This window comes from Bacillus sp. FJAT-42315, from assembly GCF_002797375.1.
Taxonomy (GTDB): domain Bacteria; phylum Bacillota; class Bacilli; order Bacillales; family Domibacillaceae; genus Bacillus_CE.
This window is the reverse complement of sequence record NZ_KZ454941.1, coordinates 979,974-1,037,644: the sequence shown is the minus strand read 5'-3', so window position 1 is coordinate 1,037,644 and position 57,671 is coordinate 979,974. Positions and strand designations below refer to the sequence as shown.

The 57,671-nt window shown below is 40.3% G+C and carries 60 protein-coding genes and 2 riboswitches (1 of these 62 only partly in view); of the genes, 6 read left to right on the top strand and 54 right to left on the bottom strand.

Features of this window, described 5'->3' with window-relative positions; translation table 11 throughout:
• Nucleotides 1-92, bottom strand: a riboswitch (Lysine riboswitch); it reaches 93 nt to the left of the window's first position.
• A gap of 135 nt (nt 93-227) precedes the next feature.
• The 29 genes from yunB to CEF22_RS04640 form a co-directional block, all read right to left on the bottom strand.
• Nucleotides 228-980, bottom strand: coding sequence for a sporulation protein YunB (gene yunB, locus CEF22_RS04775; protein ID WP_232726068.1), 753 nt, complete (start codon nt 978-980; stop codon nt 228-230).
• A 55-nt stretch (nt 981-1,035) separates the two neighbouring features.
• Nucleotides 1,036-2,418 (bottom strand): bifunctional metallophosphatase/5'-nucleotidase, encoded by a 1,383-nt coding sequence (locus CEF22_RS04770; RefSeq protein WP_100401981.1) that lies wholly within the window; start codon nt 2,416-2,418, stop codon nt 1,036-1,038.
• Between the two features lie 22 nt (nt 2,419-2,440).
• Complete coding sequence (locus tag CEF22_RS04765; protein WP_100401980.1) at nt 2,441-3,262, bottom strand: sulfite exporter TauE/SafE family protein; 822 nt, start codon at nt 3,260-3,262, stop codon at nt 2,441-2,443.
• A 16-nt stretch (nt 3,263-3,278) separates the two neighbouring features.
• Entirely contained in the window at nt 3,279-4,124 is an 846-nt protein-coding gene (locus CEF22_RS04760) for a DUF72 domain-containing protein (RefSeq protein ID WP_100401979.1), read from the bottom strand.
• 160 nt (nt 4,125-4,284) lie between these two features.
• On the bottom strand, nt 4,285-5,058 hold the full coding sequence (locus tag CEF22_RS04755) for a YibE/F family protein (protein WP_100401978.1): 774 nt from the start codon (nt 5,056-5,058) through the stop codon (nt 4,285-4,287).
• The gene (locus tag CEF22_RS04750) at nt 5,055-6,194 is read right to left on the bottom strand and encodes a YibE/F family protein (RefSeq protein WP_442857354.1); all 1,140 of its coding nucleotides are present in this window, start codon (nt 6,192-6,194) and stop codon (nt 5,055-5,057) included. Before CEF22_RS04750 ends, CEF22_RS04755 begins: the two co-directional genes overlap by 4 nt.
• 139 nt (nt 6,195-6,333) lie before the next feature.
• Nucleotides 6,334-6,909: a histidine phosphatase family protein gene (locus CEF22_RS04745; protein ID WP_100401977.1), complete on the bottom strand. Its 576-nt coding sequence runs from the start codon at nt 6,907-6,909 to the stop codon at nt 6,334-6,336.
• Nucleotides 6,910-6,930: 21 nt separating this feature from the next.
• A complete protein-coding gene (locus CEF22_RS04740) occupies nt 6,931-7,104 on the bottom strand; it encodes a Zn-dependent hydrolase (protein ID WP_100401976.1) in 174 nt (57 codons plus the stop codon).
• 322 nt (nt 7,105-7,426) lie between these two features.
• Nucleotides 7,427-8,092: an MAE_28990/MAE_18760 family HEPN-like nuclease gene (locus tag CEF22_RS04735; protein WP_100401975.1), complete on the bottom strand. Its 666-nt coding sequence runs from the start codon at nt 8,090-8,092 to the stop codon at nt 7,427-7,429.
• Nucleotides 8,082-9,191, bottom strand: a complete 1,110-nt coding sequence (locus CEF22_RS04730; RefSeq protein WP_100401974.1) for a DUF262 domain-containing protein — start codon at nt 9,189-9,191, stop codon at nt 8,082-8,084. The genes CEF22_RS04735 and CEF22_RS04730 overlap by 11 nt, the downstream gene beginning before the upstream one ends.
• Before the next feature lie 13 nt (nt 9,192-9,204).
• Nucleotides 9,205-10,629: an Eco57I restriction-modification methylase domain-containing protein gene (locus tag CEF22_RS04725; RefSeq protein WP_100401973.1), complete on the bottom strand. Its 1,425-nt coding sequence runs from the start codon at nt 10,627-10,629 to the stop codon at nt 9,205-9,207.
• A gap of 163 nt (nt 10,630-10,792) precedes the next feature.
• Nucleotides 10,793-12,190, bottom strand: a complete 1,398-nt coding sequence (gene sufB, locus CEF22_RS04720) for a Fe-S cluster assembly protein SufB (RefSeq protein ID WP_095480325.1) — start codon at nt 12,188-12,190, stop codon at nt 10,793-10,795.
• Between the two features lie 27 nt (nt 12,191-12,217).
• Entirely contained in the window at nt 12,218-12,652 is a 435-nt protein-coding gene (gene sufU, locus CEF22_RS04715; protein WP_095480324.1) for a Fe-S cluster assembly sulfur transfer protein SufU, read from the bottom strand.
• Nucleotides 12,642-13,871 carry a cysteine desulfurase gene (locus CEF22_RS04710; protein WP_100401972.1) on the bottom strand — a complete coding sequence of 410 codons (1,230 nt, stop codon included), beginning with the start codon at nt 13,869-13,871 and terminating at the stop codon, nt 12,642-12,644. The genes sufU and CEF22_RS04710 overlap by 11 nt, the downstream gene beginning before the upstream one ends.
• Complete coding sequence (gene sufD / locus CEF22_RS04705) at nt 13,871-15,181, bottom strand: Fe-S cluster assembly protein SufD (RefSeq protein ID WP_100401971.1); 1,311 nt, start codon at nt 15,179-15,181, stop codon at nt 13,871-13,873. The genes CEF22_RS04710 and sufD overlap by 1 nt, the downstream gene beginning before the upstream one ends.
• Before the next feature lie 38 nt (nt 15,182-15,219).
• Entirely contained in the window at nt 15,220-15,999 is a 780-nt protein-coding gene (gene sufC / locus CEF22_RS04700; protein WP_100401970.1) for a Fe-S cluster assembly ATPase SufC, read from the bottom strand.
• Nucleotides 16,000-16,238: 239 nt separating this feature from the next.
• A complete protein-coding gene (locus tag CEF22_RS18445) occupies nt 16,239-16,400 on the bottom strand; it encodes a hypothetical protein (RefSeq protein WP_157843170.1) in 162 nt (53 codons plus the stop codon).
• 217 nt (nt 16,401-16,617) lie between these two features.
• On the bottom strand, nt 16,618-16,980 hold the full coding sequence (locus tag CEF22_RS04695; RefSeq protein WP_442857353.1) for a carboxymuconolactone decarboxylase family protein: 363 nt from the start codon (nt 16,978-16,980) through the stop codon (nt 16,618-16,620).
• 131 nt (nt 16,981-17,111) lie between these two features.
• A complete protein-coding gene (locus tag CEF22_RS04690; protein WP_100401968.1) occupies nt 17,112-17,948 on the bottom strand; it encodes a MetQ/NlpA family ABC transporter substrate-binding protein in 837 nt (278 codons plus the stop codon).
• 15 nt (nt 17,949-17,963) lie between these two features.
• Nucleotides 17,964-18,632, bottom strand: coding sequence for a methionine ABC transporter permease (locus CEF22_RS04685; protein ID WP_100401967.1), 669 nt, complete (start codon nt 18,630-18,632; stop codon nt 17,964-17,966).
• The gene (locus CEF22_RS04680) at nt 18,625-19,644 is read right to left on the bottom strand and encodes a methionine ABC transporter ATP-binding protein (protein ID WP_100401966.1); all 1,020 of its coding nucleotides are present in this window, start codon (nt 19,642-19,644) and stop codon (nt 18,625-18,627) included. The genes CEF22_RS04685 and CEF22_RS04680 overlap by 8 nt, the downstream gene beginning before the upstream one ends.
• A gap of 79 nt (nt 19,645-19,723) precedes the next feature.
• Nucleotides 19,724-19,834, bottom strand: a riboswitch (SAM riboswitch).
• Between the two features lie 132 nt (nt 19,835-19,966).
• On the bottom strand, nt 19,967-20,299 hold the full coding sequence (locus CEF22_RS04675; protein WP_100401965.1) for a hypothetical protein: 333 nt from the start codon (nt 20,297-20,299) through the stop codon (nt 19,967-19,969).
• A 122-nt stretch (nt 20,300-20,421) separates the two neighbouring features.
• Nucleotides 20,422-20,718, bottom strand: coding sequence for a thioredoxin family protein (locus tag CEF22_RS04670; protein WP_100401964.1), 297 nt, complete (start codon nt 20,716-20,718; stop codon nt 20,422-20,424).
• A gap of 2 nt (nt 20,719-20,720) precedes the next feature.
• Nucleotides 20,721-21,077 carry a toprim domain-containing protein gene (locus CEF22_RS04665; protein WP_100401963.1) on the bottom strand — a complete coding sequence of 119 codons (357 nt, stop codon included), beginning with the start codon at nt 21,075-21,077 and terminating at the stop codon, nt 20,721-20,723.
• Between the two features lie 78 nt (nt 21,078-21,155).
• Nucleotides 21,156-21,539 carry a glycine cleavage system protein GcvH gene (gcvH, locus tag CEF22_RS04660; protein ID WP_095480314.1) on the bottom strand — a complete coding sequence of 128 codons (384 nt, stop codon included), beginning with the start codon at nt 21,537-21,539 and terminating at the stop codon, nt 21,156-21,158.
• Nucleotides 21,540-21,610: 71 nt separating this feature from the next.
• On the bottom strand, nt 21,611-21,973 hold the full coding sequence (locus CEF22_RS04655; RefSeq protein WP_100403914.1) for an arsenate reductase family protein: 363 nt from the start codon (nt 21,971-21,973) through the stop codon (nt 21,611-21,613).
• 156 nt (nt 21,974-22,129) lie between these two features.
• Entirely contained in the window at nt 22,130-23,917 is a 1,788-nt protein-coding gene (locus tag CEF22_RS04650) for an acyl-CoA dehydrogenase family protein (RefSeq protein WP_100401962.1), read from the bottom strand.
• 24 nt (nt 23,918-23,941) lie between these two features.
• Nucleotides 23,942-25,117, bottom strand: coding sequence for an acetyl-CoA C-acetyltransferase (locus tag CEF22_RS04645; protein ID WP_100401961.1), 1,176 nt, complete (start codon nt 25,115-25,117; stop codon nt 23,942-23,944).
• A 21-nt stretch (nt 25,118-25,138) separates the two neighbouring features.
• On the bottom strand, nt 25,139-27,511 hold the full coding sequence (locus tag CEF22_RS04640) for a 3-hydroxyacyl-CoA dehydrogenase/enoyl-CoA hydratase family protein (RefSeq protein WP_100401960.1): 2,373 nt from the start codon (nt 27,509-27,511) through the stop codon (nt 25,139-25,141).
• Between the two features lie 222 nt (nt 27,512-27,733).
• On the opposite strand from CEF22_RS04640, the gene CEF22_RS18645 reads away from it, so the two are divergent.
• Together CEF22_RS18645 and CEF22_RS18905 are read left to right on the top strand one after the other, a co-directional pair.
• Nucleotides 27,734-27,910 carry a hypothetical protein gene (locus tag CEF22_RS18645; RefSeq protein WP_198508027.1) on the top strand — a complete coding sequence of 59 codons (177 nt, stop codon included), beginning with the start codon at nt 27,734-27,736 and terminating at the stop codon, nt 27,908-27,910.
• Nucleotides 27,911-27,976: 66 nt separating this feature from the next.
• Nucleotides 27,977-28,105 carry a hypothetical protein gene (locus CEF22_RS18905; protein ID WP_269799368.1) on the top strand — a complete coding sequence of 43 codons (129 nt, stop codon included), beginning with the start codon at nt 27,977-27,979 and terminating at the stop codon, nt 28,103-28,105.
• Between the two features lie 103 nt (nt 28,106-28,208).
• On the opposite strand, the gene CEF22_RS04635 is transcribed toward CEF22_RS18905, so the two are convergent.
• The 4 genes from CEF22_RS04635 to CEF22_RS04620 all read right to left on the bottom strand — a co-directional run bounded on the left by CEF22_RS04635 (nt 28,209) and on the right by CEF22_RS04620 (nt 32,098).
• Complete coding sequence (locus CEF22_RS04635) at nt 28,209-28,925, bottom strand: LutC/YkgG family protein (RefSeq protein WP_198508026.1); 717 nt, start codon at nt 28,923-28,925, stop codon at nt 28,209-28,211.
• Entirely contained in the window at nt 28,925-30,358 is a 1,434-nt protein-coding gene (locus CEF22_RS04630; RefSeq protein ID WP_100401958.1) for a LutB/LldF family L-lactate oxidation iron-sulfur protein, read from the bottom strand. Before CEF22_RS04630 ends, CEF22_RS04635 begins: the two co-directional genes overlap by 1 nt.
• Nucleotides 30,359-30,405: 47 nt before the next feature.
• On the bottom strand, nt 30,406-31,122 hold the full coding sequence (locus CEF22_RS04625; protein ID WP_100401957.1) for a (Fe-S)-binding protein: 717 nt from the start codon (nt 31,120-31,122) through the stop codon (nt 30,406-30,408).
• Nucleotides 31,123-31,369: 247 nt separating this feature from the next.
• The gene (locus CEF22_RS04620; protein WP_095478555.1) at nt 31,370-32,098 is read right to left on the bottom strand and encodes a FadR/GntR family transcriptional regulator; all 729 of its coding nucleotides are present in this window, start codon (nt 32,096-32,098) and stop codon (nt 31,370-31,372) included.
• Between the two features lie 299 nt (nt 32,099-32,397).
• Here CEF22_RS04620 and CEF22_RS04615 point away from each other — a divergent pair, with 299 nt between their 5' ends.
• Nucleotides 32,398-34,068 carry an L-lactate permease gene (locus tag CEF22_RS04615; protein ID WP_100401956.1) on the top strand — a complete coding sequence of 557 codons (1,671 nt, stop codon included), beginning with the start codon at nt 32,398-32,400 and terminating at the stop codon, nt 34,066-34,068.
• A 434-nt stretch (nt 34,069-34,502) separates the two neighbouring features.
• Here CEF22_RS04615 and CEF22_RS04610 read toward each other — a convergent pair whose 3' ends face one another.
• Nucleotides 34,503-35,147 carry a TetR/AcrR family transcriptional regulator gene (locus tag CEF22_RS04610; RefSeq protein WP_157843169.1) on the bottom strand — a complete coding sequence of 215 codons (645 nt, stop codon included), beginning with the start codon at nt 35,145-35,147 and terminating at the stop codon, nt 34,503-34,505.
• 76 nt (nt 35,148-35,223) lie between these two features.
• Between CEF22_RS04610 and CEF22_RS04605 the strand changes: the two genes are divergently transcribed.
• A complete protein-coding gene (locus CEF22_RS04605) occupies nt 35,224-36,240 on the top strand; it encodes a helix-turn-helix transcriptional regulator (RefSeq protein WP_100401954.1) in 1,017 nt (338 codons plus the stop codon).
• Nucleotides 36,241-36,337: 97 nt separating this feature from the next.
• On the opposite strand, the gene CEF22_RS04600 is transcribed toward CEF22_RS04605, so the two are convergent.
• Genes CEF22_RS04600 through CEF22_RS04585 form a run of 4 tightly spaced genes read right to left on the bottom strand, consistent with a single transcriptional unit; the run spans nt 36,338 to nt 40,688 of the window.
• Complete coding sequence (locus CEF22_RS04600; RefSeq protein WP_100401953.1) at nt 36,338-37,099, bottom strand: ABC transporter ATP-binding protein; 762 nt, start codon at nt 37,097-37,099, stop codon at nt 36,338-36,340.
• A 1-nt stretch (nt 37,100) separates the two neighbouring features.
• Entirely contained in the window at nt 37,101-38,192 is a 1,092-nt protein-coding gene (locus CEF22_RS04595) for a FecCD family ABC transporter permease (protein WP_232726067.1), read from the bottom strand.
• A gap of 2 nt (nt 38,193-38,194) precedes the next feature.
• Entirely contained in the window at nt 38,195-39,217 is a 1,023-nt protein-coding gene (locus CEF22_RS04590) for an ABC transporter substrate-binding protein (protein ID WP_100401952.1), read from the bottom strand.
• 34 nt (nt 39,218-39,251) lie between these two features.
• Nucleotides 39,252-40,688: an MFS transporter gene (locus CEF22_RS04585; protein WP_100401951.1), complete on the bottom strand. Its 1,437-nt coding sequence runs from the start codon at nt 40,686-40,688 to the stop codon at nt 39,252-39,254.
• A 644-nt stretch (nt 40,689-41,332) separates the two neighbouring features.
• On the opposite strand from CEF22_RS04585, the gene CEF22_RS18440 reads away from it, so the two are divergent.
• The gene (locus CEF22_RS18440; RefSeq protein ID WP_157843168.1) at nt 41,333-41,479 is read left to right on the top strand and encodes a hypothetical protein; all 147 of its coding nucleotides are present in this window, start codon (nt 41,333-41,335) and stop codon (nt 41,477-41,479) included.
• A gap of 101 nt (nt 41,480-41,580) precedes the next feature.
• Here the strand turns inward: CEF22_RS18440 and CEF22_RS04580 are convergent, their stop codons facing one another.
• Nucleotides 41,581-42,720 carry a polysaccharide deacetylase gene (locus tag CEF22_RS04580; RefSeq protein ID WP_100401950.1) on the bottom strand — a complete coding sequence of 380 codons (1,140 nt, stop codon included), beginning with the start codon at nt 42,718-42,720 and terminating at the stop codon, nt 41,581-41,583.
• 351 nt (nt 42,721-43,071) lie between these two features.
• On the opposite strand from CEF22_RS04580, the gene CEF22_RS04575 reads away from it, so the two are divergent.
• Nucleotides 43,072-43,263, top strand: coding sequence for a histone protein (locus CEF22_RS04575; protein WP_095478346.1), 192 nt, complete (start codon nt 43,072-43,074; stop codon nt 43,261-43,263).
• Between the two features lie 12 nt (nt 43,264-43,275).
• Here the strand turns inward: CEF22_RS04575 and CEF22_RS04570 are convergent, their stop codons facing one another.
• From CEF22_RS04570 to CEF22_RS04500, 15 genes are all read right to left on the bottom strand, one after another.
• On the bottom strand, nt 43,276-44,751 hold the full coding sequence (locus CEF22_RS04570) for a potassium/proton antiporter (RefSeq protein ID WP_100401949.1): 1,476 nt from the start codon (nt 44,749-44,751) through the stop codon (nt 43,276-43,278).
• A gap of 71 nt (nt 44,752-44,822) precedes the next feature.
• Nucleotides 44,823-45,878, bottom strand: coding sequence for a hypothetical protein (locus CEF22_RS04565; protein WP_157843167.1), 1,056 nt, complete (start codon nt 45,876-45,878; stop codon nt 44,823-44,825).
• Nucleotides 45,879-45,998: 120 nt separating this feature from the next.
• A complete protein-coding gene (locus CEF22_RS04560) occupies nt 45,999-46,610 on the bottom strand; it encodes an ABC-2 transporter permease (protein WP_232726175.1) in 612 nt (203 codons plus the stop codon).
• 6 nt (nt 46,611-46,616) lie between these two features.
• Nucleotides 46,617-46,991: a GntR family transcriptional regulator gene (locus CEF22_RS04555; protein WP_100403912.1), complete on the bottom strand. Its 375-nt coding sequence runs from the start codon at nt 46,989-46,991 to the stop codon at nt 46,617-46,619.
• Nucleotides 46,992-47,017: 26 nt separating this feature from the next.
• Nucleotides 47,018-47,662 (bottom strand): ABC-2 transporter permease, encoded by a 645-nt coding sequence (locus CEF22_RS04550; protein ID WP_100401946.1) that lies wholly within the window; start codon nt 47,660-47,662, stop codon nt 47,018-47,020.
• Entirely contained in the window at nt 47,659-48,519 is an 861-nt protein-coding gene (locus tag CEF22_RS04545) for an ABC transporter ATP-binding protein (protein ID WP_100401945.1), read from the bottom strand. Before CEF22_RS04545 ends, CEF22_RS04550 begins: the two co-directional genes overlap by 4 nt.
• A gap of 469 nt (nt 48,520-48,988) precedes the next feature.
• Complete coding sequence (locus CEF22_RS04540) at nt 48,989-49,216, bottom strand: TIGR04104 family putative zinc finger protein (protein ID WP_100401944.1); 228 nt, start codon at nt 49,214-49,216, stop codon at nt 48,989-48,991.
• A gap of 62 nt (nt 49,217-49,278) precedes the next feature.
• Complete coding sequence (locus CEF22_RS04535) at nt 49,279-50,601, bottom strand: MmgE/PrpD family protein (RefSeq protein WP_100401943.1); 1,323 nt, start codon at nt 50,599-50,601, stop codon at nt 49,279-49,281.
• Complete coding sequence (locus CEF22_RS04530) at nt 50,594-51,526, bottom strand: ABC transporter substrate-binding protein (protein ID WP_100401942.1); 933 nt, start codon at nt 51,524-51,526, stop codon at nt 50,594-50,596. Before CEF22_RS04530 ends, CEF22_RS04535 begins: the two co-directional genes overlap by 8 nt.
• Before the next feature lie 20 nt (nt 51,527-51,546).
• Nucleotides 51,547-52,287, bottom strand: coding sequence for an ABC transporter permease (locus CEF22_RS04525; RefSeq protein ID WP_095478366.1), 741 nt, complete (start codon nt 52,285-52,287; stop codon nt 51,547-51,549).
• Nucleotides 52,288-52,299: 12 nt separating this feature from the next.
• A complete protein-coding gene (locus CEF22_RS04520) occupies nt 52,300-53,304 on the bottom strand; it encodes an ABC transporter ATP-binding protein (RefSeq protein WP_095478368.1) in 1,005 nt (334 codons plus the stop codon).
• Between the two features lie 19 nt (nt 53,305-53,323).
• A complete protein-coding gene (locus CEF22_RS04515; RefSeq protein ID WP_095478370.1) occupies nt 53,324-53,977 on the bottom strand; it encodes an ABC transporter permease in 654 nt (217 codons plus the stop codon).
• 16 nt (nt 53,978-53,993) lie between these two features.
• Entirely contained in the window at nt 53,994-55,346 is a 1,353-nt protein-coding gene (locus tag CEF22_RS04510) for a (Fe-S)-binding protein (RefSeq protein ID WP_100401941.1), read from the bottom strand.
• Between the two features lies 1 nt (nt 55,347).
• Complete coding sequence (locus tag CEF22_RS04505; protein WP_198508024.1) at nt 55,348-56,751, bottom strand: FAD-binding oxidoreductase; 1,404 nt, start codon at nt 56,749-56,751, stop codon at nt 55,348-55,350.
• An 18-nt stretch (nt 56,752-56,769) separates the two neighbouring features.
• Nucleotides 56,770-57,642: a DUF6282 family protein gene (locus CEF22_RS04500; RefSeq protein WP_100401939.1), complete on the bottom strand. Its 873-nt coding sequence runs from the start codon at nt 57,640-57,642 to the stop codon at nt 56,770-56,772.
• Between the last annotated feature and the right edge of the window lie 29 nt (nt 57,643-57,671).

Here is a 57,671-nt window from a genome sequence, read left to right as displayed (position 1 = left end):
TTACTTACTTCGGCAAACTCACCTTTCACTTGCGATCTTCGTTGTCATCCTCACGCAAACTACTCATTAACTTTGCATCCTCTACCCCACCGGATTTTGATAAGGTTTATTATTTTATTACTAAAATATTAACAGCTAAACTTGCTTTTGCCAAGCGATTTTAAAAATCCAGAAAATTCTCTCTTCATCTTTACAAAAAGTAATTTTTTGTTATTCCCTCAACATACTTAATCCATCGGCAACTCGATGGACGGATTCGCCCCATCACCACCACCGTTATAAAAGTTCGGTACTTCTCCTTTAATTAGCCCCATCGCTACAGGAATATCTTGCTTCACCGTGGAATATTCCGTCGCAAATGGGACGATAATTTGCACATTGACTTCTAATTCAATAAACACTTCCACGTACGCATTATTAATCCCATAAGGCTTCACATTCGTTTTCACATTCGAGGTGACATCACCTACCGCATGAAAACGAATCGGAATTTGTGGACCGAGGTTACCGAGCAACGCATTATTGGTCACTTGCCCTAACGGAATATAATACACGATCCCTTCCATTTCCTTCGTTTCTTCCCTTTCAATTTCTACATCAGAAATCAATTCAAGCACGTCTAAATTGCCTTTTTCAGCCTCTTTTAAGTTTAATTGCACAAGGTTGGTCGTCTCTGCCAGCACACGATTAATAATTTCCGTATTCAATTTCGTTGTCGATGGCTCCCCTGGTTCCGTTTCGATAATGTCATTAATATCCATCACATTCGCGATCTTTTTATTGATCGCTTTGCTAATCACCATCGAGGCGATCTTTCTCGTTTCTGTTTTAGCATAACCGACGAGCGTCGGCTTAATATTTTTATTAATGACCCATAAGCTGAATGCTGTGGAAAAAGAAAATAAGATCAATGTAATTAACATGACGTATTGCAAAGGGAGCGGCCCTCTTCTTGATTTCCATTTCCTTTTTGCAGCCAAAAAAATCCCTCCTCCTCTAAGCTATATGTATGCTTAGAAAAGAAAGGATCATGACTTATTTTACATGAGAAGTGAGTTGGAGTAGTTTCCACTCCATCACATCTCGCAAAAATTCAGGCATAAAATATTTTTTATGAGCAGCGCGATGAAGGATCGGAAACAAATGTCCAAACGTAAACATATCTAATGTCGCTATGCGGTACAGCTTGTCTGCTTCAATGTCTTTTCCGCCGATTTTAAACTGGTACTGCTTAAGATCGACTGCGATGTTGTCATACACAAACCGGCCCATGACTTTGCCACGAAAACCGAACCCTTTAATTGCTAAATGGGGCCATTTCTCATCAAACGTTTGCTTCAGCACTTCCTTCAACTCTGCCCCGGTCAATTCAATGAGACAAGGATTAATTGGATGAGGAAGAATACGGTGAAGATCGTATTTCGTGACCATTCCAACATCAAGACGATCAAGCACCACCCCAGCATTTAAAAACGCTCCATCCGCCTCGCACCATTCCGTTAACGCTTCACATAAAACTTTCGGCAAATCAGATGGCTGAAACCAATCACAGCTGAACGGTCGAGGAAGCGAAACAACCGGCTGCTGCAACGCTTGCCGACCTTGCTCATCAAATTGTTTGATCATCTCTTGCTCTCGCGGCGGAGCATCTAGTTCTTCATTCGTTTCATACACACGAGCCTTTTTCGAAAGGATCATTTTCGTTTCTGCATCCACTTCTAATTGGATATGACCAACGTAATAACCAAATTTCCCTGCCGCACCGAGCAGCTTATCATGGACCGTTTTCCCTTCATGAAACAAATGGTGCGTATGTCCACCAAGGATGACATCTACTTCAGCGAAATCTTCCGCTATTTTTTCATCATCATACATCCCTAAATGGGACAGCACAACGGTGAAGTCGGCCTGTGTCGATAGCTGTTGTACCTCTGTTTGTAACACTTGAAACGGCTCAGCAATTTGCCAGCCTAACCCTTGATAAAAAGCCAAATAATAGGCCGTCACCCCTGTGACACCGAGCTTCATTCCATTTTTCAACTCAAAGGTCCACGAAGGCTGTGTCCACGTCGGACGGCTTCCATCTCGGTAAAATAAATTGGCAACAACCACCGGAAACTTCGCCTGCTTGTAGAGAAGATCTAAGCTTTCATGTGGCAATGTGATCCCTTCGTTATTACCGATTGTTACCGCATCATAACCCGCTTCATTTAATCGTTCCACATTCGCTTGTCCGAGCGTCCCCTCCGTTAACGGATGCGAGCGGTCGACATGGTCACCGATATCAAAAATGAATACGTCTTCTCCTGCTTCTTCGTGCCATTTTCTTCTCTCTTGTAAAAACTTCTGAATGCGAGGCCAATTTTCAAAATGGCTATGAAAATCATTCGTATGATAAATATGAACGGTTGTTTTCAAACTTTCACCTCATTTTCAAGCATCAAACAAGCCCCTGATAAATTAAACGGATACCAACGATAATTAAAACGAAACGTAAAACCGTCACCAGTGTATTCGATTGCAGCCTTGAGTTTAAGTATGCACCGAGCTTAGCCCCGATCCATGCTCCAGGAATTAAAGCGAGTGCATATAACCATACGACATTGCCAAACGCGACATGTGTAATCGAACTAACAAGGGCCGACAAGAAGATCATAAACATCGATGTCGCCACCGCTACATGCGGAGGAAAAGCAAATAAGAGAATCATCGCTGGCACCATCAGTGACCCTCCACCGATGCCAAAGATCCCTGAACAAAAACCGACAAAAAATGAAATAAGAATCGCTGTTACTGGTTGAAAACTATATGTATGAACCTCGCCACTCAGTTCAGTAAATTGTCGTTGAATCCCACGGTTACCGCTTGAAGCTAACGGCTTAATCTTCGAACGAATCATCAACACAAACGCCATAAAAATCATAAACAACCCAAAATAAATATTGAATGAATCCATATTTAACGCTTTGTTAACGTAAGCACCGACAATACCACCCGGTCCGCTCCCAATAAAGAAAATCAGTCCACTTTTATAATCGACGGTCTTATGCTTCATATAAGCAAGCGTAGAAGACAGCCCGGTAAAAATCATAATGACAAGCGACGTCCCAACCGCTTGTTGCGGAGAAAGGCCCATTAACAGACTTGTTGAAGTCCCGAAAAACAGGAGCGCTGGTACGATAATAATCCCGCCTCCTAGTCCAACAAGTGCCCCGAGCGTTCCCGCCACTAAGCCGATTGCAACTAATATTATCCATTCCATCCGAAGTCCACCCTTCTTAAAATAAATCTAGCTGACGAGAAGCCAAATCCTCGTATGTCAAATCGGCCAATTCAATAAACCGTTTCGCGTTGTTCGCCGCATGTCCGCCAGAGTTATTGTTAAATAGCACGTAAAGATGTTCACTCTGCTTTTGCAATTGGTTGGCATATTCCACCCATTGTCCGAGCTCTTCATCATTATAGTCATACAAATATCTTACTTCTCGCCAATTTGGATTATTTTGTTGACGCCAACCGTGAACGTTGCGACCATGCAAGCGGACGAGCGTTTTTACTGTATCCGTTGCTTGTAAAATGATCGGCACAGAGCCTTCGCCAGCCTGTGGCTCATCGCAAACGGTATGAATCCACTTCTCTTGTTCCATAAACGTGAGCGTCTGTTCTCTATATTCCGGCAAGTACCACGATTGATGACGAAACTCAAGAGCGAGTGGTACGTCTCGCATTTGCTCTTTACAGTAACGTAAATAGTTGACATTTTTCCGCTGACAATCAAACCAAGGTGGAAATTGAAACAGCACCATCGCCAGCTTATCAGACTCGACTAAAGGCTGAAGCGACTCATTAAACCGTTGAAACATCTCCTCTTTCGAATCAAACGGAATCTCCCCGCGTTGATGTCCCGTCATCCCTTGATATGCTTTCACAATAAACTTGAACTTCTCCGGCGTCCCAGCCACCCACTTCTCCATATTCCGCAGCGGCTGCACCGCATAAAAGCTCGCATCCAACTCCACAATCGGAAAATGCGCCGCATATTCCGTCAATTTATCCCGAGAGGCCACACCATGCTGATACAGCGTATCATGATCGCCCCAGCCAGTTAAACCAACATATATCATAAGGCTCACCTCTTTTAGTTATATTTTATCATAGTTTAGCTTTCGGGTTTGCTGAGTAACGTGGATTTTTTACTAGATCAAGGGGAGTGATTTGCTGAATGGGCTTGCTTTTTTACTGACTCCCTACACCACATAAAAAAGACTGCCCCGCAGGACAGCCTTACATATGTTGTGATTTCTCTTTATTTCTCGTCAACGAATAAGCACTCATCCATGAGGCGATGGGAATCACCAATGCAATCCCGATTCCAGAACATAATATCGTGATCATTTCTGCACTAAACACTTTTGAATTGATGATTTCGCCAAAGGAATAGGATAAATCTTTAAACCAGATGAGCAAGCCTAAATAGCTTCCAAAGAAGGCGAAAAATAAGGTATTCGTATCTGTACCCAATATATCTCTGCCAACGCTTAAGCCTGAGCGGAATAAATCTTTCTTGCTGAGTAATGGATTATGATGAAATATTTCATGCATGGAAGTAGTGATCGAAATGGCCACATCCATCATCGCCCCGATGGCACTCATAATAATGACCGCCGCTGCAATCTTCACAAAATCCACTCCAACATAAAAGGAAAAAATGCTAAGCTCCTCAATTTCCTCTTCGCCAAAGCCTTGAATCATCGTATATTCGGTCACGATGTGAATAAACGAGAGTAAAATAATAATCGTAATGAGAGTAGAAATGAAGGCAGTGATTGTTGGACCATTCACTTCATTAATATAAAATAGATTAATACAACTAATCATGACACATGCAATCAGTGTCACGATCACCGTATTGCTTTCTGGATCAAGCATAAATAGGATCGTTAGAAAAATCACACCAAAATTTAAAAACAAAGAAAAAAAAGATCGCACACCTTTTTTCCCGCCAATAAGCACCATTAAAATAAATAAAATAATTGTCAGCAATAGTAACACATTCATGATCTTGCCCTCTTTCGATTAACGAAAAACATCGACGTATATAGGCTAATCGGAATCGTCAACACGATACCAATTGCTCCCGCCAAAGCTCTAGCTACTTCCAATGAAAGCGTCATGGAAAAAGTGAAGCCTAACGGGACTCCATTTTTCAAATATAAAATAAGCACCGGAATCGAACCACTAATATAGGCAAAAAACAAAATACTCGTGATCGTTCCCATAATGTTTCTTCCAATATCCAACCCTGACGTTTTCAATGCTTTCATCGACATATTGGGATTCTTTTCATGCAACTCAAAGATCGAAGAAGACATCGTAATCGCCACATCCATGACAGCCCCTAAAGACCCAATCAATAGCCCTGCCATAAACACTAATTGATACGGACGAGTCAAAAATTGCATCTCTTCATAGTGCAGACCATTTTCAGCAGTTACCCACATCGCCAGATAAGTAATCAACAAAGAAGTAAATGTTCCCATTAAAGTTGTCGCAATGGCTGCATACGTTTTTTCATTCAACCCGTTAACGAGCACTAGCGAAATGATCGTAAAAAGAATCGCGGTAATCCCACATATCCATAGTAAACTCTGAGTCGCACTATTCACATAAACATCCAATGCATAGGACAACAAAACAGCATTAAGAGCGAAACTAATAATAGAGAGCACCCCTTGCCTTTGGCCGACGATCAGCAAAGTAAAGAGAAACACCCAACCAATGATGACAATATATTTATCGCGTTTGACATTCGTTATATGTCCGGTTAAATTCGCTTCTTCATTTGTACGTGTATCAATCGCCACAAACAACTCGTTCCCCACTTGATACACTTGATCATAAACTCCTGACAACGAGTACTTGTTCGTTAACTCAATATGCTCTCCTTTTTCCTCTCCATTTTGGATGACAGCCGTAACCTTCTGTGTAACTAGCTGGTCTTTATTATGATGCTCATCCGTCAGTTTCACCGTATCTTCCACACTCGTATCAATCACTTTAGCGATTGGACGATCATAGAGGAAGTGATTGTGATAAACAAACACAACAGAGCTAATAAAACAAAGCGCAATCAAAATAAGAAAAATAAATTTCCCTCTAGTCATTTCCTTTAACTTATGTACAAAAACATTCAACAAAAACCCCCCAGCCATCATGATGAAATTTAATGTAGCATGTAAATGTATTCGTTTCAAGGATTTAGGAGAGCAGAAATACCCCTTGCCACGAATGTTCGTGTGGCAAGGGGCCGAATTGGCTTCACTCTTATAAGGGTTAACCTAAATGGATGGTGCAATTATATACTTCTAAATCCCAGCCGTTTTCTAGACTTTTAACTTTAGTTATGGATGTATTTTTTAGAGAATCTGTCATGCTCGAATGCGGCACTAATTCTTTTAGAAGGTGCTTAATAAATGAACCATGACTAACGATTAAGATGTTTTTGTTAGGGTGTTTATCTATCATTTCTTCAATAAAAGGCAATGCCCTTGCTTTAACACTTTCCGCACTTTCGATTCCAAGATCGAGCTCTCTCCAGTCATTTCCCCACGTTGAAATTCGTTCAGCTTCCGTTGTTCCTTCAATTTGGCCACCACTCACTTCACGAAGTCTAGAGTCGAAATGAATGTCTATATTTCCAATGCTTTCTCCTATTGTTTCAGCCGTTTGCTTTGCCCTTAGCAAATCACTAGAATAAATCAAATCCCAATTTTCTGTAGCTAAACGTTCTGCTAGTTTACGAGCATCAGAGAATCCGTCTTGATCCAGTGGGATATCGGCATTCCCTTGTGCCCTCCCTTCTTTATTCCAATGTGTACTACCATGGCGAATGATTCCTAGTGTTGTCATTTTGTATGCTCCTGATCTGTATTATATTTCCCTATAACGTAAAATCCCCTTCAAAAGGTTGGGGGCAATCTCTACTTCCACATTCACTAGTTCAATGACTTTGTTTTGCAAAGGTAAAGGAAGGTTTAGATTTTCCAAACGAAGATTTTGAAGAATCTGTTGAAATGCTTTCGATTCTAATGTGAGCTTTTTCATCTGTTCGACTCCTTTCGAACCATGTACTTACATTCATTATACATAGATTTCAAGGAGTAAACTTCTTTGTCAACTGTACTCAACCAGTTGATATTACGAAATTCCTATCAACGTAAATTAAACAAAATTAAAAATACCCTTGCCACGAATATTGGTGTGGCAAGGGAGAATATTATCCTGTACTGTCTTCCATTCTGAACTTGTTGTTTATTTTGGTTAAATAAAACACATTAAAACGTTAATATATCCACATTCTATGAAAGATAACTTATCATATTTAAACTAAAACGGTTTGACATATTTTTCATCCAAACATCCCCATCTATGCATAATATAATTTATTAACACTAATATCAACAAGATATTCTTTCAATGTATCTATAAAATCTATAATAAAGTTTTTAACTTCATTATATTCGTCTAATGTTATAATAGTGTTTTCTCCATGTGCTATTGCGTTTCTAGCATCTAAAATTCTACGATTTATAAACTCTTGTTTTGTATCTATACTGGTTCTACGATCAGAAATCATCATAAAATTTTCTGTCGTTACCCCTATTAAAAATAATAAGTCTTCAATAACATCGAATTTTAAATTACTTTCTGTTGAAACAATATCTTGATCTCTTTCTTCAACCTTAAAAGGTTCTACATTTCCTGATAGAATTGCGGTAGTCAACTCATTATATTTTATTTTCCTTTTAGACTGTTTTACATCAATGATTTTTTTAGTATGATACAAAGTTTGTAAGTGATATTTCAACTCTTTAACAGGAACTTGTTCACTATTTATATGTTGTAAAAATAAACGTATAGCTTGTTTAGTAAACCCTTCAAAATGTGCGTACAAAAGTATAAAAGAAGCCCTTAATAAAGATTTTTGCACTTCTCCCTCTACCGACTCAATTTGTATAGTTAAATTTAGAATTTCTCTTTTTCTATAACTAGAATTTCTATCAAGTTTATTTTGTAATCTTTCACAATCCATCAAAATATTCCTCACTATATGCTACTAGCTCTTTCATGCGCAATATAGGTCGGTATTGATTCTTTTTAACCTGAAAGGAAGTATCTTTCGCTAACTCTTTTACTAGTGCCGCTAATTTTTCTGTTCTTTCCGTTTGATTTATATCATACGGACTTTTTATCACTGCTTTTGCAACACCAGGAATAATCACTTCAAACTGAGCAATTGATAAAGCGCCGGCAAATTTGCTTTTATTAAAATCATATTTTTTAAAACTCTCTTCCCCTAAAGCAGTATTTAAGAATAAAAATACATTTTCAAATACTGTTTTCTCATGATTATAATCAAAGTCTAATTTATTTATTAATTCATGCATTTTTTCAGTTAGAAAAGGTGCAATATCTTCATTTCCTTTTATACTTTCTGTTTTTAAATCTCGATAAATAAAAAATCTTAATAAATACTCCATATCTTCTTTTTCGTCTCTTTGTTTACTACTTAATGGTAAACAATTAATGTAATTTTCATCTTTGGTTAAACCTTCAAACCATACATAAAATGATTTATTTTCCATAATCATAAGGCTATTTCGGATTTCCTGGGGAGTTAAAGTTGATCCACCAGTATTTAGCCTTTGAAAAAGTTCATATTGTGCATCAACGTCACTCGTATATTTTATAATCTTAACATCTAGACGTGCTCTCTTAAAAAACAACTTCAGTTCTTTAGATATAGGATTTTCCCCCTCCCACTCTTTGCCTTCTAAAGAAGGTAAGAACTGAGTAGCTTGTAACTCTAGGTCATTAACACCATGATTTTCATTTAAATCGACTAGTATATCCATAAACTGAAATATCGTGGATAACCTTTGCAATCCATCTATTACAGCCCATATCCCATCCTCTTTTTGATATACAAAAATAGGTGGGATAGGTATTCCTAACAAAATAGACTCGATAAATTTGGTTTTTTGAGCATTAGACCATCTAAAAAATCGTTGATAATCGGGCTGCAACTCTAATTCCCCTTCTTTATACATACTAGCTATTTCTCCCACTGACATAGTATAAGAATCGGTAAATATTTCTTTAGATTTTTCTTTTACTTCTTGGTCAAGCATTGTACAACCTCCTTCACATTAGATATTTTTCATCAACAGGAAAGTTTTTTATATCTTTAGCAGTTATTCTCATAGAATTACTATTAGCATTTATACCAATAGATTTAACATACTCATAAAATTCATTTGACTCTAATACTACTTTAGCTACTTTCAAACCCACTCCAGATTTTGGGGTTATGTATATCCCTGAATAGGGTATGGTATATTTGTCTAATTCATAAACTTTAACTTCTTTTGTAATCACTGTAGATAATAATAGTTTAGGCTGATTTAAATGGTGTAGCGCTTGCGTTCTTCCATATTCAAACCAATACACATTAGCACTAACTTTTCTTTTAAGAAGTTTAGCTTCAAATTTTTTAAAATATTGTGTAGCATATGGAAACTGTGTTTCAAACAATTTGGGTGAATACCTTCGTAGCTCACCATCCTCATAATAATAAGGAAATATTATCTTTTCATTTTTTTTATAGTATAAACTCCTAGGACTAGCAGCTTCCCTCACCAAACTTTTTTCAATCTTATATTCATTCACCACATAAAAATCCTTTAATTCTATGGAGTCTTTTAATATATATGCTTCATTTAATAGTGTTGCTATAGTCATTGAAGCCTCAAAATAATCTCCAAATTTATACTTTGTTTGTTTGCAATCACCAACTCCAGAAAATACCCATTTCTCTCCCAAAAGAGATTTATCCACAAAAATAGAATTATTCTCAAATACATTGTAATACTTTAGATATTTATTATTTACAGTATTATCAATTAAGATGATTGCTGATGAAGTTAGAATGTCAGAAAAAACTTTTTCTTGAGTGTAATCGTATATCTTCGTCAATTTTTCTTTGACTATATTTCGCAATGTACTTGCATATACATTTTTAAATATATTATTTGGTATTAAATAAACCATCTTTCCTTCTTCACTTAAACAATTTATACTTTCTTCAATAAAAGCATAATAATAATCAAAGTTTCCTTTTGCACAAGACTTATATTTATGTCTTAAAAACTCTCTATCCTCTGTTTTTATATCATGATATCTGATATAAGGTGGATTACCTATTATATAATCGAATTTGAAATCCCAATTATGCCTTAGACTATCGAGGTTATACAAATTCCATTTAACACTTTTTATCCCATAATTTTTAATAAGAATATTTAAATTATGAAGACATTTTTTATAGTAATAAGTATCAATTTCTATAGCATATATATCTTCTTCCAATCCTTTTTTTATCTGACTTAAGGTATAGTTTTCTTTTATACATAAATCAATATATCGTTTAACTAAAGGAATCAATATACTTCCATCTCCACAAGCACTCTCTAAAACTTTTTTCCCATATACATTAGTGCAATAATTAATTTGATCTAACATTTTTTTCACAATGTTTACTGGGGTAAAAATTTGATGTTTTAAATTCATTTCATTTACCTTTCAAAATACATATTCCTTTTAATTCAAAGTCATTATATCATAAGCAACTTCTTATAATAATATTGATTAAGCATTAACCTTCTATACTTTAAAGGTATTTCCTTATAAGAAAGCCCGCCACAAACAATGTTGTGGCGGGCTTTTACCTATATTATCCGATACTACCTTCCATCTCAAACTTTATCAAACGGTTCATTTCAACCGCGTATTCCATTGGAAGTTCTTTTGTGAATGGCTCGATGAAGCCCATGACGATCATTTCTGTTGCTTCTTCTTCAGAAACGCCGCGGCTCATCAAGTAGAATAGTTGCTCTTCAGATACTTTTGAAACTTTTGCTTCGTGTTCTAAAGAGATGTTGTCGTTTAAGATTTCGTTGTATGGAATCGTATCCGATGTGGATTGGTTATCCATAATTAACGTGTCGCACTCGATATTAGAGCGCGCGCCTTCTGCTTTGCGTCCGAAGTGAACGATACCGCGGTACGTTACTTTTCCGCCTTGTTTGGCGATCGATTTAGATACGATCGTTGAAGATGTGTTCGGTGCAAGGTGAATCATTTTTGCTCCGGCATCTTGGTGTTGGCCTTTACCAGCAATCGCGATGGAAAGAGTTAAACCACGAGCACCTTCGCCTTTTAGAATAACGGCTGGATATTTCATCGTTAATTTCGATCCGATGTTTCCGTCGATCCATTCCATCGTTGCGTTCGCTTCACAAACGGCACGCTTCGTTACTAGGTTGTAAACGTTGTTTGCCCAGTTTTGGATCGTTGTGTAACGGCAGTAAGCATCTTTGTTAATGTAGATTTCTACAACCGCACTGTGAAGGGAGTTCGTTGTGTAGACAGGTGCTGTACATCCTTCTACGTAGTGTACGCTTGCGCCTTCGTCTACGATGATTAGCGTACGCTCGAACTGACCCATGTTTTCAGAGTTGATGCGGAAGTACGCTTGTAATGGCGTATCTACTTTTACACCTGGTGGTACGTAGATGAATGATCCACCTGACCATACCGCTGAGTTTAACGCTGCGAATTTATTGTCTGTTGGTGGGATTACTTTTGCCCAGTATTTACGGAAGATGTCTTCGTTTTCTTTTAATGCAGAATCCGTATCTTTGAAGACGATCCCTAAATCTTCTAGGTCTTCCTTCATGTTGTGGTAAACAACCTCTGATTCATACTGTGCGGATACACCAGCAAGATATTTTTGTTCCGCTTCTGGAATACCAAGTTTGTCAAAAGTTTGTTTGATTTCTTCTGGTACTTCATCCCAAGAACGCTCAGATTTCTCTGATGGCTTCACGTAGTAAGTGATTTCATCAAAGCTTAATGAAGAAAGGTCGCCGCCCCATTGTGGCATCGACATTTCATAAAAAAGTTCGAGTGATTTTAAGCGAAAGTCTAGCATCCATTGTGGTTCATCTTTTAATTTAGAGATTTCTTCCACGATTTCACGTGTTAATCCACGCTCTGAACGGTAAACAGATACGTCTTTATCTTTAAAACCGTATTTGTAATCCCCGATTTCTGGCATTTTCTTTGCCATGTTATATTCCTCCTGTCGTCATTATAATTATTCGTTCTCTTTTAATCCTTTTTCCATCGCTTTCCACGCTAACGTCGCACACTTAATGCGGGCAGGGAACTTGGAAACGCCCTGTAAGGCTTCAATATCGCCAAGATCGATGTCATCTGGATAGTCATTGCCTTGCATCATATCGGAAAAAATTTGTGAAAGTTTTAAAGCTGTGTCAATATCTTTTCCTTTGACTGCTTGCGTCATCATCGAAGCGGAAGCCATGGAGATGGAACACCCTTCTCCATCGAACTTCGCCGCTGTCACTTTGCCGTCTTCTACATTCAATGTTAAATGAATGCGATCGCCACAAGTCGGATTATTCATATCTATCGTTAAGCTGCCGTCTTCAAGCTGGCCTTTGTTGCGTGGGTTTTTGTAATGATCCATAATCACTTGGCGGTACAGCTGATCTAAATTGTTAAAAGACATCGCTGAAATACTCCTTTGTTTTGAGAAGCCCTGTGACAAGCTTATCAATATCTTCCTCTGTGTTATACAGGTAGAAGCTTGCTCGCGCTGTCGCTGATACGTCTAGCCATTTCATTAGTGGCTGTGCACAATGATGACCCGCGCGAACAGCAATTCCTTCTGCATCTAACACCGTTGCCACATCATGAGGATGGACGTCATCTAAGTTGAATGTGACAAGTCCCGCACGTTGTTCACCAGACATCGGTCCATAAATTTGCATGCCAGGAATCGTGCTCATTTTCTCAAGTGCATATGCCGCTAAGCGATGCTCATAGCGCTCGATTTCATCCAGTCCAATTTCTTGGAGAAAATCAATCGCTGCACCAAGACCGATTGCCCCAGCGATGATCGGAGTTCCGCCTTCAAATTTCCACGGAAGCTCTTTCCACGTTGATTCTTGTAAACCAACGAAATCGATCATTTCGCCACCGAATTCCACAGGCTCCATGTTATCAAGTAATTGCTTTTTACCGTACAACACGCCAATGCCTGTCGGTGCACACATTTTATGACCGGAAAAAGCAAGGAAATCACAGTCGAGATCCTGTACATCCATCTTCATATGTGGCGCCGATTGCGCACCGTCTACGACCATGACCGCACCGTGCTGGTGAGCAATTTCGGCAATTTCCTTCACCGGATTGATCGTGCCAAGGACGTTCGATACCATCATGACAGACACAATCTTTGTCTTATCGGTAATCGTTGCTTTCGCATCTTCTACTAAGATCGTTCCATCCGCTTGAAGCGGAATATACTTTAACGTCGCACCTTTTTCTTTCGCTAACTGCTGCCAAGGAATGATGTTGCTGTGGTGCTCCATATATGTGATGACGATTTCGTCGCCTTCTTTTACGTTTGCACGTCCGTAGCTCGCCGCCACCGTGTTGATTGATGTCGTCGTGCCACGGGTGAAAATAATTTCCTCACGCGCCGCCGCATTAATGAATTTACGCACTTTATCGCGCGCTCCTTCATATCCATCCGTTGCACGTGTACCGAGTGTATGCACACCCCGGTGAACGTTCGAGTTATCCTCACGATAATATTTATTGAGTGCCTCAATCACTTGCACTGGCTTTTGCGAAGTGGCCGCACTGTCTAAATAAACGAGCGGATGTCCATTGACTTCTTGGTCAAGAATCGGAAAGTATTTTTTAATTTCCTTCGCGTTCATTAGCGAACTTTCCTTTCAATCACTTCAGTCAACTGCTGTTTAACTCCTTCGATTGGAAGTTTATCAACAACTGGCGCTAAAAATCCGTGAATGATTAAACGCTCTGCTTCTTGACGAGAAATTCCGCGGCTCATTAAGTAATACAATTGCATCGGATCGACACGTCCTACTGATGCTGCGTGACCTGCTGTTACATCATCTTCATCAATAAGAAGAATTGGGTTCGCATCTCCGCGTGCTTTTTCACTCAGCATTAATACGCGTGATTCTTGCTCTGCGTTTGATTTAGAAGCTCCATGCTCGATTTTTCCGATTCCGTTGAAAATCGATTTCGCTTCGTCTTTCATAACGCCGTGTTTTAAAATATAACCTTCTGTATTTTTACCGAAATGAACGACTTTCGTTGTGAAGTTCTGTGATTGCTTTCCACGACCGACAACAACCGTTTTCGTATCTGCAAATGAACCCGCACCGATTAAGTTCGTTACGTTTTCTGATACCGTATCACCATCGTTCATTAAGCCAAGTGCCCAATCAATGCGAGCATCGCGGCCAGTCACTCCACGACGATTCACATATGTTGTTACACCGCTATTTAAATGATCCACCGCTCCGTACACCACTTTCGCGTTTGGACCAGCGATCACTTCTGTCACGATATTCGCAACAGCTTTTTCTGTTTCCACTGTGGATATATAGTTTTCCACGTAAGTGACAACACTGTTATCTTCTGCCACTACTAATACGTGGTTGAAAAGCGCCGTATCCGCATGGTCATGTACATACACCGCTTGAATTGGTTCCTTCACTTCAACATTTTTCGGAACGTATAGGAAAGCTCCGCCATTCATTAATGCTGTGTGTAAAGCCGTTAATTTATGCTCATCGACTTTTACCGCTTCTGTCATGAAGTACTTTTCTACAAGCTCGCTATGCTCTTTCACCGCTGTATGAATATCGGTAAAAATGACACCTTGCGCCTTTAATTCTTCTGATACAGATAAGAAAGCAGGCGTTTGGTTGCGTTGAATATAAAGGTTTTTGTCTGCTTGCTCGATATCGATTAATGACTTCACTTCTTCAGGAAGTTCTTCTAAAGAAGCAAACACTTCACTTGTCACTTCATGAGCCGCAAATTGCGTGAAGTTCCATTTATCGATTTTTGTTTTTTCCGCTACTGGTAACGGTAGTACATCTATTTTGTCAAGAGCCGCTAAACGCAAGTCAGTTAGCCACTGAGCTTCGCCTTTTTGCGCTGAAAATGAGCGAACGTACTCTTGATCTACTGGTAATTTTGTTTCTACAGTCATGTTCATCCTCCTAGTGATCAGCTTTCCTAAAATGGCTCTTATTGACTCACTGTTTCGTCTTCGATTCCAAGCTCTTGCTTAATCCAGTCATATCCTTCTGCTTCTAAGCGTTGAGCAAGCTCAGGGCCACCTGATTTCACGATACGACCTTGCATCATTACGTGTACTTTATCAGGAGTGATGTAGTTCAAAAGACGTTGATAGTGAGTGATCATTAGGCATCCGAACTCACTGCCGCGCATGTCGTTGATTCCTTTAGAAACGACTTTTAATGCGTCGATATCTAGACCAGAATCGATTTCATCAAGGATCGCAATTTTTGGTTCGATCATCATTAATTGAAGGATTTCGTTACGCTTTTTCTCTCCACCAGAGAAGCCTTCGTTTAAGTAACGTTGCGCCATATCTTGATCCATTTCAAGGAAGTCCATTTTTTCGTCCATTTTACGGATGAATTTCATTAAAGAAATTTCATCGCCTTCTTCACGGCGGCTATTGATCGCAGAACGTAAGAAGTCCGCATTTGTTACACCTGTAATTTCGCTTGGGTATTGCATCGCAAGAAATAGACCGGCACGAGCGCGCTCATCTACTTCCATTTCTAATACGTCTTCACCGTCAAGCTCAATGCTACCTTGTGTCACTTCATATTTCGGATGACCCATGATTGCGGAAGATAATGTTGATTTACCTGTTCCGTTTGGTCCCATGATTGCGTGGAATTCTCCACCTTTTATCTCAAGGTTTACACCCTTTAAAATCTCTTTACCCTCAATTGCTACATGTAAGTCTTTAATTACTAATGTAGAAGCTGTCATATCTATACCTCCGTCGTTATCGAAAATGTTGTTGAATTATTGTCATTCTCAATTTATTCTCATTACAATCTTATAACAAATTAAAAGTATATTCAACCAATCTAAAAGAATTGCTGAGATATTTGATTATACCAAAAATTCCGCTTCATTATATAGTAGTCTTTCCCTAAATAAATGAAAAATTTCTATTCATTTATAATCGAAAAAAACCAGCGGCTACCCACTGGTTTTTCTCATTATTATGATAAATGATTGATAAATCGACGGCTAAAATCTGCAACCATGCGACGACTATTGATATAATCTTCTTCGCGCTGGCGTTCAACATCCATCCTCACTTCATGATTTTGACTGTACACCTCGTATCCGACTCCATGTGCTCCATGCATCGCCTTATCCATACCTTCTGTGTACGTTAAATTCAGTGAGTTAAACAAATTAATAGGGAATCATTCCTTTCCGTTTTTTAACTTGCACTATATATGTTAACAATTATTGGCTTTTTCCACAAAAAGCATATAGCTTGCTCTCACCGGCTCTCATCGACTCTCCAACACTGACACCCGGATTAGTTCCCTTATTCTTAAAATTCTTACTATATCCTTTCATATCCTCCCACTAATGTTTCTGGCTTAAATCATGAATCGCTTCCTGAACTAACGTCACTGCTTGACTCATGACTGCTCCACCACCAAAGGCGGCAGCCACTCCCATCGCCTCTAACATTTCCGTTTCACTGCACCCTTGATCCAAACAGCCTTTCACATGATAAATCATGCAATACTCATCTTGAGCGAATACACTGATCGCTAGCGCAATTAAATGCTTTTCCTTTAGCGCAACATCTCCCTCTTTAAAACAAGCCGCAGTAAAATCTTTATAATGCTTGGCTAACTCCGGCATCTTTTTCTCAAACGTCCCTAATCCTTCCTTATATTCTCGCAACGCTTCCTGTGAAAAATTATTCATCTCTGTCTCCATCGTCATCCCTCCTGTCTGTTTTTCCCTTTTAATATGTGATAAGACATAGATGCTTATACGAAATTTTTACGAAGAAGAGTCCATAAAAAAAAGCTTGCCACTCGATAATCAAGCGACAAGCTTCTTTCTATCTATTCATTTACTGGAACGATCGCGCCTTTCCACTCTTTCATAATAAAGTCTTGAATTTCTTGTGAATGCAATACGTCGATCAACGCTTTAATTTTTTCACTGTTCTCATCTCCACTGCGCACAGCCACGATGTTCACGTATGGAGAATCGTTTGATTCAATAGCAATCGGATCTTTCAACGGGTCTAATCCCGAATCAATCGCAAAGTTAGAATTAATTAATACTACGTCGCCTTCTCCATTGTTAAATGCTTGTGGAAGGAAAGCAGGTTCATAGTTATATTCAAATTGTAAATCCTTTTTATTTTCGCTAACGTCTTCAAGTGTCGCCTCAGTTTTATTAATACCATCTTTCAGCTTAATTAGACCTTCTTTTTCTAACAGGCTTAACACACGACCGTGGTCAGCTACAGAACTGCTCATTAACACTTTTGCGCCTTTAGGTAGTTCGTCTAAGCTTTTATATTTTTTCGAGTACACACCGATTGGCTCGATATGAATACCACTCGCATTTTCAAACTTGTAACCATGCTCTTCCTTTTGCAACTCCAAAAACGGAATATGCTGATAATAGTTCGCATCTAATTCGCCTTCATCTAACGCTTTATTCGGTAACACATAATCATTGAATGTTTCAATCTCTAAATCATAGCCCTTTTCTTTTAACAGCGGCTTAGCTTCTTCTAAAATGATCGCATGCGGAACGTTAGACGCCCCAACAACCAATTTATTATCTTCTTCTGACTTACCTTCTTCTTTTTTCTCTTCTGAACCGCCGCATGCCGCAAGGGCTAATACAACTACTGATGTAAGTAAAGCAAATAACCACTTTTTCATTCTATTTCCTCCTCATTATCTTTTATCTAATTTCTTAGTGAAAAAGTCACCAATGAATTGAATCGCAAATACGATGAGTACAATAATGACTGTTGCCACAAACGTCACGTCGCTTTGACTGCGTTGGAAGCCGTCTAAAAAGGCTAAATTCCCAAGTCCACCAGCCCCAATGGCACCTGCCATCGCTGTGTAGCCAACTAAGACGATCGCCGTGACCGTAATACCTGAAACTATGGCCGGCATCGACTCTGGCAACAACACTTTAAAAATAATTGTGCTCGTTTTAGCTCCCATCGAGCGAGCCGCTTCGATGACACCTTTATCAATTTCTCTTAGCCCGATCTCAACAATCCGAGCATAAAACGGGGATGCCCCAATAATTAAAGCAGGTAATGCTGCATCTTCACCAATCATCGTACCAACCAGTACTTTCGTAAACGGAATTAATAATACGATTAAAATAATAAACGGAATCGAACGAAATACATTCACGAAAGCCGATACGACAAAGTACACTGCTTTATTTTCCAATATTTGATCCTTCGATGTTAAAAACAGAAGTAAACCTAGTAAAATACCAAGAATAAACGTCGCAACAACTGAAATTCCCGTCATATAAAGGGTTTCACTAGTTGCTTCCCAAATTTTATCCCACTTCACATTTGGTAACCATTGCTCAAGCATGGGTGATCACCTCCGAACTCACTTGATGTTGATCCAAGTAGGCAACCGCTCGATTCACTTCTTCTTCAGTACCCGTTAGGTGGACAAAGAGCGAGCCATAGGCACCTTCTTGCGTTTGTGACACGTTTCCTTGAACGATATTAACGGATATTTGAAAATTGCGAATTAGCTCGGTAATAATTGGCTGTTCAGCGGATTCGCCAATAAAGCTCAGCTTAATCACTTTCCCTTTTTGTTCAAGTAAATGCGCAATCGTTTCTCTAGACTCCTCTGTTCCCGTCACTTGCTGAACAAATCGCTTCGTAATCGGCTGCTTCGGATGCTTAAACACATCAAGCACAGGTCCTAGCTCCACAACATTCCCCGCTTCCATCACAGCCACACGATGACAAATTTTGCGAATAACATGCATTTCGTGAGTAATTAACACAATCGTTAACCCGAGCCGCTCATTAATATCTACTAGCAAGTCCAAAATCGAATCCGTCGTTTGCGGATCAAGTGCGGACGTCGCTTCATCACATAAAAGCACTTTCGGATTGTTCGCTAATGCTCTCGCAATCCCGACTCTCTGCTTTTGACCACCGCTTAGCTGAGAAGGATAAGCATCTTCACGCCCTTCCAACCCGACTAGCTGAATGAGTTCGTCGACACGCTCTCTTCGTTTTTCTTTCGGAACGCCAGCAATTTCAAGTGGAAAAGCGATATTTTCCCTAACCGTTCTTGACCAAAGTAAGTTAAAATGCTGAAAAATCATGCTAATCTCTTGACGTGCTTGTCTTAGTTCTGCTCCTCGGATATTTGACACTTTGCGACCGGCAACAACGACCGACCCTTCAGAAGGAGATTCAAGCCCATTCAGCATACGGATTAGTGTACTTTTTCCCGCTCCACTGTAGCCGATGATGCCAAAGATTTCTCCTTGATCTATGTTTAAATTGATTTCATCTACCGCTGTCACTGTGCCATTCTTCGTTGCAAAAATCTTTTTCACATTTGCAATTGAAATCATATGGCCTCACTCTCCTCTCTAAAAATAAAAAACCTTTCTGCCGCAATGAGCAGAAAGGTATAAGTTGTTAAGTTCCTTTCTCTCATCTGCCAAAGCAATCGCTTTGTGTGAATTGGCACCTTTTCAACAAATCATTGTTGAAGGTTGCCGGGCTTCATCGGGCACATCCCTCCACCTCTCTTGATAAGAGTTTCGCTATTCAATTAATTGTTGAGACTGATTGTATCATCTTAATTTGAAAATTGTCAATAAGGAAAATATTTTTCTATTATCTCGTGCGGATGGCTCCAGCCCATACGCCGCTGAGCAGCGCCTTCCGCTTTTAATCATACGCCCGGCAAAGCCAGAGGAGGGATTCGAACCAGAGTTGCAGTCGATAAAGGCCTGATATGTCTAATTTCCCCATACGATTGTACAGAAAAAGGCGTTGCTCTCCAGCCAAACACTGAGCCATGTTACCTTCTTTGGCACTCACTTTTAACTGCCACGGCTGAAAGTCTTCGTTGGAAAAAGCAACGCCTTCTTTGCTAATCGTCAACAACCAATGTTCATGTTCATCTTCTAAAAGCACCCCAACAGGATCGGCTGGTAACATCGAATGGAGATGCGTTCTTTCTTGACATGCCTCTTGAATCATCGAAAGTTGCTTATGCAATCCGCTCGCCCCCTCTAATCGCTTTATTATTACTTATTTCAAAGAAAAGGGCCGAAAATCCTTTGAGAATCGCTCGACAATATCTTCGCCAAAAAACCTGCCAAAATGCTGGCAGGTTTTTATTAATACTGATTCAATTTTTCATAAATATGCGGAACAGACTGAAATGCATAAATCTTTTCCATGAGTTGCCCTTTATGAAAAATAAGCAAGCATGGAACACTTTCAATGCCATAGGTTTCGGCGAAATCTTCGTAATAATTTAAATTGATCCGAGCCCATTCGTAAGCCGTTCCTACTTTTTCTACGACATCGAGCATTTTCGAAGCGAGCTGGCATGTCCCACACATGGGAGCGTAGGCGTAAACCGCTACTTTCGGCTGTTGCTCGATCATCGCTAACAATTGTTCTGGTTGCATGTTTATCCACCTTTTTGCAAAAACTTACTATGCACATCGATGTTGGCACTTAATAGGATCGTAGCTAAATGTCGATAAGGAGTGGTCGCCACTTCTTTATACACTCGATCAATATATAAATGGTGAGCCTCTGGCAACTCGCGAATAAATAGCTTTCGCAGCTTTTCCCCTGCTTTGTCGGCATCTACTAAAATATACACATCCCGACCATCAAGCTCATCGATCATTTCATCTAATTTGCTCACACCAATCGTACCATTTGTGCAAATGATTTCAATTGGCTCTTTCACGATTTCTTTCACTCTTTTTTTATCAGAAGTCCCTTCAACAACAATAGTTTTCTCCACAAACATCGTCATCACCCTTCGCCTCGATGATCAGTCTGTCTATTTTTAAAGAAAAGCACCTCCATCACATGGAAGTGCTCTCGTTCGTCATTAGTCTTCTTTCACCATTTCCTCATATTGCTCAGCTGTCATTAAGCTGTCTACTTGAGAAGCGTCAGATACTTCAACAACGACCATCCAAGCTTGTTCATAAGGAGATTCATTCACAAGTTCTGGGCTATCGTCTAAATTTTCGTTCACTTCAACGACTTTTCCGCTAATAGGCGCGTACAATTCAGAAACTGTTTTAACAGATTCTACGCTACCGAACGGCTCGTTTGCTGTAATTTCATCCCCTACAGATGGAAGTTCAACAAATACGATATCGCCAAGTTCAGACTGTGCAAACTCAGTGATTCCGATGCGAACTTTTTCCCCTTCTGTTTTTACCCACTCATGTTCTTCAGAATAACGTAATTCTTTTGGTGCGTTCATACATATCCCTCCATTGCGTGACTTCAATTAAACTTTACCTATTTTACAGGAACAAAGCAAGAAACTTCTTTCTATTGTTGGGCCCAGTTCATTTCAAAGTTATCTTCCTTGAAACCGACTGTCACTTTCTGCCCATCTGTCGTAAGGGGACGTTTAATTAGCATGCCATCAGAAGCTAAAAGGGTCAGCAATTCATCTTCCGTAGCCGTTTTAATTGTGTCTTTTAATCCCAACTCACGATACTTCTGTCCACTCGTGTTAAAAAACTTCTTCAACTCTAATCCGCTTTTTTCGTATAGCTCTTTTAACTCCTCTTTAGAAGGAGGATTCTCTACAATATGTACTGCTTGAAATTCGATGTTGCGCTCTTCTAACCATTTTTTCGCATTGCGGCACGTTCCGCATTTCGGATACCAATAAAATGTCAACGCCATTCCTTCGTCGACCTCCATTCCAAATAACTTATACCTTTTATAACAAATAAATTCGCTGTTTGCCACATAAAACCCTCTTTTGTAGGTGAACGATTGCTGACCGATCTGAACTCCCCAAACAAAACACACCCGCCACTTGAGCGGGTGCTAACTAAATTAAATGATGTATTTTTCGGCGCTGATTAGTTTTTCAGCCGCTTCACGTTTCTTGGAGATGATGTTAACTGGTGTGTAGCGTGTCAATTTGCGTAAAACGGATAGCATCATACGGAGGTTGTCGCCTTCTTCTACAGCAATCAATGTTTCTTTCGCATGCGCTTCGATTTCATTAAATGCTTCTTGGCAGAAGATTTGTGTGTATAGTAATTTTTGCTTACTCTTCTCCTCCCCTACGTTGGCGATCGCCTTTTCTGTGCGCAGAACCGCTGATTCCATCGCATAGACTAAATTAACGATATCCGCTAAGTTGGACAACACTTCTTGTTCCTTCTCAAGTGCTTTGCCGTATTTTTGAACCGCTAAACCAGCGGCTACTAAACCAAGCTTCTTCGCATTTTTCACTAAATATTTTTCTTGTGCAAGTGCTTCCTCGCCCACTTCTTCTGGCATAAGCATCATTAATTCACCTTGTAATTGCTGTGCTTTTTCCAGTAACGGAAGTTCCCCTTTGAACGCTTTTTTGACGTAAGTGCCTGGCACGATTAAGCGATTGATTTCATTCGTTCCTTCAAATATGCGGTTGATGCGGGAATCGCGGTACATTCTAGCGATTTCGTACTCTTCCATGAAGCCATACCCACCATGAATTTGCACGCCTTCATCGACCATATAATCAAGCACTTCTGAGCCGAAGAATTTTCCTAAAGAGCACTCAATCGCGTATTCAGCGATCGATTGGGAAATCGCCATACCATCTTTTTGCTCTTCTTCAGACAATTGGCTCATGCGGTCTTCAAAATAGCCGACTGTGCGGTAAATCGCACTTTCAGAAGCGTAGAGTTTTGCCCCCATTGTGGCGAATTTCTCTTTCGTTAAGTTGAAAGCAGAGATTGGTGTGTTGAACTGCTTGCGCTCATTTGCATATTTCACCGTAATTTCAAGCGCACGCTTTGAGCTTCCGACTGTACCGACGCCGAGCTTGTAACGGCCAATATTTAAAATATTAAACGCGATCACATGGCCGCGACCGACTTCGCCAAGCAAGTTTTCTTTCGGCACTTCGGCATCTTGTAAAATTAACGTCCGCGTTGACGAGCTTTTAATCCCCATTTTATCTTCTTCCGCACCTGTGGATACACCTGGGGATTCTCTTTCTACAATAAAAGCAGAAAATTTATCGCCGTCAATTTTTGCATACACAACGAACACATCAGCAAATCCTGCGTTTGTGATCCATTGTTTTTCACCATTTAATATATAATGCGTGCCTGCTTCATTTAATTTCGCCGTCGTTTTCGCACCTAGCGCATCAGACCCTGATCCCGGCTCTGTTAAAGCGTACGCCGCGATTTTTCCCCCTGTACTTAATGCTGGTAAATATTTTTGCTTTTGTTCTTCATTTCCGAATAAGACGATCGGCAACGAACCGATTCCGACATGGGCACCGTGTGTGATTGAGAAGCCACCCGCTACCGCTAGTTTCTCCGCGATCAAAGCAGAACTGACTTTATCTAAGTTTAAGCCTCCGTACTCTTCTGGGACATCGGCGCTTAACAGTCCGAGCTCACCAGCTTCATGAAGCAACTTCACGGAACGCTCAAATTCGTGCTTTTCTAAATAAGGGACTTGTGGCATGACACTATTCATCACAAACTCTTCTGTTGTTTTGGCAATCATTTTTTGTTCATCAGAAAAGTCCTCCGGCGTAAATACGCGATCATATGAAATGTCCTCAATTAAAAATGCTCCACCTTTAACAGCTTGCTTTTCCATTTGATTCGTCATATTCTTTTCCCCCTGTTTCGTTGATTATAAAAGCTCAAATACCCCAGCGGCTCCCATGCCTCCACCGATACACATCGTCACAATTCCAAATTGCTCATTGCGTCGCTTCATCTCATGGATTAAAGATAATGTTAACTTTGCTCCTGTACAGCCCAGTGGATGACCGAGCGCAATCGCTCCTCCGTTGACATTAACCTTTTCTTCATCTAAACCAAGCTCACGAATCACTTGAATCGATTGGGAAGCAAAGGCTTCATTTAATTCAATTAAGCCGATATCTGATAGTTCTAATCCAGCGAGCTTCAACGCTTTCGGGATCGCCACAACCGGCCCAACCCCCATAATTTCTGGAGGGACGCCACCTACTGCGAACGAGCGGAATTTTGCAATCATTTGTAATCCGAGTGATTCGGCTTTTTCACGTTCCATTACCATTACAGCTGCCGCACCGTCACTCGTTTGCGAGGCATTCCCTGCTGTGACTGTACCCGTTGTAGAAAAAGCAGGACGCAACTTCGCTAACGCGTCCATATTTGTTCCTAGACGTACCCCTTCATCCTGTGAAAACTTAATCTGCTTTTCTACTAATTTATTGTCTGCTCCGACATGGCGAAGCGTCACATCAACCGGGACAATTTCATCAACAAATTTCCCTTCCGCGATCGCTTTCGCCGCACGTTCGTGACTACGAACAGCAAACGCATCTTGTTCTTCACGAGAAATGCCATATTTTTTAGCAACTTCTTCAGCTGTGTGGCCCATACTCATATAATATTCAGGCGCATTTTCAGCTAGCCAAATATTCGGGCGAACGACATGACCCATCATCGGAACCATGCTCATCGATTCGGCTCCACCAGCAATGATCGTCTCTGCTTGCCCCGTCATAATTCGCTCTGCTGCAAAGGCGATTGACTGTAAACCAGACGAACAGTAACGATTGATCGTAATCGCTGGTACGGTGTAAGAAAGTCCAGCAAGCGCACCGATATTTCGCGCCATATTCATTCCTTGTTCCGCTTCTGGCATCGCACAACCGATAATTAAATCGTCAATTTCTCCTTCGTAATTTCCTGCTCGTTTTAACGTTTCTTTCACCGCAATCGCCCCGAGATCGTCTGGACGAACAGTCGCTAACGATCCCTTTTTCGCACGACCGACTGGGGTTCTTGCACCCGCTACAATGACCGCTTCCTTCATTCTCCTTCTCCCCCTTGCAAATTAATTACGTAATGGCTTCCCTTTAACGAGCATATGTTGCATCCGCTGTTGCGTTTTCGGCTCTTTACATAAGCTTAAAAAGGCTTCGCGCTCTAAATCTAATAAATATTGTTCATCCACTTCCGTACCGAATGGAAGCTTTCCACCTGCAATCACATAAGCGAGCTTTTGGGCGATTTTCAAGTCATGCTCAGAAATATAGCCAGACTTTAACATCGATTGCGCACCTAACAGCAGCATCGCATAGCCGGACTCTCCAACGACTGGAACTTTCTTTCTTTTCGGTGCAGTGTAACCACTCTCGTATAAATACAACGCCGCTTGTTTCGCATCGTGTAACAAATGGTCTGGATTGACGCTCACGCCATCTGCTTTCATTAAGAAATTATTCTCACGAGCCTCTTCACCCGATGTCGACACTTTCGCCATCGCAATCGTTTCAAACACTTTGTTCGCGATATTTTGTAAATCTACTTGCACCCCGTTCGCCATTTGCTCTAAATGACGGATGTAAAGCTCTTTGTTACCGCCACCGCCTGGGATTAAACCAACTCCCACTTCAACAAGTCCCATATACGTTTCTGTACTTGCTTGAATGTGAGCCACTGGTAAACAAACCTCAGCTCCACCACCGAGCGTCATCGCAAATGGTGCAGCAACCACCGGTTTCGAGCTGTATTTAATTTTCATCATCGCTTGCTGGAAGCCTTTCACAACCATTTCTACATCCCATAAATTGTCGTCTTGTATTTCCATTAAAATCATCGCTAAGTTCGCACCGACACAGAAGTTCTTGCCTTGGTTACCGATCACAAGCCCTTTATAATTCTTCTCGACTTCATCAACGGCATAGTTGATCATTTGGACAATGTCCATACCGATTGCATTGCTTTTTGAGTGAAATTCAAGTAAGACGACCCCATCACCAATATCAATTAAACTAGCGCCACTGTTGCTTTTAATCACTTTTCCTTGCTTCTTCAGCTTTTTCAAATCGATCACTTTCGAATTGACCGGAATCGATGTATATTCCCCTTTATGGTAAAAATGAGCTTCCTGATAGAACGAGGTGTGGCCACTTGCTAGCATTTTTTTCACCCAAACAGGCACGTTTAACCCCTCTGCTTCCATCTTCTCGACCGACTTCTCGACACCAATTGCATCCCACATTTCAAACGGTCCTTGGCTCCAGCCAAACCCCCATTTCATCGCTTGGTCGATCGCTACAATGTCATCAGCGATTTCTCCTGTTAGCTCAGCGGAATACGTAAGTACAGGCGCAATAATCTTCCATAAAAATTGACCCGCTTTATCATTGGCATAAATAAGCGCTTTCAATTTTGCTCCCGTGCCTTTTTGCTGCTTTGCCATTTCAATCGAAGCGGCCGTTAACTTCTTCTGGTCGCTATATTTCATCGTTTCTGGATGTAATTCTAAAATCGTCTTGCCTTCTTTCTTGAAGAAACCTTTCCCGCTTTTCGCACCAATCCAGCCGTTGTCACGCATCGTTTTCATGAACTCTGGCACTTCAAATACTTGCTTTTCTTCCCCTTCTACTTGCTCATACACATTGTTGGCGACGTGAATAAACGTGTCGAGACCAACAACATCCAACGTTCGGAAAGTGGCACTTTTCGGACGGCCAATTAGTGGACCAGTAATCGAATCCACTTCCCCTGGCGTAAAACCTGTCGCAAGCATTTCCTGCACTGTTTTCAATAAACCATATGTGCCAATGCGGTTAGCGATAAAGTTTGGCGTATCCTTCGCCAGCACCACACCTTTACCGAGCGTGTCTTCTCCAAATGTTTTCATATATTCAAGCACGTTAGGATCTGTGTCCTTCGTTGGAATCACTTCTAGTAGCTTTAAATAACGAGGTGGATTAAAGAAATGCGTCCCTAAGAAATGCTTGCGAAAATCTTCCGAACGACCTTCTGCCATCGCTGCAATCGAAATACCAGATGTATTGGAGCTGATGATACTACCAGGCTTGCGGTACTTTTCAATCGTTTCAAACACTTGTTTTTTCACGTCCAGATTTTCAACAACGACTTCAATAATCCAATCGACTTCTTGCAATTGCTCTAAATCATCTTCTAAGTTCCCTGCAGTAATTAATGAGAGATTCTTTTTAGATGTAAGCGGAGCTGGCTTTTGCTTTAATAGCTTCTTCAACGCTCCTTCTGAAAAACGATTGCGCACTTGACGATCGTTCAATGTTAACCCCTTTGCTTCCTCTTCCTTCGACAATTCACGAGGAACGATATCTAATAAAATCGATGGTATACCAATATTCGCTAAATGTGCTGCGATCCCAGAACCCATCACACCCGATCCAAGAACAGCTGCTTTTTGAATGTGCTGAACCAACTTCATTTCCCCCTTTACACCCTTTTGAATGAATACTCATTCATTTATTGATAATTTTAATATAACCCAATTAACAAAATGGCGCAATGAAAAAGACTAAAAAATATAAATTTTCTAACTATTATATTCATCCATACCACATTTGGACCGATTCAAAACGTCAAAAATTCAGCGATCATGCTATAATGGACATACAATCGATTGAAATGAAGGTGAAATGTAATGAAAAAAATCAGTTGGATCATAACAGCCATCGGGGTCGCACTTATGCTCGGCGGCCTGCTCTATCCATTAGACATGATCACTAAAGCAACATTCCAAAAAACGCTACTAAGCGGCGCACTCATCATGTTCGTCGGCTCAATGGTTAGATCATACGCGATACTGAAAGATAAATAGAAAAGCGCAAGGCGCTGTTCAGCGGCGTATGGACTGAAGCCATCCGCACGAGATAAAGGAAACACGATGAACGATAGTGAATCGATGTTGACTTATCGCAAGGAGGAGGGCGGAAGTACACTAGCCGCTAGCGCCTGGAGCTGGACAAAGAAAAGCGGAAGGCGCTGTTCAGCGGCGTATGGAGCTGGATCATGAAAAGCACAAAACGGACTCATCTTGTTAGACGAGTCCGTTTTTTTATTGATAATCGGCGAATCATCAATATATCGGAAAAATGATCAATAAAAGAGGCGAATCTTTATTTATCATTAACGATAATATAAGCAGCTTTCACAGGGCCATGTACACCAACAACAAGGTTCATTTCGATGTCGGCAGAGTTACTTGGACCCGTGATGTAGTTCACGCATGATGGCGCTAGCTCACCAGCTTGTACTTTGCGGCTAATTGCTTGTGCCGCTTGGGTAATGCGTGGAACGATCGTACTTTTTGGCACAATCGCAATATATTTATGTGGAAGAAGGCTCACTGAGCGACCTTTGTCTTTACTGCTCAGTAGCACAACTGTACCTGATTCAGCTAAAGTCATATCGCTAAATGTAATACCGATATTCGCTTTTTCCGCGTCATCGATATTTTTCTGACCTAACTCCGGATTCCAGACGTTGACTTCTTTATTTTCTTGCGGCCACGTTTCTTGAATTAAATTCGATAAACCGAATTCTTCAAAACGTTCGTCATTCCATAAAGAAATGGGTCCACCACCATAAGCATCTACTTTCTCAGACAATGTTTTTACAAGGTCGGCAGATGATGTTTCGATAAAGTCTGTGTGAATGTTTTTGCACTGCTCGCGCAATACTTCCACAAGCTCATCTTGTGTCGCACCTTTCAACACTTCATGCTGAGGTTGAAACTTCCATTTTGGACGCTCCACTTGTGCTTTTCTTTCTCTTCCAAGATTTGAGGCGATGTTGGCTAAAAATGAGTCACGGTTATGAATCGTTCCTGCCATTATTTGTCGCCTCCTTTCTCTTTTTGATGTTCTTTAAACCAGTCGCGCAGGCGTTGTTTGTCTGGCGCTGGGAATTCACGAAGCTCTGTCCAAGCTTTCAATGGACCAGGGCCTTTAGAAATACGATCATTTTTGGTAAATGGTTTCATCACTGTGGACGCCATTTTTGATCCCATGCCATACAATGGATTAGAAGACGTTCCTAGTCCAAATGCTTTCATCGCTAGCTTTTCAGAAATTGGCGCACGACCTTCTTTCTCAACGATCACTTGGCGATGCTTATGAAGCAAGTCGTGTAACGGGATTTTCACCGGACAAGCTTCGGAACAAGCAGCACATAACGTAGACGCGTACGGAAGCTCCTTGAAATCATCGTATCCACCAAGTAATGGAGAAAGTACCGCACCGATTGGACCTGAATAGATCGATCCATACGAGTGACCGCCGATGTGACGGTATACTGGGCATACGTTAATACAAGCGGCACAACGGATACATTGAAGAACCGATTGGAATTCTGTTCCTAAAATTTTCGAACGGCCGTTATCGACAACGACTAAATGGAACTCTTCTGGTCCATCTACATCGCCTTCTTCACGAGGGCCTGATAACGCTGTAACGTAACTTGTTAATTTTTGTCCAACCGCACTACGTGTTAATAAGCTAACAAGTACTTCAAATTCTTCATGAGTCGGAACGATACGCTCCATCCCCATAACCGTAATTTGTGTTTTTGGAATCGTCGTTACAAGACGAGCATTTCCTTCGTTCGTTACGAAACTGATCGAACCAGATTCAGCGATGGCGAAGTTACAGCCTGTCACACCGATATCTGCCTTCAAAAAGTCCTCACGTAACGTTTTACGAGCATGCAATGCAAGTTCTTCTGGTTTAGACGTCTCATGATAATCTAATTTTTCGGTGAACACATCACGGATCTGCTCTTTATTTTTATGAAGAGCTGGCGTTACGATATGAGATGGTGGATCATGATCATCGACTTGTAAGATATACTCGCCAAGGTCAGTCTCGATGACTTCACAGCCCATATCTTCAAGCGCGCCATTCATACCGATCTCTTCTGTCACCATTGATTTTGCTTTTAAAATTTTCTTCGCATTTTTCTGTTTTGCAACGTTTGTAATGTATTCATTTGCTTCTTCCGCTGTTGCTGCAAAAAATACATGTCCGCCACGTTTAGAAATATTTTCACTTAATTGATGTAAATAATAATCTAAGTTCTCAAGCACATGTTGACGAATTTCTTCCCCATGAGAGCGCCAATCTTCCCAATTGCCAAGCTCTTCAGCTGCATCGAGACGGCGAGTTCGCAAACGTTCTTGCGCACCTGCCACGGCTCCTCTCATAAACGTGTCATTCATTTTCTCTTTGACGCGTCCTTTGAAATCATCCGCTCCAAATTTCATTGCCATTGAACGTCACCTCTTTTTTTCGATTTGTCTATTACTTAGTTAAAAGATCAGCGGCTATTTAACACTTCAGCAATATGCATCACGCGAATCGGTTTGCCTTTACGCTCTATCCGTCCACCGATATTCATTAAGCAACCGCAATCGGCTCCGATTAAATAGTCTGCTTCTACTTCTTCCGCACAAGCCACTTTTTCATCGACCATTTGCTCAGAGATTTGTCCCATTTTCACAGAGAACGTTCCACCAAAACCGCAACAGTTATGCGCATTTGGTAGCGGAACAAATTCCAAACCTTCGACATTTTTCAAAAGAGTCATCGGTGCATCTTTTACACCTAGAAGACGAGTCATATGACAAGATGTATGGTACGTAGCTTTTCCAGGCAATTTCGCGCCTAAGTCTTCCACTTTTAATACATCGACAATAAATTGAGTGAACTCATACGATTTTTCTGCTAATTTTTTCGCACGCGGCTCCCAAACAGCATCCCCTTTAAATACATGTGGATACTCTTTAAACATCGTAATACATGAACCAGATGGCGATACGACATATTCTGAGTTCTCAAAGGCTTCGATCATTTTCTTCATCGCACCTTTAGACTCTTCTACATAGCCACTGTTGAAAGCTGGCTGTCCACAGCATACTTGACGCTCTGGAAAATCCACCTCACAACCTAAACGTTCTAAAATCTCAACTGTCGCCTTTCCCACATCCGTCTGAAACATATCTACAAGACACGTAGCAAACAAAGCAACTTTCATGTTGAACACCTCTTTTTTAAAAGTGACAGGCACTCCCCGATTTTTGTCGAAAGGAATTACCCACCCAAAGAACTGGTCATCTGATGACCTTATTAACCAATAAAATGTATCATACTACAATAAAAACGTTTTTTGAAGTTTTTTTCAAATGCCGAAATATTTTTTTTATTTATAATGATTAGTAAGATGAAAAAAACGGAATAAATGGTAGCCAGAGTTAACTAACTACCTCATTCCATCTACTCAGTTATCTTACCTTTTCGGCTCCCTCTATATATTCTCTCAAAATATTTTCCACATTATGAATATGATTTTGCATCTCTAGCCGAGCTTTTTCTGGATTTCCTTCTTCAATCGCTCGCAAAATAGCTTCATGTTCTTCGTTCAATTGATCAAATGTTGTCATTTCTGAATAGAGACAAATACGGCGCGCCTCTTTCATCGATTCTGATACTAAATCCGATACGTGATTCATTAAGCTCAACAAAAGCGGGTTGCCAGTGGCCTCGGCGATCGCTAAATGAAAAGCAAGATCCGCTTCATCCCCTAATTCGGTTGGGTTAGAATGATGCTTCATTTCCTCAAGTGCCCATCGAATTTTTAATAAATCTTCTTCTGTACGCTTTTGAGCTGCACTAAAAGCGACACCTACTTCAAGAAGTTGTCTAACCTCCATTAAATGAAACATATCTTCTTTATTCATTAATAGAGCGTTTTGAATTGGATACGCAATACCTGATGGAGAAAAATCTTTCACATATGTTCCTTCTCCTTGACGCATTTCAATTAACCCCATAGCTCGCAAAGATGTTAATGCTTCTCGAATAGCCGAACGACCTACATGAAAATTTTCCGCTAATTGTTGAACCGAATCTAATTTGTCGCCTGGCTTCAACACTCCAGAACGAATTGAATCTAAAAGAGCTTCTGCGACTTCTTCATATATTTTTTTCGGTTTAATTTTTTTATACTCCACCGGTTTCACCTCTAACTGTCCTAATACAATCATTATAAACGAAAATTTAAATTTCGCTGTCCTAATACAATTATTATAAACGAAAATTTTCACTTTGCTTGAGAAATTTGTTTTCATCGCCCCATCTAAATCAATATCATTTTTGATTTTCACAAAATAGTAACATTTATATTGTCTTTTTCGACAACAACTCCTATAATAAATAAACAGATAGAAGATCATTTCATTAGATCATCTGATGACCTACACTTCATTTAATCTGACTATTCAAAAAAGAAAAAACTGTTAGGAGGCTTTTTATGCAGTATCAACAACATTTCACTCCTATTGCAGACAGCCTGGGCTTATCTGCACTCGTGGCTTTAATTCCAATTATTTTCTTCTTCTGGGCACTGGCTGTCAAAAGAATGAAAGGATACAAAGCCGGTTTAATTACGTTAGCCATTTCTCTTGCCCTTTCTGCAATCGCTTACAAAATGCCAGTTGGATTGTCTTTATTATCTGCTAGCCAAGGAGCTGTGTACGGATTACTACCAATCGGGTGGATCATCATTACTTCCGTCTTCTTGTACAAGTTAACAGTCAAAACAGGACAATTCGACATCATTCGTGATTCTGTTTTAAGTATTACAGAGGATCGTCGTTTACAAGCCTTGCTTGTGGCATTCTCTTTCGGTGCATTCCTTGAAGGAGCGGCCGGATTTGGGGCACCTGTTGCCATTTCAGCTGCTTTATTAGTCGGTCTTGGATTCAATCCGCTATATGCTGCTGGTCTTTGCTTAATTGCCAATACCGCTCCAGTTGCCTTTGGTGCAGTGGGAATTCCAATCATTGCCGTAGAAGGTCCAACAGGAATTCCAGCAATGGAAGTATCGAAAATGGTCGGACGACAATTACCGTTCTTATCCTTATTTATTCCGCTTTACTTAGTTATTATAATGGCTGGATTTAAGCGAGCAAAAGAAGTGATGCCAGCTATTTTAGTATCTGGTGTTTCCTTTGCGGTTACTCAATATTTAAGTTCCAATTTCTTAGGTCCAGAGCTTCCGGATATTTTATCCGCACTTGTATCTTTATTTGCTCTTGCTGTTTTCTTGAAATTCTGGAAACCAAAAACAATTTATCGTTTTGCTCACGAAGAACAAAATGTACAGCATCAGGAAGTGCCGAAACATTCAGCTGGAGCTATTTTCAAAGCGTGGTCACCATTCCTTGTTCTAACAGGTTTCATTTCTGTTTGGGGAATTCCATCGATTAAAGCTGCATTAACAGGCCATTACGAAGGGACAAACAGCGTATTATTAGCGATTAATTCCATTGGTCACAAATTAACTTTCACACCGGAAGTACCGTTTTTACACAATCATATTTTCAATGCAGAAGGAGCGGCTCTTCCTGCTATTTATAAACTAGAAATTCTAGGCGCAGCAGGTACAGCCATTTTAATCGCAGCGATTGTCAGTAAATATATTGTAAAAATCTCTTGGTCTGAATGGGTAAAAACATTGGGAGAAACAATGAATGAATTGAAATTCCCAATTTTAACAATCGCAAGCGTTGTGGCTTTCGCTTATGTAACAAATGCATCAGGTATGACAACAACTCTTGGATTAGTCGTTGCAAAAACTGGATTCTTATTCCCGTTTTTCTCGCCATTCCTCGGCTGGCTCGGCGTATTCATCACAGGTTCCGATACATCAGCCAACCTATTGTTCGGTAACTTACAAAAAGTCACTGCCGAATCGGTCGGAATGGACCCATTACTTGCCGTAGCGGCGAACTCATCAGGTGGAGTAACTGGAAAAATGATTTCTCCACAATCAATCGCCGTTGCCTGCGGTGCTGTTGGACTAGCTGGAAAAGAATCCGACCTATTCCGCTTCACCGTTAAACACAGCTTCATCCTAGTCATCATCGTCGGTATCCTCACCTTCCTCCAATCCAACGTATTGAGTTGGATGGTGCCGTAGAAAAGCGGAAGGCGCTGTTCATCGGCGACAAGCAAAAGACGAGCTCGTTGAAAGGTTGTTCTTTAACCTTTTGGCGAGCTTGGCTTTTGACCTCGAGCCGATAGCGCCTGCAGCTGGACAGTGGAAAAGCGAAGGGCGCTGTTCAGTGACGTATGGACTGGAATGATCCGCACGAGATAGAAGAAACACACAAAATGAAAGAGGTTGTCCGAAAAGTGCTTTTTCAGCCCGAAAATTAAAAATAGCAAAAGCCCAGAATGCCGTAAAATCAATATTCTGGGCTTTTTACTTTCGGTGCTTTTTACTCGAAAATTGACTTACTGGACAGCTCCTTCTTTAAATTTATACTACAAAATTTAAATTGACAGGTTGTCAGTCATTTAATATAATAAACACAACTTAATTGATAATGGCTATCATTTAAACGGGCGTGTTTATAGAATTTTTTCCGCTACAATTTTACGCATGGTAGTTAAATCGAGTTGATTTTCCTTCAATCCGAATAAATGTTCAAAAGTATATTGCAACGCTATAATACGAGCAATCTTCTCCTCTTTTGTCCAATTAAATAAGGATGAATCAACCCAGTGGTGAATGGTAGATAGGAAAAATTCTGCAACGAGTGGGGGGATTTCGACTTTGAAAATCCCTTCTTGATTACCTTGCAAAATCATTTCAGTAACGATTGGTGAGAATTGACATATTGTTTGTACATACACGATTTGACGTAGCAACGAGTTATGGTCATTGCGTAGATAGCTAAAGATGTCAACATGGTTAAGCGGATCGTCTAATTCATAAATGAAAATCCATGCTAATTTTTCATAAGCATTTAAATCTGGGCGTAGCAACACATCACGAAAATGTTTATGTAAAATCTGTAATTGTCGATCAACTAATTTTTGGGCCAATATTTCTTTTGAAGCAAAGTGATAATAAAGTGTTCCTTGAGCAATTCCTAAACTTTTCGTTATATCTGTTGTTGATGTTTTATCATAGCCTTTTTCGCTGAATAATTTTTCAGCCATATCTAATATTTCGTTGCGGCGCTCTGTTGTACTTTTTGTGATTCTTGCCAAGCGCATCACCCCCATTTCTTTATTTAAACACTCAGTATAAAGGTAGTCAAACGGCTGAAAGGAATTGATAGATAAAGTGACTTTAAACGTTACTGAGATTCATGATTTATTTGATCAATTTACGGAAATGGTGGAAGGGCACGTTCAGCAAAGAAACTGGGAGCAACAACTCACCATTCCTTCTCATATTGGCAAGGGAAATCTTATTAGAATTAAGATTCGTCCTGGTATGGAGATTATGCTGACAGATGTCACATTCAAGCAGGATATGAAACTTCACATTCAGGAATCTTGCCAATTATTTGAATTGAGTTACTGTGTTAACGGAGAAATTTATTGTGATTGGAGTGGAAAAAACAGCCTAACACTCGCCCAAACAGGGAATGTTCTTTTTTTGGAAGACGTTCGAGTCTATGAGGAAAAAAAAGCAGACATTCGAAATCAGCTTCTTGAAATCAGGTTTACTCCTGCTGAACTGCTACGCTACGCTGAGGATGTGACGGAGAAACGCAAAATGGAAAAATGGCTGAATCATCACCGTGGAAATATCGATCAATATCCGAACACGCCTGCCATCCAAAAATGTGTTTCTGAAATGATTCATTGTAAACATTTTGGAACTATGAAACGTTTGTATTTAGAAAGTAAGGCTCTAGAATTTTTAGCACTATTTGGAGAGTCAGATGGATATGGTCATGTTGGAGGAAATATGATGCTTCGTCGCAGTGATATTTTCAAACTAGAACTTGCTCATGAATTAGTGCAGGAGCATTTTGAACAACCTCTATCTATTCGTGCATTGTCCAAGCGTATTGAAATGAATGAATTTAAGCTAAAAAAAGGATTTCGTGAATTGTTTGGTATGACGATCTTTGAGCTTGTGCGGCAAAAAAGAATGGAAAAAGCACTTTGGTATTTAGAAGTAGGGCGTTTAAACGTTGGTGAAACCGCAGCGTCTGTTGGCTATAGCAATGCCAGCAATTTCACAACGGCTTTTCGTAAGCATTATGGTTGTAATCCTAGTGATCTTATTAAACAGATAAGTCAATCGGATGTAGAGGATACCAAGCTAAAAAACCACCTCACACCATAAAATTATATAGAACGGTAAAATGGCTTGACAATTACATGTCAAGCCATTTTTATATACAGTGTAGATTATCAAATTCAAGGAGCACTCTTTTTGTACTTTATGTTATATAAGTAATTGCCCTATCCCCCGTAATTGGATTTGAATAAATCTCACAATCTATTTCATAGACCCTTTCAATAAGTTCCTTGGTCAATATTTCCTCAGGCTTTCCTGATGCCATAATTTGACCTTGTTTAATTACATAAAGAATATCGCAATACATAGCGGCCATTGTAAGATCATGCAAAGCCGCAAGAACACCTATGTTTAACGATTTGACAACCTTTAAAATCTGAAGTTGATATTTAATATCTAGATGATTTGTTGGCTCATCAAGAATTAAAAATTGAGGTTGCTGTGCTATCGCTCTTGCAAGTATCACACGTTGTTTCTCTCCACCTGATAATGTCAAATAGCTTCTGTCCGCATACTCAGACAAATTAACTTTTTTCAGCGCATCCGCGACAATCTCATAATCCTTTCTGTTATCGGATTCCATCAGATGTTTATGTGGCGTTCTCCCCATCATTACCATCTCATGAACGGTAAAATCAAAACTTAATTCATTAAATTGCCCTACTACCCCCATCTCCTTTGAAATCATACGCATGGGTGAGTTGAGAACATCCTTCTGTCCTAAAAAGACAAAACCCTTTTGCGGTTTAATGACTTTATAAATACTTTTCAATAACGTTGATTTCCCACACCCGTTAGGTCCAATAAGTCCAACAAACTGGCCATTTTCCACATGAAGACTAATATCTTTTACAATGTCTACTCCCGATAGTATTACTGATATATGTTCTGCCGATAGATGCAATTTATTTCCCCCCGAATCCATAACTTTTTTTGATTAACATGTACATAAAGACTGGTGCACCCAAAAGCGACGTAACAATTCCAAGTGGCAATTCTCCATTATGAATGATTGTTCGTGCAAATACATCCGCCCATATCATGAATAATGAGCCAAACAGAAGTGCAACAGGAACAAGTCGCTTATGATTGGACCCGACAACACTGCGCACTATATGGGGAACAATAAGTCCCACAAACCCGATAATTCCACAAGTTGAGACAAGAACACCAGTGACAATCGAGGCAATGATCATATACAATCGTCTATAATAATTTAGATTAATTCCTAACGTAACCGCTGTTTCCTCCCCCATCAGCATCGTATTAAGAATTCGAAATTGGAACAGAAAAAACACCCCTGCCGAAAGAACCACCGCTGTTACAAATGGAAGTGTCCCCCATTCAGCAGAAGACAGACTCCCCATTGTCCAGAAAGAAACTGAGCGAATACCCTCTGCGTTTTTAGCAAAATAAATAATAAAGTTTGAAAATGCACTACATAACGCATTAATGACAGTTCCAGCTAAAATTAGTTTCATCGAGGAGGTTTTACCGCCGATGCTAGCCAAACCCAAAACAAGAACAGCTGCGCATAAAGCTCCGATAAATGCCCACGTGGCAACGCCAAGCTCTCCTAAGATGCCCCCCACCCCAAAGCCAAGCATAATGGAGAACGTTGCACCCAATGAAGCGCCAGAAGATATGCCAAGTATAAATGGGTCAGCCAATGGATTTTGAACTGACGCCTGCATGATAGTTCCACATAGCGCCAAACCTGCCCCCGTGACCATAGCCAATAACACTCGTGGAAAGCGAATTTGCCATATCACATCTAAAAACATGCCATCTGCATCTTCGGTGACATGGCTAGTATGTAATCCTGTGATATGTTCCACCAAAATCCAAAAAGATTGATTATAGGGTATGGATACTTGTCCGATAGAAACCGAAACAACGACGGATATAATAAGAGCAATGAGTAATATAACGATAATTATTGAGGACAGATAACGTTTATCTGTCCATCTTTCCATACTTCTTTGTGTGGTCATCATGTCTATTCTCCTTTAAACAATTCAGGATGAATATATTGGGCAACATCCTTATACAAATCTGTAAGCCCAAGACTTCCACGAACAGCTGTCGTATACTCGACAACCTTTACATCTCCATTTTTAATTGCCTTCGCGTTTTTCAATTTTGGATTGTTCAAGTATTGATTAATCAACGCTTCACTATCCGATTCTTGGAATCCAGTAATAATAATTTTATCGGGATTTACAGATAGAATCGATTCCTCGGACATCTCTACATATGTTTCCTTAGACACTTGGATATACTCTCCTCCGGCACCTTCAATCATTTCGTCAATAAGAGTAAGTGATGGACCATAATAATAAGTCGTTTCTCCACTAGTTCCAAGCAACAGAACTTTAGGTTTGTCCTTTGCAAGCGCAGCTTTCGTCTCAATTTTGTTGATCTGTTCTTTTTGCTTCTCTACAAAAGCATCCGTCTTATCTTGGATGTTCAGTACATTTCCTAGATTCGTAACATCTTCAAAAAAGCTGTCAATCGTCCGACCAGTTGTATAGTTGATTCCAGCAAGTACTGGTATGCCTCTCTCGTTCCAAAAAGAAATATCACCAAGCCGTTCTTTTTGGAAGGCAGAGGACATCGAGATAATCAAATCCGGCTGCAACTCCAAAATAGCCTCTTTTGACGGCCACATATCCGTAATAATAGGTAGTGTTTTAATTTGTTCCTCATATTCTGAAAAAGTTTTGTCCAAATAAGCTAGCCCAACGATCCGTTCCTCTTCTCCGAAAGCAAGCATCCACTCTGCAAAACCTTGCCCGATGACCACAATGCGCTTCGGTTCTTTTTCAATCGTTTGTTGTACTTCCTTCCCTGTATCATCATAAATCGTTAAATTCAACGGGTAATGGCTATCTCCAATCGCGTTACTTTGAGTTGCTTCGGTTGGCTCTTTCTGTTCAACTGTCTTTTCCGAGCAAGCAGATAGCATTAATAAGCAAAGCATGCCAATCAGAAACATCGAGGTGTATTTTTTTATAAACATATATTCTTCCTCCTGGTTTTATACAATTTGATTTCTATTTGTTTTGTCGGTTAAATAAATAAACAAGACAAACATAAGCAGACAAAGAGAGTCCTCCACAGAGCATTAAAGAGGCGGAAAATGCGTCTACATAGTTGGATATGGTCGCATTTGTCAAGGAGTGTCCTAATGCAACAGTGAATACAATACTACTTAATGCTACTCCTAATGAATTGGCTAAATACATTACTGTATTAAACAAGCCCGAACCTGTCCCTGCTTCTTCCGCTGGAATGGTACTTAACACAACTCGAGTAAGTGGCGTTGTAACTAGTCCGAGCCCCAACCCGTACACTAGCAGAGTCAAAATATATGGCAGATGCAACAGATGTCTGGGATCAATATGTAATAACAAAATAAGTAAAAAACAGCAACTTGCTGTAATTAACGCACCTATTTTCAACACAACCATTCCCCATTTGTCCACCACTCGAGATGAAAGTAGAGAAGTTAGGAAGAACCCGACACCTAGAGGCAGAAAAACAAAACTGGTCGCTTGAGCATCGAAATGTAAGCCAAACTGTAAATAATATGTCAAGATGAAAAAGAGGGAGAACATGCTAAGATAAATAAACACAACTGAAAGCAATCCCACTCCAAATAAACGTTGTTTAAAAATCATCAAATTGACAAGTGGTCCATCATCTTGTTTTTGTTTATGAATTTCCACGACAATAAATGCAAGCAGGAACACTAACGATAAAATCAAACATGCCCATATCCAATATGACCATCCCTGTTTCTGTCCCTCTGATAACGGATAAACTAGCAGAAACAATCCGCTAATAAGGAAGGCTGTACCAGTCCAATCAATTCTCTGTGCGCGGTTACCATGCGATTCCTGGATCAGAGGAAAACATAGTAGAACAAGAATACCAAAGGGAATATTGAAGAAAAATACAGTTCTCCACCCTAAGGAAAATACATTCCAATTAACTAAAATGCCTCCCAATGTAAGCCCAAATGCAAATCCGAATCCTAGTAAAGCACCGTAAATACTGAAGACAAGACCTTTTTCACGCGATAGAAAATTTATCTGCATCATGGAAAGCACTTGAGGTTGTATTAACGCTGCTGCAATTCCTTGCACAATCCGAATGACAATTAGGATTGTCGAACTGGTTGTAAAACCTCCCAACATAGACATGAGCGTGAATCCGCTCACCCCAATAAGCAGAATTCGCTTCCTGCCATAAATATCACCAAGTTTTCCACTTATAACTAGTGTTGCGGCTAGACTGAGCGAAAAACAGGTCATAATTAGTTGAGCATCTGTAAAACTTGCGTTTAAACTACTTTGTATGAATGGCAATGCGACCTGAATCATATAGGTATTCAAAGAAATTAGCAGTATCGGAAGAAGAATGACCGCCAGCGCATACCAGCGTCGCGAGTCAATCTGCTGCTCCAACTTTTCACCTGTTGTCGCCATAGTACCCCCTCTTTCATTCCCTGCTTGACGATAAGTTCCAATTTAATTTATAGAAATCTGTCTATACGATATAAAGCTTCTAACCTCCGTCTGAATCACTCCTCTGTCCATATCCTCTTCCGACATGTAGCTTAATCGGAATTTTAATTGATAATTATTATCAACAAATTCAATTATCAATGATGTCTTTTTTTTTCTCTACCTGTAGCGGGAGATTATCCTTTTATAGAAGGAGCAAAAATTTAAGAAAACAACGAGCATTTGCATTGCACCCTTAGCGATACTATTGTATTTTGATTGGATCCTGCTTTTTCAAGCGGAAGCAGCCGTTTTTTTAAGACAAATCCTTCTCCTATCTTTTTTTGAAAAAATTCTCCAATTTCAGTTGACAGTATGGAACAAATCGTTTAATATGATAATTGTAGTTAGTAATGATAATCATTATCATTAGTTATCTCATCTTACACAGTATGCACGAAGACGGTACGGCCTCCCACCCGTACCGTCCCCCCTCTTTTATGTATAAGAAGAAAAGCGGAGCCGACTGTTTAGACACGACAAGCAAATGTTCTGACACTGGAAAGGCGGTAGCCTTGTAAGTGACAGGTTATTTGACTCAAGTGTCTAGGAGGCGAAGCTAGACAATGAAAAGCGGAGGGTGCTGTTCAGCGACGTATGGACTGGAACGCACCGCACGAGATAAAGGAAACACGGTGAACGTCAGTGAATCGATGTTGACTTATCGCAAGGAGGAGCGTGGAAATCCACTAGTCGCTAGCGCCTGGAGCTAGACAATGAAAAGCAAAAGACGTTATCAGCTTCTCACCTCTAGCTGATAACGTCTTGAAGCTAAAAAAAGCTACCTGTTAAAGGTAGCTTTTTTCTATTCTCATTAAAGTCTTCCATCTTTCCAAAAGTTTTGCATCACATGAGCAGCTGGATCATATGCTCGCAATTCGTATCCTTCTTTTTTCAAATAAGTTAGGATCTCTGGCAAAATATCGGCTGTCGCTTTTTTCTCATGCAGAAGAATCACAACATGCTGATCGCCTCTTTTCTTTTGTTGCTGCACACCAGCTTTGACGTTTTGTAAAATTCGATACTTCGCACTTGGACTATACTTCCAATCTAAACTATCTATATCCCAATCCCATAAACGATACCCTTTTTTCACCATCGCATCACGATAAGATTGTTTTAAATAAGGTTTGCTTCCATATGGAGCACGAATCAAAATAGACGATTGCCCGCTTATTTGTTTAACGGTTTGTTGCGTTTGATTCATTTCCCCCATAAAGCTTTGCGGCGATCGATACAATCGATTCGCTTGATGTGTGACACTATGCAAGCCGAGATAATGCCCTTCTTTCGCTGCTCTTTTCGCAAAAGTAGCATATTTACGAACGTTTGGCTCTACATAAAAGAATGTCGCTTTTACGTTATGAGCGGCTAATGTACTTAAAATACTTGCTGAATAAACATTTGGCCCATCGTCAAACGTAACATAAGCAATCGGTTTCTTTGATGGCAGATTCGGCTTGCTTTGATCAAAGAACGATTGATTCGCTTGAATAAATTCTTCATTCGATAATTTGGCCCCTTGAGACGAATAAATACGCACCGTTTTATAGGCACTTAAATAATCTACTTTTAACCCAAAATGTTCAGCAACCCAGCGAATCCCAATGTACAATTCATTATTTTTCGTATATAGAATGGCCGGTGTTGTCTTTTCCCCATTGAAGGTAGCTTCTTTCGTTACTTCATTAAACGTTAATTTCGCCCCATGCTTCTCTAATGTATATGTACCATCAGCTTGATTAAATGATTGCTTCACATATAAATACCGATGAAGCTTTGCCATTGGTGCGACCGCCTGACCATCAACAATAAAGGATTCTCCTTCCTCAAAAGGAAGCATCTTGTCATGAAGTCCAAGATAGATCCCTTTTTCCTGCACTGCTCCCGAAACAGTTCCAGCAGATGCGAACATAAGGATACAAAAAAAGATTGCTGCAGCCCATTTCCTCATTCCCTTTACCTCCCCATAAAAACTGGTAATATATCATTTTTATTCATTATACACCTAACATTACTTTTATGTTACAAAAATAACAAAATAGTAACAAAGTCTATTATTTTTCATGAATCCAAAGAGCGTGCCACTTGGCTCGCTCTTTTTGATTGGGAATAGCAAGATTGAATGACCTTATTTCTGACATTTAATATCTACAGGAGATAACCATCCAATACAACTTTCATTTCTGTAAATATTTTATAATCATTCAATTTGTATTCCATAAATGGTTATGTTAACCTAGTACACAGACGTTCTTTTTGCGAAGAACGTTACTATAAAAATATGGAAAAGGGGAGTATGATCATGGCTAAAAAAATAAAGAAAAGCAAGATCGAAGAAGTACTAACAAAGAAAGATAAGAAAAAGGCGGACAAAAAGAAACTTGAGAAGAAATTAGCAAAAAAAGTAGCTAAGAAAAAAGCTGAGAAGAAGGCCGACAAAAAGAAAGTAGCTAAAAAGAAAGATAATAAGAAAAATAGCAAGAAAGCTGCCTAACGAGAAAAACCTCTAGAGAAGTTTTTCTTCCCTAGAGGTTTCATTAGCGGTCATAATGATGTTCTTCACTTCATTTTTCTGATCCTTTGCTACTAAAATATATAATACATCCTCTGGCAGTAGCTTTGTTCCGCCGTATGGAGTGATTAATTGTTCCCCGCGAATGACAGCTGTGATTAAGGTTTTTTGCGGAAGGTTGAGTTGTTGAATTTCTTGATAAGTGACAATAGAGTCTTCAGAAATTTGAATTTCAATAATTTCGCTGTTTGTTCTTCCGATGGAGACGAGCTCTAGGCTATGTGGTGGTTGAAGTTTTTTGCCTTTTCCCTCCACTCTAAGGAAAGCAGCAATAGGTGAAATCGTCGCTCCTTGTACGAGTGCCGAGGAAAGAACAACGAAAAAGGTCACATTGAACATTAACTGACCATTCTCTAAGCCCTCTACTAATGGATAGGTGGCTAAAATAATGGGTACAGCTCCTTTTAACCCAGCCCATGAAATAAATAATTTCTCGTTAACATTTAATCGACTCTTGATGAGACTAACAAACACTCCAATCGGACGAGCAACAAGCATTAATAGAACAGAAAGCGCGATCCCTTGCCAAGCAACCTCTAGCAATTCCCCTGGGAATACGAGGAGCCCCAACAAAACAAACATCAGAATTTGCATCATCCAAGCAAATCCTTCATTAAACCCCACGATGGAACGCCGATACGTTAAATCCGCATTTCCAAGCATCACGGCCATAACATAAACTGCTAAAAAACCACTCGCGTTCATGATTGTCACCGTGCTAAATGTAAATATCGCAAGGGCAATGGAAAGCACCGGATACAAACCAGATGAGTCCAAATTAATATGATTAATAACCCATATAGACATTTTTCCAAGCAACACGCCCATCAACAATCCCATTCCCATTTGCCAAATAAAGAGAGCAAGAAGATGGAAAGGCTCAAATGACGGCGCTAGTATCAGCTGAATAAGGGTGATGGTTAGAAAAACAGCCATAGGATCATTCGTGCCTGATTCCGCTTCTAAAATCGAGGTTAGTTTTGTTTGAATATTTTTATTGCCTAGCACACCAAAAACAGCGGCTGCATCCGTTGAACCGACGATCGCACCGAACAACATCCCTTCTAGCCAACTAATTCCTAAAATGTACTTTGCGGCCGCCCCAATTACTATCGTAGTAACCAGCACTCCAAACGTTGCCAAAGACACAGCCGGTTTGTACACCGTCTTTATATTCGTCCATTTTGTTTGCAATCCTCCTTCAAACAAAATGACAATTAAGGCCACTGTCCCCAATAACTGCGTCAACCAAGCATTATCAAAGAAAATAAAACGATTGAGCACCATCCCTACCATAATAAAGAAGACAAGTGACGGTAACCCTAACCTTGTCGAAAACTTAGCCGTAAACACACCGATAAATAACAACACCGCAAAAATCAAAATAATATTTTCAATATAAAACCCCATCCGTGCCCCCCTTTTTGTCTTTCTATCATTATATACTAAACAAAAAGAAAAGACCCCTCTCAAAGAAAGGTCTAATCTGCTAACTCATGTCTCACTGCTGCCAAAAACTCCTCTGGTTGGTCCAGTTTTAAATATACTTTATCCACTTGCTTGCTAAAGCCGTATAAGTATTTCACCGTTAGTGGTTCTTGTAACTCAATAACGATTTGCGGCTCAGGCTTTTCAAAATCAACGTAAATTCCGTGAAAAGCAGTTTTATCTTTTGGATGATATTCTCCCGGTTCTGGTCGGCGAATCGAATGAATCGCCTCCAGCGGTACCGTGATTCGTTTCATTAGCCCGATTGGAATGTTGATTTCATGCGAATCGATCGTGATCCGATTGAGTCGAATTGCTTGAATCTCACCGATAAAAAAGAGCACACCATACATATTGATCACTAACAAAATCCAAGAAACTATCGGACTGACTGAATGAAGCAACCAATGCAGACCTACCGACTCAAGCACGATCGCGTGGATCATCATGACATAAAAAGCGATCACACTCGTCTTTTGATGAGCGGTAAAATGTCGGGGCGATACCAGCGCTTTTTGCTTCCAACTGCCGAGTGCGTGTTTCAGCATCACCCATTCAGACACCACGATTTGCGCTAAACGATGATCAGAAAACCTCTCATCTGCTCGCTGCAACACAGCCATCGCTGGAGTCAACCTTCCACTACTTTGCCGCGCCTCTGCTCGAACACTTCTAATAAATTTCACCACTTTAACTATCAGCCAAATCTCCACTACGAACAGCGTCACTTCACCAGCTGCCAACACCCAGCCAATCCATTCCATTCCGTCTAATCGCTCAGCCGGAATCATCACTTTAGCTGTCAAATAGCCAAGAAGCGTTACACCAATGATCGGAATAACCGACCGTTTTTTACGAAGTATGAGGAAGTAAGTTAACAAAGGAAGGACAATCACAAAGTCGACTAGCGACCCAATCGTCATCCCTTGTACATCCTCACTAGGAACGGTTAACAAATGATGAGCCAAATAATTGCCAAGTATGATCACTCCTGCTAAAAGAAAAAACCACATCCATTTTGGCTTTAACGTCTCTACTCGTTGCATCATAACACCCGCCTTTTACCATGTATGTATTCGTTTTCATTGTAACATAATGACTATCCCTTTTATTGAGAAAATAAGGAGATTTATAGAAGTTTGTTCATACGAAATACATCCCATCTTTCTTCACCGATGTGCTTCAAACAACCGAATTGACGATAAAAGCGAGATCACCCATGCCACCATCGCTAATCCGAAAAAAGTGAATAAAAATGATGGATGCGTAAGCCACAAATTAAATAAGTTCGGAAGCACACTCGGATAGAAAGAACTTGACATAAAGAACAATAGAATGATTGGTCCGTTCGCAGCAATCGCCGCATAGTAGCCCCAACGATAATATAAAGGATAAAAAATGCTCATCACGCCTAGGAGCATACTCAACACGATGATGATCTCTTGCCATTTAGGAACAGGAGCGATGAAACCACCGAGTCCTCCGGCAACAATAAGATAAATGGTGAACGCAATTAGAAACCACTTTAAGCCTCCGATATATTTTGCAACGACGATTTGTGCGCGAGTGACTGGCAACGTATGAATAAGCAGCGAACTATCGGGATTTTCCTTATTCGGCAAATTAGAAATCATCACATAATAACCAGAAACCGCAAAGACAAATACGATAAACTGATAGGAATGACTAGCCGTTGTTATTGTTGATAAAAAAATGAGTGGTGTCATAAATAATAATAGCCGATTCATACTTTGAACGTTGAGTCTCATTAAATGTCTCATCACTATTCATTCCTCCTCGTAAATAAGTGCCAGCATCTCCGTTAGTTCAGAAAGAGAAATTTGAAAAGCTTTGCTTTGCTTGGCGACTTCCGTTAATTGCTCTTCTATAATCTTCAATTGCTTCTCCTTTAATAATTCCGGGTTTTGTGCGGATACGTAAGAGCCTTTACCAGGATACGTTTCAATAAATCCTTCTCGCTCCAGCTCCTCATACGCTTTTTTCGTCGTAATCACACTAATTTGCAACTCTTTGGCTAGTTTGCGAATCGACGGCAACGCCATTTTTTCTTGAAGCTCCCCACGCAAAATATGCTCTTTAATTTGCCGCTGAATCTGTGCATAGATCGGCTCATCTCCACTGTTCGTAATGCGAATATGCAAAGACATCCCATCCCCTCCTTTCCTCGTTAAGAGCGATGCTTTTCATACAAATGCACACACAATAAATAACTGCCACCAGTAATTAGCCCTGTCAGCGTTAACATGCCTAATAGAGGTAACGGTTGGCTAAACCAATACCCTCTCTCTTCTATTAAACCAGTCCCTGCTAAAGCACCAAACATAAAACTGAAAGTAAAAATCAAAATAAACATCGTCAAAAAACTACTAACATAATAGCCAAACCGATAATACATCACGTGATAAATCGAACTAGCGACAAAATGAAGCATGCAGATAGCGACGATATCTTTCCACCCGGGCAATGATGCAGCGATTCCAATATCAACAAAAGACATCACAGCCGCAATGATCATATAAATGATGAAACTAATCATAAGTACTGGGATACTCACTAAAAAACGAGCGCCTACTAGTTGTTTTCTACACACCGGCAAAGACTGTGCTGAAAAACGAGTGCTCGGTTGTTCCCGAACTACTTGACTAATAGAGGTAACACAAAAGAAAGAAACCATAAATACATACAAAATCGCGCCCATATTCATGTACCCATCCGTCATCGCCAAACGCAATAATACGAATGCCATCGCTGAATACATGACATAAAAAATCGGTCGAATAAGCTTCAATTCTCGAATGACAAGTTGAATCATTGCGCCTTCTCCTTCACGAAAAAGTACATTATTTGATCGAGCGTCGGCTTTTCAAATGAAAAGTGATCTCCATATCGTTCGCGCAATAATGCTCCTTTTTCTGTTAACGCTTCAAAGCCAACAGCTGTTTTTCTAACATGAATCAAATGGGATTTCACCTCATCGACGATTTCCGTCGGGCCTTTCACGATTTGAAAATGATCAAGCAGTTCATCCTTTTCTTTACTAAAGACGATACGCCCGTTATTAATCATCGCAATATAATCAGCAATACTCTCAAGGTCCGTCGTAATATGAGTCGAGAAAAAGATCGCTTTGTTTTCGTCCTGAATTACTTCAAGCAAAATATCTAAAAGCTCGCGACGAAAGACTGGATCGAGCCCTGCTGTTGGCTCATCCATAATAATCAATTCCGCTTCATGCGATAAAGCGAAAGCTAACGCCATTTTCATTTTCATCCCTTTAGATAAGCTCTTCACCTTTTGCTTCCGATCTAATCCGAATCTCTCTAAATAATGATAAAAGGTTGTATCACTCCACTGTGAATAAAACGGGGCGACTAATTTTTTATTGCCTTCAATCGTTAAATGATCGAAATAAATATTTTCATCCGCGACAAAACCGATGCGATCTTTAATCTCCCTCGTTGCTTCCTCATGCGTTTTGCCGAACAGTTTAATTGTTCCTTGCTCATAAGGAATAAAATCCATGATGCATTTAATCAATGTCGATTTCCCCGCCCCATTCGGACCGATAAATCCCATAATAAAGCCTTTCCTTATCGATAAACTAACATCGTCTAAATTAAAGTTTTTAAATGTTTTTGATACATGCTGCACCTCTAAAATATGCTCCATTACATCCAGACAGCTTTGAACACTGCCCTCTCCCTCCTTTTTAATCTGTTCATACTGTATATATTAAACATAAACAGTATGAACAGATATGTCAACAGAAAAAAACGTCTCACTGATTTATGAGACGGTCCTTTCTGCATAAAAAGCGAAGGGATGGGGGTGTGCAAAAAAGTTGAAGAACCTGTTCGTAAGGTTAAAGAAAGGCTGAGAAGGTCGAAGAAAGCACTAGTAAGGTCAAAGAAAGGCTGGAAAAGTCGAAGAAAGTGCCAGTAAGGTCAAAGAAAGGCTGAGAAAGCCGAAGAAAGCACTAGTAAGGTCAAAGAAATGGATAAAACGTCGAAGAAATCGCTCGCAAGATTAAAGAAACATCCAAAAAGTCAGCAAAAACTGACTTTTTTGATAACTCTGTCTGCCTTGTGATGTACAGATACGACAACTATATGATAAAAAGCTTGCTAAACTCAAAAAATTACCACCGATACGGCTTCTCCTCACTACTTAACTCCACAAATGACGGCAATAATATCATAAGCAAAAATATCGGACTCCAATACGTTAACGTAAGCCAATTAGTCGTTTCTTCTGACACATATTGTTTCGTCCCGCAATACGGACAAGCGAGGCCGTTTTTTGAAAAGCCTACTCGCAGTACCTCTCGCCTTTTCCATTTGCATTGACAGTTTTGACAACTAGCCATGAAAAACCACCTCTCTTTTTACTCCCATTTACGTATGGAGGGAGGTGGAAGTTTCACTTTATTTAACAGTTTATTTCTTCACTCAATAATGCATCTGTAAGCTCTGAAATATCCGAGAGACTTTCAACGTGATAGATAAGCTCTAATAATTGTTGTGCCTGTTGTGTCCCTAAGTGTGGGACGGTGAGATGAAGGAATTTTTCTTTCTTTTCTGCTACCGTTAACGGAAAATCATAGTCTCCTCGCGCTTGAGTAACAGGGGAATGATACACCTTTTTATCCTTAGTGATTATTTCAACCTTACTCAATGCTTTTTTTGGGAAAGTTTGATTCAATGTTTGATCGATGTTCACTTCTATTTTATCCATCATTTTTAAAATGGCTGGATCGTCTAGTTGATCTAATACTTGCTTTGGACCTACTTCACCATACACAAGATAGGCTGCTGTTGGGAAAAATAAATTGTATTGGGCTTCTTCTGTTGATTTTGGATATTCTTTTGATAAAGCCGCTGATTCTGTAAAGGTATGGATAATGATTTTTTCAATTTGATCAGCTGTAAATCTATGCGAAGCTTTCATCGTTTTCACCGCTTCAATCGCCGGCTGTGCCCAACGACAGCACGCAAATGGCTTGTAGTATAGCTCGTTTATACGATAATGACTTCCCAATTCTTGAATCAACTCGACCGCTTCATCCATTTGAAATAGAGAAGGAATACCCGTATATCCTAACTTCGCCAAGTAAGCCGCACTTACCCCTGTCATACATCCCCAGTTTACCCCATCCTTCAACATGGACGGATGCTCAATGCAACGCATCATCGGGGAATAAGTGCCAAAGTATTCAGCATTGCCTAATGCGTGTTCAATTCTTTCTCGTGAAAGACCCAGCAGCCGAGAAACACCAGCCGCTGCACCTATCGCTCCCCACGATCCAGTACAATGGTACTCTGGGCGAAGCTGATGAGCCAACATCCCCGCCCGGATACCTGTTTCATACCCTATTAGGAGTGCTGTTAAAAATCCCTTCCCACTTGCATGGATTTCTTCTGCGACAGCCAGCACAGCTGGAAAAATAACGGCACCCGGATGGCCTTTTGTCAAACGGTGCCCATCATCTAAATCTAATTCATTTGCCATTGTCGCATTGACAAATGCAGCACCAGGAGCCGTCAACTTTTCAGGAAAAAGGACTAGTGAACTTTTCCCTGTTCCCCACTGTGCGACAGCAAATTGCTTGGCAATGTTTGCGGCCTCTGTCTTTCTTCCTGCAATTGTACAAGCGACAATGTCAGCAAGTGCTTCTTTTAATGCGAGTAAAGTCCTTTCATCTAGCTCGTCAATCGATTCAGAGTGAATGTAAGAAGAAAGAGAATTATTCATTTTCACCTTCTCCTAATAATCCTTCTGCTGTTAACCATTCTCTCGCTACTTCATTTACATCTTCATGCTTCACGTCCACACGATAATTTAAGTCTTTCATTGTTTCTCCATCTAACCGATCAGCCAGTTCATTTAAAAGCCCTTCTAATTCAGGATATTTTTCCACTGCTTCTTGACGTACAACTGGTACACCATTATAGGCTGGGAAAAACTGTTTATCATCTTCTAATACTACTAAATTAAACCCTTTGATACGCCCATCCGTTGCAAACCCTACTGTCACATCCACTTGACTGTCTTTCAATGAATTATATAAAAGACCCGTGTCCATTTTCACGACATTTTTCGAAGGGAACGAGAAACTGTACTTTTTCTCAAGACCTTTCATTCCATCTTCACGCGCATAAAATTCTGAGTTGGTCGCAAACTTCAGTTTACTAGCATCCTTTTTTACAACCTCAGCCAGATCGGAAATGGACTTGATTCCTAACTCTTTTGCTTGATCTTCACGCATTAAAATGGCATACGTATTATTGAACTCTGACTTATTTAACCAAGAAAGGCCATTCTCTTTATCAAGCTCTTTTACTTTCTCATACGCTTTCACTGGATCTGTTTCCACTGGTTGCTTTAAATAAACCATTAATGCTGTTCCTGTATACTCCCAATACACATCAAGCTGTCCATTTTCAAGTGCAGAACGAGCAACTGTGCTTCCCATACTACTCGCTTCATCCACCTTGTACCCTTTTTCTTTCAAATAAATGGATGTCATTTTCGTTAAAATATGCTGTTCCGTAAAGTCTTTTCCACCTACTGTAATTTTCCCTTTGCTTTCTCCGGAACCTCCTGCTGACTCAGAACCGCACGCTACCAGCACAGCCATAAGAAACATCATACAAACTAATCCTATTAATCTTTTCATTTACTATCCCCCCTGAATGATTAAATAAATTCTTCTTTACGCTGTAACCCTTTTGGGATAACTAATTTTTCAAGCATCCCTAGGAGAAAATCAATCGTCACCGCCAGCGTAATAACCGGAATGGCACCAGCAAGCATAATGCCTGGATCATAAAGAGAAATGCCTGTGAAGATCAAATCGCCTAATCCACCACCACCGATTAAAAAAGCCAGTGCTGCCGTGCCAACATTAATCACTATCGCTGTACGAATGCCAGCTAAAATCGCATAGGAAGCATTAGGAAGTTCCAGCTTCCAAAGGATCAGTGATTGAGTCATCCCCATCCCTTTCCCTGCATCAATAATAGCTGGATGAACAGAATGAATTCCGGCAATGGTATTACGCAAAATTGGAAGAAGAGAGCTAAACCATAAAGCGAATACCGCGGTTTGCCACCCCAACCCTAAATAACTCATAACAAGAGCTAAGATCGCAATACTGGGAACTGTTTGTCCGATATTGGCGAAATTCACTACAAGAAATTCAAACTTTCTAAACTGCGGTCTTGTAATAAAAACGCCAAGCGGTACAGCGACGACTATAGCCGCTAGCGATGAAACCGCTACCAATTTTAAATGCTGACCAGTTAAATAAGCAACTTCACTTGGGTTTTCTTTTATAAACTGAAGAGCTCCTGATTTTATTCCATAAATAATTAATGCCACTATGAATATAAATAAGCCGATCCGAATCACAACTTCTACTTTGTTTTTCCTTTTCATTAGATCACCACCTTATTGAACGATTGACTTTAATTGCGAAGGATGCACCCCAGTTAACAGTCCAAAGTCAGCAATATTGATCGTTTTATATACATTCCCCTTTTGGTCTAACACAACGGCTTCTCCTTTTGGAGAGGACAATAAAACAGCTAATGCTGTGCGTAAATCTGTATCAAGACGGACAATAAATTCATTCATTTCTGTGGCAATAGCCATCTTACGATTAGATTTTTCAGCTCTAGTTAATAGATCTTTTACCGTTAAAAGCGTTAATCGTTTAATTTCACGATCACTACCAACAAAGTCCCTGACAAAGTCATTTTTCGGTTCTGATAAAATTTCATCTGGTGTACCATACTGCATTAATTGCCCTCCATTGAAGATCGCAATTTTATCCCCTAAGCGAATGGCTTCATCGATATCATGGCTAATAAATAAAATCGTTTTCTTGACATCTTTTTGGATACGCAAAAATTCATTTTGTAAATGGTCACGGATAATCGGATCTAATGCCCCAAATGGTTCATCCATTAACATAACGGGAGGATCTGCCGCCAAAGCTCTAGCTACGCCAATTCTTTGCTGCTGGCCACCGGAAAGCTCCCAAGGATAACGTTTTCTATATTCCTCTGGATTTAACCCCATCATTTCCATCAGCTCTGTATAACGCTTCTTTAACTTCTCCTCATCCCAGCCGAGCATTTTAGGAACGACACAAATATTTTCCCAAATCGTCATATTCGGAAATAGTCCATTTTGCTGAATGACATAGCCGACGGAGCGTCTTAATTCAATCGGATCTAATGAATAAATGTCTTTTCCACCGATTTCAATCGTTCCGCTCGTAATGGATACAAGGCGATTGACCATGCGAAGAAGCGTTGTTTTCCCGCAACCTGACGGACCAAGAAACACACAAATTTCTCCTTGTTCTACGGTCATATTCACGTTGTCCACCGCTCTTACTTTTTTATCAGCACTTTCATAAACTTTGGACACATCTTTAAAGATGATCATTGAAACATCCTCTCCTTTTCTACTTCGAATGAGCTGTCTTTGGTGATACACGCTTTTGCACAAAACCAAGGATATAATCAGCGACAATGGCTAAGAGAGAAACAGAAAGAGCTCCCACTTGAACCATAGTTGTATAGCTAGTTGAAATGCCTCGTGCTATATAAACACCTAATCCACCTGCCCCGATATATGCAGCAATCGCTCCCACTCCAATTGTTAATACAACCGCCATACGAATTCCTGCCATGATGACTGGAAGCGCAATCGGGATTTCTACTTTACGGAGTCGCTGCCAAGTTGTCATGCCCATTCCAATGGCGGCATCCCGCATATTGGGGTCCACATTTTTAACAGCGATAAATGTATTTCGGATAATCGGAAGCTGAGAGTACAGAACTAAAGCAATAAACGCTGGTAAAAAACCAATCCCCTGATTAATCACGGATAAAATTGGGATCATGATGCCAAACAACGCAATACTTGGAACCGTCATAATAATACCGGCTACTGTTAACACTAAATTAGCAAGCGTTTCATGCTGGGTAATATAAATCCCAAATGGCACTCCGATTAGGATAGCTACTCCAACAGCTAGCCCAACTAGGCGAACGTGCTCCCAAGTCATCATTAAAATTTCATTCCAGTTGGAATTAATAAACTCAATAAATTCCATCTTGCAAATCCCCCCTTCAAGTAATTCCGCAAGCTTCAGCTAATACTTCGACAATATGCAAGGCTTTTGCCCGTTCATCTATCTCGGCTCTTTCAATACCTAGCCGCATTTGGAGCAAACAGCCTGGATTGGTCGTTACGATGGTGTTGGCGTTTGTTTGCTTCACTTTGTTCATCTTTTCATCTAAAATTTTCATCGATTCATCAAAATGAAGAAGGTTATAAATCCCGCCCGATGCACAACAGCGATCGCTTCCTTCCATTTCGATGTATGTTGCTCCAGGAACAGATTGAAGTAACATTCGTGGCTCATCTATTACTCCTTGCACATTGCGCAAGTGACATGAATCTTGATACGTAATCATGCCTTGCCATTCTTTCTTAAAAGGAAGAGGACTAAGCCCTACAAGAACTTCCGTAATATCTTTAGATTTTTCTACGAATGCTCTCGCACGGTTCTTCCATTCCGGATCATTTTTAAAAAGATGGTCATATTCTCGAAGCATCGCCCCACAACCGCCAGCATTATTTACGTAATAGTCAGCATGAGATGATTCGAATGCGACAATGTTTGCTTTTGCTAGTCTCCTAGCCTCCGCCGTTAACCCTTGGTGAGCATGAAGAGCTCCGCAACAATTCTGTTGTTTCGGAATGACGACTTCACAACCAGCCGCCTGAAGAAGTTCAATTGTCAGCCGATTGATCTTAGACATCATGGCATCCATAATACAACCTGGAAAAAAGGCAATTTTTATTCTTTTTTCTGTTTTCGGTAAAAATGTTTGTCCATATTTATAACGTTTAAGTGGAGACTCAAGTTGTGGCAGTACCTTTTCGAATGCCCCCATTGGTTGAGAAGTTTTGTTTATCAGGTTTGTTTTTTGGACCACCTTATTTAAACCTGTTTTCTGATAAAACCATGTAAGGTTTCCTACTACGCGCAAACGTGTTTGATGCGGAAACAGATGATTTAATGTGGCGTCACGAACTTTCTTTTGCAACTTTTCTTCGTTCTTAGGCTGTACATGTTCTTGTTGTTCTGCGATCACTTCTTTAGCCGATTCATAAATTTGACCATACGGCACATTAACTGGACATGCTACTTCACACGCACGGCAGCCAAGACATAAATCAATCGATTCAGCAAGATCCTGTTGAATATCGATCTTTCCTTCCGCCGCCATTTTAACAAGGTTAATCCTTCCACGTGGCGATTGTGATTCTCGTCCCATGGATTCATAAGTCGGACAAGCTGGTAGGCAATACCCACATTGAACACATTGGTTCGCTGCATCATATGAAAGGTCTCTTAATCTCTGATTATATTGATTGGTTAGTTTTAATTCTTTTATGGTTGGCGCTTCATTCATCCTAAGTTAACACCACCTTTGTCTGCCCTGGTTGCGGAAAAATTTTTCCCGGATTTAAAATATGATTCGGGTCCCATGCTTCTTTAATTTTTTTCATCATGAAGAGTCCTTCTTTTCCAAGTTCCATCTCCATATACGGCGCTTTTAATGTACCGATTCCATGCTCTCCTGACAGCGTCCCACCAAGCTCAACGGCTGCTTCAAAAATTTCACTGACTGCATCCTCAACCCGCTTCATTTCCTCTAAATTGCGTTTATCGGTAATAATATTCGGGTGAAGATTGCCGTCACCTGCATGGCCAAAAACGACTAAATTCAGCTGGTACTTCTCACGAATCTGATGTAGCTTTTCCATCATTTCTGGGATCTGACTTCTTGGAACCGTGGCATCTTCTGAAATCTTCGTTGGTCCCATCTGAGTAATAGCAGGAGAGACCATTTTTCGAGCTTTCCAAATGTCATTGCGCTCAGCATCTGTTCTAGCTACCTTTATATTCGTCGCCCCCTGCCTTCGACAAATCGCTTCACATTCTTGAATTTCTTCTTCAATGGCAGCGGGATGGCCATCTACTTCAATGATAACGATCGCTTCCGCCTCAACAGGAAGCCCACTCGGCTGAAAATTTTCAACTGCGCGAATACAAGCATTATCCATCAATTCCATGGCACTCGGTAAAATACCCGACGACAAAATCTTCGTAATCGCATGCCCTGAATCAATTAGACGATCGAAAGAAGCTAAAAGTGTTTTTCTAGCAAGAGGTTTTGGGATCAGCCGTAAAATCGCTTCCGTCACAATCCCAAGCGTACCTTCCGAGCCGACAATCAGCCGTGTTAAATCATAGCCGGTTACATTTTTCACCGTTCGGCCTCCTGTACGAATAATCTCGCCAGTCGGAGTGATAACTTCTAAACCAATGACATATTCTTTTGTCGTGCCATATTTTAACCCTTTCGGCCCGCTTGAATTTTCGAGCAAATTGCCACCAATCGTGGAAACATGAGAACTGCTCGGGTCTGGCGGATAAAACAGCCCCACTTCTTCCGCTCGTTTATGAATGTCTGCTGTGATCACGCTTGGAGAGACAATCGCTAGCAAATTTTCACGATCAATGATGAGTTTCTTTTCAAACTGTGACAAGTCAAGAAGCATCCCACCTTCAACGGCAAGCGATCCTCCGCTTAAAGAAGTAGCAGCACCTCTTGGATAAACAGGCACTTTATATTCATTTGCCAGTTGTACAAGTTTGGCAATTTCTTTCGAATTTTTCGGTTGGATCACAACATCTGGTAAATATTCTCCGAACGAAGCATCGTAACTATAAGAATAACGGTCAGATAAATCGGTTAAAATGCGATCTTCTGAAATGATTGATTGAATATTCTTAAGCAGTTGTTCTTTCATCAGTTTTCACCCTCACTTTTAAATACCGAGAAGTACTTTTGGATTGTGAACAATCATTGTTTCTACGTCTTGTTCTGTCACACCAGCTTGAAGCATTTCACTAACAAAATGGCTTAATGCTTCAATTGGTGGAATATGATGGTCTTGACCGTAATCCGTGACAAGCACACACGACTCAGCACCGATTTCACGTATCGTCTCAGCCATCTGTGCGACGGACAAATCATTGAAGTCGTCACTGCATGCTAAGTAACATTTCTCAATAATCGCCCCTTTTTTCGCAAGCTCTTTCTGCATATCAAGAGGAACTGGCGCAATCCCAAGATCCGCATGTTGAATCAATATTTTTTGAATACGATGTTCTTTGGCCGCATCAACGAGAACAGCCACTTCTTCAGCAGATAAATGTCCTGTCGCCAGGGCAATATCCGCCTCACCTATCAAAGCTAAAATCTCATGAACCTCTTGTTTGATTTGCCTGTTTTCATTCCAAATCTTCAATCCTTCTTCATTTGGAAGTGGACTTGCACTACTAAACAAACGTGTTTGTTTTTTGGCGAACTCACAACAATGCTGATTGGCTGAAATAGTTGGCATCCAAATCATTTTGGCTCCTTGCCTAATAGCTGCGTCAACAGCCCTTGGTGATAATCCTCCTGTAAACTCATTTAACACAAGACCTCCGTATACATGTAGCTCCGGTTCTTTTAAGCGAATTAGCGTCGCTCGATCCACAGTGGATGCCTCGTGCGCCTTCAGTACGACACCAGCCATCTTCGCTTTCTTCACATCTTCAACAAGCTCCCAATCCGTTTGTTTTCTTGCAAATATACTTGGATAACTATGACAATGCAGTTCAATCGCACCTTCTAATAATGGATGAAAGTTCATTGCTCAATCTCCTTTTTCAGCTCGACTTC

Bases quoted from the DNA above. Each gene is read 5' to 3' on its own strand.
- CEF22_RS04685 (WP_100401967.1), bottom strand. From the start codon at position 18,632: ATGCTTGAGCAATGGTTACCAAATGTGAAGTGGGATAAAATTTGGGAA.
- CEF22_RS04710 (WP_100401972.1), bottom strand. From the start codon at position 13,871: ATGAACGCGAAGGAAATTAAAAAATACTTTCCGATTCTTGACCAAGAA.
- CEF22_RS18645 (WP_198508027.1), top strand. From the start codon at position 27,734: ATGAAAAAAATCAGTTGGATCATAACAGCCATCGGGGTCGCACTTATG.
- CEF22_RS04565 (WP_157843167.1), bottom strand. From the start codon at position 45,878: ATGATGCAACGAGTAGAGACGTTAAAGCCAAAATGGATGTGGTTTTTT.
- CEF22_RS04530 (WP_100401942.1), bottom strand. From the start codon at position 51,526: ATGAAAAGATTAATAGGATTAGTTTGTATGATGTTTCTTATGGCTGTG.
- CEF22_RS04740 (WP_100401976.1), bottom strand. From the start codon at position 7,104: ATGAAAAAGCTCACATTAGAATCGAAAGCATTTCAACAGATTCTTCAA.
- CEF22_RS04670 (WP_100401964.1), bottom strand. From the start codon at position 20,718: ATGCAACCAGAACAATTGTTAGCGATGATCGAGCAACAGCCGAAAGTA.
- sufU (WP_095480324.1), bottom strand. From the start codon at position 12,652: ATGTCTTTTAACAATTTAGATCAGCTGTACCGCCAAGTGATTATGGAT.
- CEF22_RS04595 (WP_232726067.1), bottom strand. From the start codon at position 38,192: ATGATGACCACACAAAGAAGTATGGAAAGATGGACAGATAAACGTTAT.
- CEF22_RS04665 (WP_100401963.1), bottom strand. From the start codon at position 21,077: ATGACGATGTTTGTGGAGAAAACTATTGTTGTTGAAGGGACTTCTGAT.
- CEF22_RS04735 (WP_100401975.1), bottom strand. From the start codon at position 8,092: ATGGATTGTGAAAGATTACAAAATAAACTTGATAGAAATTCTAGTTAT.
- CEF22_RS04520 (WP_095478368.1), bottom strand. From the start codon at position 53,304: ATGATCATCTTTAAAGATGTGTCCAAAGTTTATGAAAGTGCTGATAAA.
- CEF22_RS04630 (WP_100401958.1), bottom strand. From the start codon at position 30,358: ATGGCAATGAAATTTGGAGCGGATGATTTCAAAGGACGCGTCAAAGAG.
- CEF22_RS04540 (WP_100401944.1), bottom strand. From the start codon at position 49,216: ATGGCTAGTTGTCAAAACTGTCAATGCAAATGGAAAAGGCGAGAGGTA.
- CEF22_RS04635 (WP_198508026.1), bottom strand. From the start codon at position 28,925: ATGGCAGGAACGATTCATAACCGTGACTCATTTTTAGCCAACATCGCC.
- CEF22_RS04510 (WP_100401941.1), bottom strand. From the start codon at position 55,346: ATGAATGAAGCGCCAACCATAAAAGAATTAAAACTAACCAATCAATAT.
- CEF22_RS04725 (WP_100401973.1), bottom strand. From the start codon at position 10,629: ATGAATTTAAAACATCAAATTTTTACCCCAGTAAACATTGTGAAAAAA.
- CEF22_RS04585 (WP_100401951.1), bottom strand. From the start codon at position 40,688: ATGGCGACAACAGGTGAAAAGTTGGAGCAGCAGATTGACTCGCGACGC.
- CEF22_RS04545 (WP_100401945.1), bottom strand. From the start codon at position 48,519: ATGGAGCATATTTTAGAGGTGCAGCATGTATCAAAAACATTTAAAAAC.
- CEF22_RS04690 (WP_100401968.1), bottom strand. From the start codon at position 17,948: ATGAAAAAGTGGTTATTTGCTTTACTTACATCAGTAGTTGTATTAGCC.
- sufD (WP_100401971.1), bottom strand. From the start codon at position 15,181: ATGACTGTAGAAACAAAATTACCAGTAGATCAAGAGTACGTTCGCTCA.
- sufB (WP_095480325.1), bottom strand. From the start codon at position 12,190: ATGGCAAAGAAAATGCCAGAAATCGGGGATTACAAATACGGTTTTAAA.
- CEF22_RS04525 (WP_095478366.1), bottom strand. From the start codon at position 52,287: ATGAAAAGGAAAAACAAAGTAGAAGTTGTGATTCGGATCGGCTTATTT.
- CEF22_RS04760 (WP_100401979.1), bottom strand. From the start codon at position 4,124: ATGATATATGTTGGTTTAACTGGCTGGGGCGATCATGATACGCTGTAT.
- CEF22_RS04550 (WP_100401946.1), bottom strand. From the start codon at position 47,662: ATGATTCAACTTGTCATTCGAGAATTGAAGCTTATTCGACCGATTTTT.
- CEF22_RS04505 (WP_198508024.1), bottom strand. From the start codon at position 56,751: ATGAAAGAACAACTGCTTAAGAATATTCAATCAATCATTTCAGAAGAT.
- CEF22_RS04650 (WP_100401962.1), bottom strand. From the start codon at position 23,917: ATGACGAATCAAATGGAAAAGCAAGCTGTTAAAGGTGGAGCATTTTTA.
- CEF22_RS04580 (WP_100401950.1), bottom strand. From the start codon at position 42,720: ATGAGGAAATGGGCTGCAGCAATCTTTTTTTGTATCCTTATGTTCGCA.
- CEF22_RS04755 (WP_100401978.1), bottom strand. From the start codon at position 5,058: ATGAATGTGTTACTATTGCTGACAATTATTTTATTTATTTTAATGGTG.
- CEF22_RS04590 (WP_100401952.1), bottom strand. From the start codon at position 39,217: ATGTTTATAAAAAAATACACCTCGATGTTTCTGATTGGCATGCTTTGC.
- CEF22_RS04535 (WP_100401943.1), bottom strand. From the start codon at position 50,601: ATGAATAATTCTCTTTCTTCTTACATTCACTCTGAATCGATTGACGAG.
- CEF22_RS18440 (WP_157843168.1), top strand. From the start codon at position 41,333: ATGAAAAGCGGAGGGTGCTGTTCAGCGACGTATGGACTGGAACGCACC.
- CEF22_RS04625 (WP_100401957.1), bottom strand. From the start codon at position 31,122: ATGAAAGTTGCTTTGTTTGCTACGTGTCTTGTAGATATGTTTCAGACG.
- CEF22_RS18905 (WP_269799368.1), top strand. From the start codon at position 27,977: ATGAACGATAGTGAATCGATGTTGACTTATCGCAAGGAGGAGGGCGGA.
- CEF22_RS04645 (WP_100401961.1), bottom strand. From the start codon at position 25,117: ATGAAGGAAGCGGTCATTGTAGCGGGTGCAAGAACCCCAGTCGGTCGT.
- CEF22_RS04730 (WP_100401974.1), bottom strand. From the start codon at position 9,191: ATGCTTGACCAAGAAGTAAAAGAAAAATCTAAAGAAATATTTACCGAT.
- gcvH (WP_095480314.1), bottom strand. From the start codon at position 21,539: ATGAACGCACCAAAAGAATTACGTTATTCTGAAGAACATGAGTGGGTA.
- CEF22_RS04745 (WP_100401977.1), bottom strand. From the start codon at position 6,909: ATGACAACACTAGGAATCATTCGCCATGGTAGTACACATTGGAATAAA.
- CEF22_RS18445 (WP_157843170.1), bottom strand. From the start codon at position 16,400: ATGGATAAGGCGATGCATGGAGCACATGGAGTCGGATACGAGGTGTAC.
- CEF22_RS04575 (WP_095478346.1), top strand. From the start codon at position 43,072: ATGGCTAAAAAAATAAAGAAAAGCAAGATCGAAGAAGTACTAACAAAG.
- CEF22_RS04515 (WP_095478370.1), bottom strand. From the start codon at position 53,977: ATGGAATTTATTGAGTTTATTAATTCCAACTGGAATGAAATTTTAATG.
- CEF22_RS04765 (WP_100401980.1), bottom strand. From the start codon at position 3,262: ATGGAATGGATAATATTAGTTGCAATCGGCTTAGTGGCGGGAACGCTC.
- CEF22_RS04500 (WP_100401939.1), bottom strand. From the start codon at position 57,642: ATGAACTTTCATCCATTATTAGAAGGTGCGATTGAACTGCATTGTCAT.
- CEF22_RS04570 (WP_100401949.1), bottom strand. From the start codon at position 44,751: ATGGGGTTTTATATTGAAAATATTATTTTGATTTTTGCGGTGTTGTTA.
- CEF22_RS04560 (WP_232726175.1), bottom strand. From the start codon at position 46,610: ATGAGACATTTAATGAGACTCAACGTTCAAAGTATGAATCGGCTATTA.
- sufC (WP_100401970.1), bottom strand. From the start codon at position 15,999: ATGACAGCTTCTACATTAGTAATTAAAGACTTACATGTAGCAATTGAG.
- CEF22_RS04655 (WP_100403914.1), bottom strand. From the start codon at position 21,973: ATGGCGTTGACATTTTATTGGTATCCGAAATGCGGAACGTGCCGCAAT.
- CEF22_RS04615 (WP_100401956.1), top strand. From the start codon at position 32,398: ATGCAGTATCAACAACATTTCACTCCTATTGCAGACAGCCTGGGCTTA.
- CEF22_RS04680 (WP_100401966.1), bottom strand. From the start codon at position 19,644: ATGATTTCAATTGCAAATGTGAAAAAGATTTTTGCAACGAAGAATGGC.
- CEF22_RS04695 (WP_442857353.1), bottom strand. From the start codon at position 16,980: ATGGAGACAGAGATGAATAATTTTTCACAGGAAGCGTTGCGAGAATAT.